Here is a 57,671-nt window from a genome sequence, read left to right as displayed (position 1 = left end):
CGATCGCAAGGTGATCGAGCGGGCCAAGGCGCTGCTCATGAAATTCCGCGACCTGTCCGAGGACGAGGCACACCGTTTCCTGCGGCAGACCGCCATGAACCAGAACCGGCGCCTGGCCGAGGTGGCCGAGTCCGTCGTGTCCATGGCGGAGGTGCTGGGCTGAAGTGGTAGTCACATGCACCAGCGTGTGGCGGCCGCCGGTCGCTGCGCACAGACCTGGTGCATGTCGCCGCAGCGATCGCCGGTGCGGGAATCCGGGTGAAGCCCCGGTTGTCTCGCTCACATGGCCCGTGGCAACAGGGGTTTGATGCGCACCACCGCCCGATGCGGCGATGCGCGATTGAACCTGGCACGCAAGCTGCAAAGAACTCATACAGGTGAGCCAATGGCGGTTCGCCATTCGTGAAGAGACAGGACAAAGGCGTCCACCCCAGGCAGGTCCATGGCGACCGGCAAGGGGGGAGGCCTTTTTTTGTGCCTGCAGTACAGCGAATCGACAGGCGGAATCATTGTGAATGACAGGTGGAGGCAAGCATGACCAAGTCGAAGACCATGATGCACGGGCGGCAGCGGGCCGGTGGCCGGAACGGTTTGCTGGGGGCGCTTGGGCGCGCGCTGTCGGCCGCCTGGCTTGCGACCGGACTGGTGGTTGCATCCACCGGCGTGGCAGGGGCAGCTGCGCTGGAGAAAGAGGATCTCAGGTTCGGCTTCATCAAGCTGACCGACATGGCGCCGCTGGCGGTGGCCTATGAGAAGGGCTACTTCGAGGACGAAGGGCTTTACGTCTCGCTCGAGGCCCAGGCGAACTGGAAGGTGCTGCTCGACCGGGTGATCACCGGTGAGCTCGACGGCGCGCACATGCTGGCCGGTCAGCCGCTGGCGGCCACCATCGGCTTCGGTACCGAGGCGCACATCATCACGGCCTTCAGCATGGATCTGAATGGCAACGCGATCACCGTCTCGAACGCGGTATGGGAGGAAATGAAGCAGCATGTCCCGTACGACGGGGGCAAGCCGGTTCATCCCATCAAGGCCGAGTACCTCAAGCCCGTGGTGGACGAATACCGTGCCGCGGGAAGGCCGTTCAGGATGGGCATGGTCTTCCCGGTCTCCACGCACAACTATGAACTGCGCTACTGGCTCGCGGCCGGTGGCATCCATCCCGGCTACTACGCGCCGCAGCGCGGCGATACCTCCGGCCAGTTGCAGGCGGACGTGCTGCTCTCCGTGACCCCGCCGCCGCAAATGCCGTCGACGATGGAGGCCGGCACGATCGATGGCTACTGCGTGGGCGAACCCTGGAACCAGCAGGCGGTGTTCAAGGGCATCGGCGTGCCGGTCATCACCGACTACGAGATCTGGCGCAACAACCCGGAAAAGGTCTTCGGGGTCACCAGTGGCTGGGCGGAGCAGTACCCGAACACGCACAGGGCCGTGGTCAAGGCCCTGATTCGCGCGGCGGCCTGGCTGGACGAGAACGACAACGCCAATCGCATGGAAGCCGTCGAGATACTCTCGCGTCCGGCCTATGTCGGCGCCGATGCCGAGGTGATCGCCAACAGCATGACCGGCACCTTCGAGTACGAGAAGGGCGACCAGCGCGAGGTGCCGGACTTCAACGTCTTCTTCCGCCACAACGCGACCTATCCGTATTACTCCGATGCGGTGTGGTACCTCACGCAGATGCGGCGCTGGGGGCAGATCGCCGAAGCCAGGCCGGACAGCTGGTACATGGACATTGCGAGGAAGGTCTACCGCCCGGACATCTACGCCGAGGCGGCACGGGAACTGATTGCAGAGGGCAAGCTCGGTGCAGAGGACTTTCCGGATTTCGACACCGAAACCGGTTTCCGGCCGCCGCAGGCCGAGTTCATCGACGGCGTGGTGTTCGACGGCACCAGGCCCAATGCCTATCTCGAGAAATTCCGCATCGGCCTCAAAGGCGATGAGGCCCCGTAACGCTCAGACACAGTGTGATCGGAAACGGGTGCGTCATGCGCGGCGTGCCCCGCTCCAGGAGAAGCCGCTATGAAAATGGAACTGAACAGAATCCCGACCCTGGACGCGCTGGTCAGGCTCATGACGGGACCCGATCGCAGTCAGCCGGCGCAGGTGTTGTTCCGCAGCCTGGGGCTCCCCTTCATCGGTGTCCTCATGTTCATGATGCTCTGGTCGGTTGGCGCCTCGTTGATCGATACCTCGCTGGGCAAGTTCCCCGGGCCCGGCGAGGTCTGGGAACAGACGGTCAACCTGTACGAAGAGCATGCGCGCGAACGCGAACGGGCCGAGGCGTTCTACGAGCGTCAGCGTCAGCGCAATGCCGAGAAGCTTGCCGAGGACCCGTCGGCCGAAGTCCGCATCCGCGATTACACCGGCAAGCCGACCTTCGTCGATCAGATCGGTACCAGCCTGATCACCGTGATGGCAGGTTTCCTGCTGGCCTCGGCAATCGCGATCCCGATCGGCATTGCCATCGGACTCAGTTCGACGCTGTATGCGGCCTTCAATCCGTTGATCCAGCTGTTCAAGCCGGTGTCGCCGCTGGCCTGGCTGCCCCTGGTGACCATGGTGGTGAGCGCGGTGTACGTGAGCCAGGAGCCGATGTTCTCCAAGTCCTTTCTCACCTCCATGTTCACCGTCCTGCTCTGCTGTCTGTGGCCGACGGTGATCAACACGGCCGTGGGCGTGGCCGCCATCAGCAAGGACCTGGTGAACGTCAGCCGCGTGCTGCGACTGAACTGGATGACGCATGTCATCAAGATCGTCCTGCCGTCGGCCATGCCGATGATGTTCACCGGTCTGCGCCTCTCGCTGGGTATCGCCTGGATGGTGCTGATTGCCGCCGAGATGCTGGCGCAGAACCCGGGGCTTGGGAAATTCGTCTGGGACGAATTCCAGAACGGCAGTTCCAATTCGCTGGGTCGCATCATGGTGGCCGTCATCGTCATCGGCCTGATCGGGTTCCTGCTGGATCGCGCCATGCTCACGCTGCAAAAACGTGTGTCCTGGGACAAGAGCGCGGTGCTGCGCTGATCCGGACAAGGAGGATACAAAGATGACCCAACCCTATCTCCAGATTTCGCAGGTCTCCATCGAGTTCCCGACGCCGAAGGGATCGTTCAAGGCCCTGGACCGTGTCGACCTGAGTATCGACAAGGGCGAGTTCGTGTCCCTGATCGGTCACTCCGGCTGCGGCAAGTCGACCGTACTCAACATCGTGGCCGGTCTTTATCGGGCCACCGAGGGGGGCGTGATCCTCGAGGGCAGGGAAGTGACCGAGCCCGGTCCGGAGCGCGCCGTGGTCTTCCAGAACCATTCACTGCTCCCGTGGCTCACGGCCTACGAGAACGTCGAGCTGGCGGTGAAGCAGGTGTTCAAGGGCCGGAAGTCGAGACGCGAGATGCGCGAGTGGATCGAGCACAACCTGTCGCTGGTGCACATGGAGCATGCCCTGCACAAGCGCCCGGATGAGATCTCCGGCGGCATGAAGCAGCGGGTCGGCATCGCCCGCGCACTGGCCATGGAGCCGAAGGTGCTGTTGATGGACGAGCCCTTCGGGGCGCTCGATGCCCTGACGCGCGCGCACCTGCAGGACTCGCTGATGGAGATCCAGGCCACGCTCAACAACACCGTCATCATGATCACGCACGACGTGGACGAGGCGGTCCTGCTGTCCGATCGCATCGTGATGATGACCAACGGGCCAGCCGCCTCGGTAGGGGAGATTCTCGCCATCGACCTGGAGCGCCCGCGCCATCGCATCGCGCTGGCGGACGATGCAGCGTTCAATCATTTCCGTCACCAGGTGTTGAGTTTCCTTTACGAACGTCATGGACGACCCGAAGTGGTGCCGCTGGCTGGCGGACAGAAGAGACCGAAAAAGAACGACAGGGTCGCGGTGGCCTCAGGAGCAATGAAATGACACGCGAAAAGCTGGTGTTGATAGGCAATGGCATGGCCGGGGTGCGGACGCTCGAGGAGCTGCTGAAGCTCGCGCCGGACAGGTACGAGATCACGGTGTTCGGGGCGGAGCCTTACGGCAACTACAACCGCATCCTGCTCTCGCCGGTGCTGGCCTCGGAAAAGACCATCGACGAGATCATGCTCAACGACGAGCAGTGGTACAGCGACAATGGCATCACCCTGCACAAGGGCAGGGACGTGGTGGAGATCGACCGTGTGCGTCGCAGGGTCGTGGCGGCGGATGGCACCACGGAGACCTATGATCGCCTGATCCTGGCAACCGGGTCCGACCCGTTCATCATTCCCGTGCCGGGACATGACCTGGATGGCGTGCTGTCCTTTCGCGACATCCACGATGTCGATGCCATGCTGGCCGCCTCGCGTGAGTATCGCAGGGCGGTGGTCATCGGCGGCGGCCTGCTGGGGCTGGAGGCCGCCAACGGTCTGCTCAAGCAGGGCATGGAGGTCTGTGTCGTGCACCTGCTCGACACGCTCATGGAGCGGCAGCTTGACCCGGTGGCTGCGGGGCTGTTGCAACGTGAGCTGGAATCCCGCGGCTTCCGTTTTCTCATGTCCCGGCAGACCGAGGCCATCCTCGGCGAGGAACGGGTAACCGGCGTGCGCTTCACCGACGGCAGCGAGATCGAGGCGGACCTGGTAGTGATGGCGGTCGGTATCCGTCCGAATATCACCCTGGCGAAGGCCGCCGGGCTGCACTGCGAGCGCGGGGTGGTCGTCAGCGACACCCTGCAGACCTTCGATCCGCGTATCTACGCGGTGGGTGAATGCGTGCAGCACCGCGGGCAGACCTATGGCCTGGTCGCCCCGCTGTTCGAACAGGCGAAGGTCTGCGCCAATCACCTGGCGGAGATGGGCATCGCGCGCTATGCAGGTTCGGTGACCTCGACCAAGCTCAAGGTCACCGGCATCGACCTGTTCTCCGCCGGCGATTTCAACGGTGACGACTCCACCGAGCAGATGGTCTTCCAGGACGCCGCCCGGGGGGTCTACAAGAAGCTCGTGATCCGCGAGGGGCATGTCGTCGGCGTGGTGCTCTATGGCGACACCATCGACGGGGCCTGGTACTTCCAGCTCATGCGCGACGCCACCGAGATCGGCGACATCCGCGAACACCTGCTGTTCGGGCAGGCGCATGTGGGCGATTCGGGACACGGCGACGACAAGGCCCGGGTTGCGGCCATGCCGGACAGCACCGAGATCTGCGGCTGCAACGGCGTGTGCAAGGGCGAGATCGTCAAGGCCATTGCCGAGAAGAAACTCTTCACGCTGGAAGACGTGCGTGCGCATACCAAGGCCTCCGCCTCCTGCGGTTCCTGCACGGGGCTGGTCGAGGACCTGATCGCCACCACGCTGGGCGGGGATTATTCGCAGACCCCGAGCAGGAGGCCCATGTGCCCCTGCACCGAGCACACGCACGACGAGGTGCGCACGGCCATCGTGGAGCAGGGGATCAGGACCATGCCGGAACTGTTCGAGGCACTGGCCTGGAAGACCCCCGACGGCTGTCACAGCTGCCGGCCCGCGCTCAACTACTACCTGCTCTGTGCCTGGCCCGGCGAGTACCAGGACGACAACCAGTCGCGTTACATCAACGAGCGTGCACACGGCAACATCCAGAAGGACGGGACCTATTCCGTGGTGCCGCGCATCTGGGGTGGCATCACCACCCCGAACGAATTGCGCGCGATTGCCGATGTGGCCGACAGGTACGCCGTGCCCACCGTCAAGATCACGGGCGGGCAGCGCATCGACCTGCTGGGCGTGAAGAAGGAAGACCTGCCGCGCATGTGGGGCGACCTCTCGGCCGCCGGCTTCGTCTCGGGGCATGCCTACGGCAAGGCGCTGCGTACCGTGAAGACCTGCGTCGGCTCGGAGTGGTGCCGTTTCGGCACCCAGGACTCGACCGGGCTTGGCATCCAGCTGGAGCAGATGACCTGGGGGTCCTGGACGCCGCACAAGTTCAAGATGGCCGTGTCCGGCTGTCCGCGAAACTGTGCCGAGGCGACCATCAAGGACCTCGGCGTCGTGTGCGTGGACTCCGGCTACGAGCTGCACATCGGTGGTAACGGTGGCGTCAAGGTGCGTGCCACCGACTTCCTCTGCAAGGTGGATACGGAGGCAGAGGTGTTCGAATACACCGGTGCCTTCATGCAGCTGTATCGCGAAGAGGCCCGCTACCTGGAGCGTACGGCCCCCTGGGTGGAGCGCGTCGGCCTGACACACATCAAGGCCTGTCTCGTCGAGGACGCGGGGCAGCGCAAGGCCCTGCATGCCCGTTTCCTCGAGTCCCAGCGGCATGCCCAGCACGACCCCTGGAAGGCGCGTGCCGAGGGCGTGGATGCCCACGAGTTTACCCCCATGCATCGCATCGCCGGTTGAGGAGCGAATGATGAACTGGATTGAAGTTGGACGTCTCGATGACATCCCGCGCCTGGGTTCGCGGGTCATCGCCACGGAGCTCGGCGACATCGCCGTGTTCCGGAATGCCGCCGACGAGGTGTTCGCCTTGCGCGACCGCTGCCCGCACAGGGGCGGCCCACTCTCGCAGGGCATAGTGCACGGCCGGCGCGTGACCTGCCCCCTGCACAACTGGGTGATCGAACTGGCAGACGGCGAGGCGGTCGCGCCAGACGTCGGTTGCGCCGGGACGTTCGAGATCCGGGAGGAGGCCGGTCTGCTCTATCTCGCGTTGCCTGCCGTGTCCGCGCCGGCTCTGCCGGCGGCGATGGAAGACTGATCCCATGCGCGCCGCAATCATCGACGCAGGGGATACGCCAGGGACCACCTGCCCCTACTGCGGTGTCGGTTGTGGCGTGAGGGTGCGCGAGGAACAGGAGGCGGTCGCCGTCAGCGGAGACCCGCAGCATCCCGCGAATCACGGGCGGTTGTGTTCCAAGGGCGCGGCGCTGGGTGAGACCCTGGATCTCGAGGGACGCCTGCTGGAGCCGATGGTCGACGGACAAGCCGTCGACTGGGGACAGGCGCTCGACACGGTGGCCGGTCGCTTCAGCGAGATCATCGCGACGCATGGACCGGACGCCGTGGCGTTCTATGTCTCGGGGCAGTTGCTCACCGAGGATTACTACGTCGCCAACAAGCTGATGAAGGGATTCATCGGCAGCGGCAACATCGACACCAATTCCCGCCTGTGCATGTCGACGGCGGTGGCCGCGCACAAGCGCGCCTTCGGCGCCGATGCCGTGCCCGGCTGTTACGACGACCTGGAGCTCGCCGACCTGGTGGTGATCGTCGGCTCGAATGCCGCCTGGGCGCACCCGGTGCTGTACCAGCGCTTGGTGGCGGCGAAGCGGACGAGGCCCGACATGCGGGTCGTCGTGATCGATCCGCGGCGCACGCCCACCTGCGACATCGCCGACCTGCACCTGGGGCTGCGTCCGGGGTCCGATGCCTTTCTCTTCAACGGATTGCTGGATTTCCTGCGCCGGGAGGACGCCATCGACTGGGGTTATCTGGAGGCCTCGACCGAGGGATTTTCGGCGGCGCTGGCGGCGGCGCGCGCAAGTGCCGGTTCGATCCCGCAGGTCGCCGCGGCCTGTGGGCTGGACGAGGCGGCGGTGCTGCGTTTCTATCGCTGGTTCGCTTGCACCGCGCGTACCGTGACGCTCTTCTCCCAGGGCATCAACCAGTCCTCCAGCGGTGTGGACAAGGCCAATGCCATCATCAACGTGCACCTGGCCACGGGGCGGATCGGCAAGCCCGGTGCCTGTCCGTTCTCGCTCACCGGGCAACCCAATGCCATGGGCGGACGCGAGGTGGGCGGGCTGGCCAACCAGCTGGCGGCGCACATGGACTTCGAGGACCCCGCTGCCGTCGAGCGGGTGCGGCGGTTCTGGCAGGCGCCCGGCATGGCGGGTGGCCCCGGACTGAAGGCCGTCGACCTGTTCGAGGCGATTCACGCGGGGAAGGTGAAGGCGGTCTGGATCATGGCCACCAACCCGGTGGTCAGCCTGCCGAACGCCGACCGGGTGGCGGAGGCGCTGGCGCGCTGCGACTTCGTGGTGGTGTCCGACTGCATGCGGGAGACGGACACCACCCGCTACGCGGACGTCCTGCTGCCGGCCACCACCTGGGGGGAGAAGGACGGTACCGTCACCAACTCCGAGCGCCGTATCTCTCGCCAGCGCGCCTTTCTGCCCCCGCCGGGCAAGGCACGTGCGGACTGGTGGATCATCTCGCAGGTCGCCGCGCGCATGGGTTTTGCGTCGGCCTTCGATTACCGCCGGCCGGTGGAGATCTTTCGCGAACACGCGCGCCTCTCGTCACTGGAGAACGGGGGCGACCGCGCCTTCGACATCGGTGCACTGGCCGATATCGACGGCAACGCCTACGACGCGCTGCAACCGGTGCAGTGGCCGGTGAGCACACAGGCCGGACAGGGGACGGCGCGACTCTATGCCGACGGACGCTTTTATACCCCCTCCGGCCGGGCGCGCCTGATCGCGATCGATCCGCGCTATCCGCGCAACGCGCCGGACGATGCGTATCCACTGGCACTGAATACCGGGCGTATCCGCGATCAGTGGCACACCATGACGCGCAGCGCCAAGACACCGCGCCTCACGGCGCACCTCGATGAACCCTTTGTGCATGTTCACCCGGTGGATGCGGCGAGCTGTCGCCTGGCGTCAGGGGATGTCGCGCGCATCAGCAGCCGCTGGGGCGAGATGCTGGCACGCGTGAGCGTCACCGGGGAGCAGCGCCCCGGCAGCGTGTTCGCCCCCATGCACTGGAGCGCGCAGTTCGCCAGTGCGGGGCGTGTCGATGCCGTGGTCAATCCGGCCACGGACCCGATCTCCGGCCAGCCCGAGCTCAAGCACACGCCGGTGCGTCTCCAGCGTCTGGCGACACGGTGGCAGGCCTTCGCCCTGAGTCGCGGGCCGCTGACGGATCCGGGTGCCGAGTACTGGAGCAGGATCCGTGGCCGGGGGTACTGGCGTCATGAAATGGCCGGCTGCCATCCGCCGGGTGACTGGACGGCCTGGGCCCGTTCCCTGCTCGGTGCCGAGGGGGAATGGCTGATCTTCGAAGACGCGGCGGCGGGGCGTTTCCGGGCGGCCTGCATCCGCGCAGGGCGGGTGAGCGGCGCGGTGTTCGTGAGCACGCTGGGTCCCTTGCCGGAGCGCGGCTGGCTGGGCGAGCTAATGGGCCACGCGGTGCTGGACGATAGCGATCGCGTGCACCTGCTGGCCGGACGTCCTGCGCGCGGTGTGGTGGAGGCCGGGCCGGTGGTCTGCGCCTGCTTCAACGTGGGTCTCAACACCCTCCTGACGGCGATCGCCTCCGATGGGCTCGACAGTGTCGAGTCCATCGGCCAGGCCCTGAAGGCGGGTACCAACTGCGGCTCCTGTGTACCGGAACTGCGCAAACTCATCGAGCGGCGTGATGGCCCGGTAACGGCCTGAGGAGGCGGTATGGATCTGTTCCCGATCTTCATGAATGTGCGCGAACGCGAGTGCCTGGTGGTCGGTGGCGGGCCGGTGGCAGCCCGCAAGGCCGACCTGCTGGTCAAGGCCGGCGCGCGTGTGGCGGTGGTGGCGCCCGCCCTCGGTGGCGAGATGACGCGACTGCACGCGCAGGGCCGCATCCGGCACCTGCCGGGTGAGTTTGCGCCCGGGCTGGTCGATCGGCAGGCCCTGGTCATCGCCGCCACCGACCAGCCCCTGGTCAACCGCCGCGTGCAGGCGGCCTGTGGCGCACGCAACATCCCCGTGAATGTCGCCGACGCGCCGGAGCTGTGCAGCTTCGTCCTGCCAGCCATCGTCGACCGCGCCCCGTTGACCATCGCCATCTCCAGCGGCGGTGCCGCCCCCGTGCTCGCCCGCTGGCTGCGGGCGCGGCTGGAGACGCAGATCCCGGCTTCCTTCGGTGCGCTGGCCGGACTGATGGGGCGCTTTCGCGACCGGGTACGCAGGCGTTTCCATGGTACGCGCGAGCGCCGGCAGTTCTGGGAGGCGATGCTCGACGGCGCCGCCGCCGAGGCGGTACTCGCCGGGCGGGAGGAGGAGGCCGAGCACCTGCTCGCGCGTGCCCTGGAGGAGGGGAATCCGACCGGCGAGCAGGGCGAGGTCTATCTCATCGGCGCCGGGCCGGGCGATCCCGACCTGCTGACCTTCAAGGCCCTGCGCCTGCTGCAGAAGGCCGCCGTGGTCGTATATGACCGCCTGGTCTCGGCCGAGGTCGTCGATCTGGCCCGCCGCGAGGCCGAGCGCATCTACGTGGGCAAGCAGCGCAACGATCACAGCATGGCGCAGGAGGACATCAGCCGGCTGCTGGTGGATCTCGCCGGCCAGGGCAGGCGGGTGGCACGACTCAAGGGGGGTGACCCCTTCGTCTTCGGCCGCGGTGGCGAGGAGATCGAGCTGATCGCCCGGGCTGGCATCCCGTTCCAGGTCGTGCCGGGCATCACGGCGGCCACCGGTTGCGCGGCCTACGCCGGTATCCCGCTCACGCACCGCGACCACGCGCAGTCCTGTCGTTTCATCACGGCCCATCGGCGCGCGCAGGGGCTGGATGTGGACTGGTCCTCGCTGGCCGTATCCAACGAGACGCTGGTCTTCTACATGGGGCTGTCGAATCTCGCCGAGATCTGTGCGCAGCTGGTGGCGCACGGCATGCGCCCCGGGATGCCCATCGCCCTGGTCGAGCAGGGCACCACCGTCAACCAGCGCGTGCTCACCGGTACGCTGGATACCCTGCCGGGCATCGTCGCGCAGGCCGGGGCCCGGAGTCCGGGCCTGATCGTGGTCGGAGAGGTGGTGCGGCTGCATCACACGCTGTCCTGGTTCCGTGCCCCGAGGCCGGGCGAGGCGGTGGTGTTCGGCCAGCGGCGCCTGCAACCGGAGCCCTGCGATGCCGCCGTGGCCTGAGGGGTTTCGCAGCATCGCGCCGCTCCTGAGCGGCCGGGTCATCGCCCTGCCGGAGACCCGCGAGAGCGAGGTCCTCGCCGCGCTGATCGAGCGTCGCGGCGGGCAGGTGCTGCACTGTCCGCTGGTATCCATCCTCGATGCTCCGGATGCCCCGGTGATCGAGGACTGGCTGCAGGACTTCATCGCGCAGCCGCCGGCGCTGCTGGTCGTCTTCACCGGCGAGGGCGTGCGGCGGTTGTGCGGCTTTGCCGAACGGGCCGGCCTGCTCGACGACTTCATCACCGCCATGCGCAAGACGACGATCCTGGCGCGCGGGCCGAAGCCGGGACGGGCGCTGCGCGAATACGGGGTCGCGGTGGACCTGCAGGCGGAGAGGCCCACGACGCAGGGGGTTGTTGCCACCCTGGCGACGCTCGAGCTCGAGGGCAAAGGCGTGGCGGTGCAGCTCTACGGCGAGGAGCCGAATCCGCCCCTGCGCGCGGCGCTCGAGGAACAGGGTGCCCGGGTCTCGGTGGTCGCGCCCTACCGCTATGCCCCGAAGAGTCAGGACCGGCAGGTACTGGCGCTCATCGAGACCCTGGCGGCCGGGCAGGTCGACGCCATGGTCTTCACCAGCAAGGCCCAGGTGCAGCGGCTGTTCGCCGTCGCGCATGACCACGGGGTCACGAAGTCCCTGGTCCTGGCGCTCGGCTCCCTGCTGGTGGCCGCCGTGGGGCCGGTGGTGGCTGACGAACTCGAACGTCATGGTGTCGCCGCCGGGGCGATACCGGCGTCGCGCTGGTTCATGAAACCGCTGGTATCCACCCTGTGCGAGCACCTCGGCGGGCCATTGGGGCAGGACGCCATCCGCGCGCTTTGACGCGGGCAGGCGGCGGCCGCTATCATTGGCGCCCCGTGCCTGCGGGGACACCTTGATACCCGGCGGTTTTCCCCGCCTTCACACATTTACGATCATGCGGCCCCTCGTATCGGTCGCCACTGGAGAGGTCTCGATGCCCGTCATTACCCTTCCCGATAATTCCAAGCGCGAGTTCGACCGTCCCGTGTCCGTGGCCGAGGTGGCCGCCGATATCGGCCCGGGCCTGGCCAAGGCCACCCTGGCCGGCAAGGTCGACGGCAGGCTGGTCGATGCCGCCTATGTCATCGATCACGATGCCGAACTCGCCATCGTCACCGGTCGCGACGAGGAGGCCCTCGAGCTGCTCCGCCACGATGCCGCCCACGTGATGGCGCAGGCCGTGCAGGAGCTGTACCCGGGCACCCAGGTGACCATCGGCCCGGCCATCGAAAACGGCTTTTATTACGACTTCGCCCGCGACGAGCCCTTCACGCCGGACGATCTGGAAAAGATCGAGGCGCGCATGCACGAGATCGTCAAGCGCGACCTGCCCATCGAGCGCGAGGTCTGGGACCGCGACGAGGCGAAGAAGACCTTCGCCGAGCTGGGCGAGACCTACAAGGTGGAGATCATCGACGAGGTGATCCCGCAGGGCGAGGAGCTCACCGTCTACCGCCAGGGCGACTGGTTCGACGTCTGCCGTGGCCCGCATCTGCCGTCCACCGGCAAGCTGGGTGACGGCTTCAAGCTGATGAAGGTGGCCGGGGCCTACTGGCGCGGCGACTCGCGCAACCCGATGCTGCAGCGCATCTACGGCACCGCCTGGCCGAACAAGAAGGAGCTCAAGGCCTACCTGCACCGCCTGGAGGAGGCCGAGAAGCGCGACCACCGCCGCATCGGCAAGCAGATGAGCCTGTTCCACACTCAGGAAGAGGCCCCGGGCATGGTGTTCTGGCACGACCGCGGCTGGAGCATCTACCTGGCCCTGCAGCAGTACATCCGGGAGAAACTGCGCGCCCACGGCTACCAGGAGGTGCATACCCCGCAGGTGCTGGATCGCTCGCTGTGGGAGAAGTCCGGCCACTGGGACAAGTTCGGCGACATGATCTTCACCACCCAGTCGGAGAACCGCGACTACGCCATCAAGCCCATGAACTGCCCGGCCCACGTGCAGATCTACAACCAGGGGCTGAAGAGCTACCGCGACCTGCCGCTGCGCCTGGCCGAGTTCGGCTCCTGTCACCGCAACGAGCCCTCCGGCACGCTGCACGGCCTGATGCGGGTGCGCAACTTCGTGCAGGACGACGCCCACATCTTCTGTACCGAGGACCAGATCCAGTCCGAGGTCTCGGCCTTCATCGACCTGGTGTTCGAGGTCTACCGCGACTTCGGCTTCGACCAGGTGCTGGTGGCCCTGTCCACCCGTCCGGAGCAGCGCGTCGGCGACGACGCCCTGTGGGACAAGGCCGAGCACGCCCTGGAGAAGGCCCTGAACGACAAGGGCTTGGAATGGAAGCTGCAGCCGGGCGAGGGCGCCTTCTACGGTCCCAAGATCGAGTTCGTGCTCAAGGACTGCCTGGGCCGCGAGTGGCAGTGCGGCACCATGCAGGTGGATTTCTCCATGCCGGGCCGCCTGGACGCCGAATACGTGGGCGAGGACGGCAACCGCCACGTGCCGGTCATGCTGCACCGCGCCATCCTGGGTTCGGTGGAACGCTTCATCGGCGTGCTCATCGAGCACTACGCCGGGCACCTGCCGCTGTGGCTGGCCCCGGTGCAGGCGGTGGTGGCCAATATCACCGACCGCCAGGCCGATTATGTCCGCCAGGTGGAAGAATCCCTGAAAAAACAGGGGCTCAGGGTCATTTCCGACTTGAGAAATGAGAAAATAGGCTTTAAGATTCGCGAGCACACGTTACAGCGCGTCCCCTACCTGCTGGTTATCGGGGATCGCGAGGTGGAAACGCAAACAGTGGCCGTGCGCACGCGAGCCGGTGAGGACCTGGGCAGCATGTCGATCGACGCGCTGGCCGCACGCCTTGCCGTGGAGGTCGCGAGCCGCGGCCGCTCTGTTTTGGAGGATTGACGCATCAGCACTGGAAAAGACACACGCCTGAACGAGGACATCCGTGTCCCCGAGGTTCGGCTGATTGACGCGGAAGGCGAGAATATCGGCGTCGTATCGAACGCAGAAGCTCAGCAGGCGGCCCTGGATGCCGGCCTCGATCTCGTCGAGATCGTGCCCAACGCGAACCCGCCGGTCTGCCGCATCATGGACTACGGCAAGTTCAAGTTCGAGGAGTCGAAGAAGGCTCAGGCGGCACGCAAGAAGCAGAAGCAGATCCAGGTGAAGGAGGTCAAGTTCCGTCCGGGTACGGAGGAAGGCGACTACCAGGTGAAGATGCGCAATCTGCGCCGTTTTCTCGAAGACGGCGACAAGGCCAAGATCACGATCCGCTTCCGCGGGCGTGAGATGGCCCACCGCGAGCGCGGTGGGGACCTTCTCGAGCGTATCGAGAAGGAGCTGGACGATCTGGCCGTGGTCGAACAGCGCCCGAAGATGGAAGGGCGCCAGATGATCATGGTGATGTCGCCCAGGAAGAAGTAGCGACAGGGTAAGTAAAGGTCCCCATGTCGGGGGCACCCCGAGCACAGAGAGAGTAGAATCATGCCCAAGATGAAGACCAATCGCGGTGCCGCGAAGCGCTTCAAGAAGACCGGCTCCGGCGGCTTCAAGCGCAAGCAGTCGCACCTGCGCCACATCCTCACCAAGAAGAGCACCAAGCGCAAGCGTCACCTGCGCATGGGCGAACAGGTTGCCGCCTGCGACGTACCGATGGTGCGCCGTATGCTGCCGTTCAGCTGACAGGGGGGGATGAGACATGCCACGAGTTAAGCGCGGTGTTACCGCCCACGCCCGTCACAAGAAGGTCCTGAAGAAGGCCAAGGGTTACTACGGCGCACGCAAGAACGTCTATCGCGTCGCCAAGCAGGCCGTTACCAAGGCCGGCCAGTACGCCTATCGTGACCGTCGTCAGAAAAAGCGCCAGTTCCGCGCCCTGTGGATCGTGCGCATCAATGCGGCCGCGCGGCAGTTCGATCTGTCCTACAGCCGCATGATCGACGGCCTGAACAAGGCCGGCGTCGAGATCGACCGCAAGGTCCTCGCCGACCTGGCGGTGCACGACATCACCGCCTTCGGTCAGATCGCCGAAAAGGCCAAGGCCGCCCTGGCGAACTGATCGAACCCCCGGCTGGCGGGCGCCTGCGCCCGTCGCACCGGGACCGGAAGATGCGAAGCGGGGGAAGGGCCATGGCCTTTCCCCCGTTTCGTTTTCAGACCCAGCTCATGACGGGGACATCCAGGTGCAAGATCTCACCCAGTTGATCGACGAAGCGAAGCGCGCGATTGCCGATGCGGCAGACCTCGCAGCGCTGGACCAGATCCGCGTGCAGTACCTCGGCAAGAAGGGGGTGCTCACCGAACAGTTGAAGGGCCTGGGTAAGCTCTCGGCCGAGGAACGGCCGCAGGCCGGGCAGGCCATCAACGACGCCAAGCAGGCGATCGCCGGGGCGCTGGAGTCGCGCAAGGGCGCGCTGGAGGGCGAGGCCCTCGACGCCCGCCTGGCCGGCGAGGCCGTGGACGTCACCCTGCCGGGGCGCGGTCAGCACACCGGCGGCCTGCACCCGGTGACGCAGACCCTGCGCCGCATCCAGTCGCTGTTCGCCCAGCTCGGCTTCGAGGTGGCGGAGGGCCCGGAGGTGGAGGACGACTACCACAACTTCGAGGCGCTCAACATCCCCTCGCACCACCCGGCCCGCGCCATGCACGACACCTTCTACTTCGGCGAGGGCACCGTGCTGCGCACCCACACCTCGCCGGTGCAGATCCGCGTCATGGAGAACGGCCAGCCGCCGCTGCGTGTGATCGCCCCGGGGCGCGTCTACCGCTGCGATTCCGATCTCACCCACAGCCCCATGTTCCACCAGGTGGAGGGGCTGCTGGTGGACGAGAACGTCACCTTCGCCGACCTCAAGGGCGTGCTGGGCCAGTTCCTCGCCGCCTTCTTCGAGCAGGACGACCTGGCCACGCGCTTCCGCCCCTCCTATTTCCCCTTCACCGAGCCCTCGGCCGAGGTCGACATCCAGTGCGTGATGTGTGGTGGGGAGGGCTGCCGCGTGTGCAGTCACACGGGCTGGCTGGAGGTGATGGGCTGCGGCATGGTCCACCCCGAGGTATTCCGCCACGTGGGCATCGACAACGAGGCCTACACCGGTTACGCCTTCGGCCTGGGCGTCGAGCGCCTGGCCATGCTGCGCTACGGCGTCAACGACCTGCGCCTGTTCTACGAGAACGATCTGCGCTTCCTCAAACAGTTCAACTGAGCCTGCCGCCGCGCGGGTGGACAAGCCTGGAGCCTAGTGCATGAAATTCAGCGATCAGTGGCTACGCAAGTGGGTGGATCACGGCCTGAGCCCGGAACAGCTGGGGCATCGTCTGACCATGGCGGGCCTGGAACTCGACGGCATCGAGCCGGCGGCGCCGGCCTTTTCCGGCGTGGTGGTGGGGCACGTGCTGGCGGTCGAGCCGCACCCGGATGCCGACAAGCTGCGCGTCTGTCAGGTCGAGGACGGCAGTGAGGAGACCGCCCAGGTCGTCTGCGGCGCGCCCAACGTCCATGTCGGCATGCGCGTGCCCTTCGCCCGCATCGGTGCGGTGCTGCCGGGCGACTTCAGGATCAAGAAGGCCAAGCTGCGTGGCGTGGCCTCCCAGGGCATGCTCTGCTCGGCGAAGGAGCTCGGGCTGGCCGAGGCCAGCGAGGGCCTGATGCCGCTGCCTTCGGATGCCCCCACCGGGGCCGACCTGCGCGACTACCTGGGGCTGGACGACGCCATCCTCGAGGTCGACCTCACGCCCAACCGGGCCGACTGCCTCAGTCTCGCCGGCATCGCCCGCGAGACCGCCCTGCTCACGGGCCGGCCCCTGCATGTGCCGGAGATCGACCCGGTGCCCGCGGCCCAGTCGGCCCGCCTGGCCATCGACATCCAGGCCCCGGCGGCCTGCCCGCGCTACGCCGGGCGCGTCATCCAGGGCGTGAACCCGCAGGCCGCCACCCCGCTGTGGCTGAAGGAGCGCCTGCGCCGCAGCGGCATCCGCAGCATCAGCCCGCTGGTGGACGTGACCAACTACGTGCTCATCGAGCTCGGCCAGCCCATGCACGCCTTCGACCTGGCGAAACTCGACGGCGGCATCGTCGTGCGCATGGCGCAGGCGGGAGAGGCGCTCACCCTGCTGGACGGCCAGACCGTGACCCTGGACCCGGACGTGCTGGTGATCGCCGATCAGCGGGCGGCGCAGGCCATGGCCGGCGTGATGGGCGGGGAGGGCAGCGCCGTCTCCGATGCCACCACCGACATCTTCCTCGAGAGCGCCTTCTTCGCCCCCGAGGCCATCGCCGGGCGGGCGCGCCGTCACGGCCTGCATACCGACTCCTCGCATCGCTTCGAGCGTGGCGTGGACCCCGCGCTGCAGGTGCGGGCCCTGGAGCGGGCCACGCAGCTCGTGCTCGACATCTGCGGCGGCAGGCCCGGTCCGGTCGTCGACATCGAGAGCGAGGCGGGGCAGGAGCGACAGGCCATCAGCCTGCGGGCCGCCCGCATCGAGCGCCTGCTGGGTGCGCAGATCGACGAGGAGGAGGTCGACGGCATCCTCGACCGCCTGGGCTGCCGCGTGCACCCCGTGGCCGGTGGCTGGCAGGTCACCCCGCCGAGCTTCCGCTTCGATCTCGCCATCGAGGCCGACCTCATCGAGGAGATCGCCCGCGTGCACGGCTACGACAACCTGCCGAGCCGCGCCCATCCCTATGCCCCGGCCATCCGCCCCGAACCCGAGGCCCGGGTGGCGGTGGACCGCCTGCGCGAACTGCTGGTCGATCGCGGCTACCAGGAGGCGATCACCTTCAGCTTCGTCGACCCGGCCATGGAGGCCCTGTTCGCCCCCGCGGCCGAGCCGCTCCGGCTGGCCAACCCCATTTCATCCGAGCTGGCGGTGATGCGCTCCACCCTCTGGGCGGGGCTGGTGAAGGCCGTGCAGCACAACCTCAACCGCCAGCAGGACCGCGTGCGCCTGTTCGAGACGGGGCTGAGCTTCGTCGGTCAGGGCGAGGCCCTGGTGCAGACCCCGCAGCTCGCCGGCATCCTCTGTGGCGACGTGCTGCCGGAGCAGTGGGGGGCGCCCGCCCGTCCGGCCGATTTCTTCGATCTCAAGGGCGACGTGGAGGCCCTGCTCGGGCTGGCACATCTTGGCGAGCGGGTCGAATACCGGGTCGAATCCCACCCCGCGCTGCACCCGGGGCAGTCCGCGCGCATCCATCTCGATGGCCGCCCCATCGGCTGGCTCGGGGCCCTGCACCCGGCCCTGGAAAAGACCCTGGACCTGGGGCGTCGCGCCTTTGTCTTTGAGATCGAATTGGAAGAAATAACAAAGGGTTGTGTAGCAAAGTTCGAGCCGCTTTCGAAGTTCCCGGCCATCCGCCGCGACATCGCCGTGCTGGTGGACGAGAGCGTGCAGGCCAGCCAGCTCGCGGCCGCCATCCGGGCCTGCGGCATCCCCGAGCTCAGAGAATTCCATGTATTTGATACATATACGGGGAAAGGCGTACCTACTGGTCGAAAAAGTCTCGCTTTAGGCTTGATTTTACAGGATTTATCGCGCACCCTTACCGATGACGAGGTCGAGAGCATCGTCAAGACGGTCGTCGCCCGCCTGGGTGACGACGTGGGGGCAGATCTAAGGGTATAGTTGAATGGCGTTGACCAAGGCCGATATGGCGGAAAAGCTGTTCGAGGAGCTGGGTCTCAACAAGCGCGAGGCAAAAGAGCTTGTCGAGATGTTCTTCGAAGAGGTCAGGATGGCGCTCTCCAACGGCGAACAGGTGAAGCTCTCGGGTTTCGGCAACTTCACGCTCAGAGACAAAAACCAGAGACCGGGCAGAAACCCCAAGACAGGCGAGGAGATTCCGATCAGCGCCCGTCGTGTGGTGACCTTCCGTCCGGGACAAAAACTCAAAGCTCGAGTCGAGGCATATGCTGGAAGCGGGGAACAATAACGAACTTCCTGCCATACCCGGTAAACGCTATTTCACCATCGGCGAAGTCAGCGAGCTCTGTGGGGTCAAGCCCCACGTGCTGCGTTACTGGGAGCAGGAGTTTCCGTCACTCAAGCCGGTGAAGCGTCGCGGCAACCGCCGCTATTACCAGCGCCACGACGTCCTGTTGATCCGCCAGATCCGCAGCCTGCTCTACGAGCAGGGCTACACCATCGGCGGCGCCCGCCAGAAGCTCGAGGGCGAGGAGGCGAAGGACGACGCCAACCAGAGCCAGCAGCTCATCAAGCAGATGCGCATCGAGCTCGAGGAGCTCCTCCAGCTGCTGAAGCGCTGAGCAACAGCCCCGGTCCTTTTCTTCAACCGCCGATTCGAGTATTCTTCCCAGCCTTCGGGGCGTAGCGCAGTCTGGTAGCGCACTTGCATGGGGTGCAAGGGGTCGCAGGTTCAAATCCTGCCGTCCCGACCAAATCCGAAGACAACAAGAAAGGCCTGCCGCATTGCGGTGGGCCTTTTTTGTTGCCCGTTGGACGGTTCCGGGTAAAGTCTATGCGCCACAGAGGCCACGGAGGTCGGTCTGCCGGTGATCGGGGTATCGAACCACCCCGTCGGCGCCGGCCTCGTCGCGCGTCTGCACATGCTTGCCGTATCCCGGTCCTCACCGTATCTTGGAGCCTTCACCCCCAAGCCGAGGACGGGAGACATGATGCTGCGATCCGTGCTGATGATGCTGTGCCTGCTGGCTGCCGGCCCGGTGCTGGCCGAGGTCTCGGTGGATGAGCTGCTGGCGCGGGATGACGCGCCCGAGGGCGTGGTGTTCGAGATCATCGGCAGCGAGGATGCCCTGCCGGACCTGCTCCCGCAGGTGCGCAAGGACATCGATGCCCTGCGCGCGCGCTGGCCGGGGCTGGAGATCGCCATCGTGAGCCACGGCAGCGAGCAGTTCGCGCTGATGCGCGGCGAGGCGGCGGTGTATAGCGGGATGCACCGGGAGGTGCAGCAGTTGGTGCGTGACGAGGACGTGCCGGTGCATGTCTGCGGCACCCATGCGGAATGGCGGGGGGTGACGGCGGAGCAGTTTCCGGAGTACGTCGACGTGGCCGCCGCCGGGCCCGCACAGATCAACGACTACCGTGCCCTGGGGTACGAGCTGGTGGTGGTCAGCGACTGAGCCGCGCCCCTAGCACTGTTCCCAGGGCAGGCCGTGAAAGCGCCAGCCGCCTGACGTGCTGCGGTGGTGCTGGGCGTCCAGTTCCCCCTCGAAACCCTCTTCCACGTAATACACCTCGCCGAAGCCGGCCCGGATCAGGGCCTCGCCGGCCTCGATGGAGCGCTTGCCGCTGCGGCAGATGAGTACGATGGGCGCGCAGCCCTCGCCGTGGCAGGCGATGCCCCCGAGTAGCAGCTTGCGCACCTCGGTGACGAAGTGCGGGTTCACGGTCCAGTCGGGCTCGTCGATCCAGGGGATGTGCACCGAGCCGACCGGGTGGCCGATGAACAGGTGTTCCATGTTGGAGCGGATGTCGATGAGCAGGGCGCGCGGGTTTTCCTGCACCAGCTGCCAGGCATGCCTGGGCGGGAGGCCCTTGGGAGAGACGTTGTCCATCTGGCGAGTATAGCGAAAGGCGGCTGTGCATCGCTCCGGTTTCCGTGCCGGACGGGGATTGGGTAAAGTAGCACGGACCTACACACATCGGTGGATACGGGAGTCCGGATGGCGGCCGACGAGAATGCCGAGCGCTGGCGCAAGAAATACCTCGACGTACTCGACGAGTACGAGCGCAAGGAGCACCAGTGGAAGGAGACGGAGACCTTCCTGCGCCAGGCGGTGTCGCGGGTCTCGCTGGCGGCCGATACCCAGGACGATACGCTCAACAAGGCCCTGGAGCGGTTGCGCAACACGGTGCGTTCGGGGGGCAAGCTCGACCGCCTGAAGCACGACCTCGAGGTCGTCTCCCTCGCCATCGTCGAGCTGGACAAGCAGCGCGGCGCAAAACCCGTACGGCCGTCGTCCTTCGAGACCCTCTCCACGCTGATCGACCACCTCGCCATACCCCGGGGCCTGCAGCGCCGGGCCCGTGCCGTGGACAAGCAGCTGGCCGGCTTCGAGCCGGATGCCGACCCGGCACCGGCGGTGGACCTGGTGCGTGATTTCCTGGCCGAGTGGCTGGACTGGGAGCGCGAACAGGCCTGTCCCGAGGGCGAGGCCCAGAAGAGCGGGATGTTCCGGCGCCTGTTCGGCGGCGGGGAGGCGCGCGAGGCCGCTGCCACCGAGCTGGCGGAACCGGTGGCGGCCAGGGCGGAGCTGGAGCCGCCCGTTGCCTACCTGGGTACCCGGCTGGCGGGCTGGCTGGCCCGGCTGGAGGTCGGCCCCGAGCGGGATACCGGCCGTCGACGCCTGATGACCCGCGCCCATCGCCTGGATTCCGAGGCCGCCGTCGATGCCCTGCTCAGCGAGCTCGGCGACTGGGTGACCATGCCGCCGCCTGCCGCGGAGTCCGGGCCGGCGTCCGGGGGCGAGGGCAAGGTGGCAGACGCGCCGGCCACCGCCGCCGAACCCGCTGCAGTGGCCGCCCCGGCCGCAAATGTGCCGTATTACGAGGTGCTGACCCAGCTCGTACAGCGCCTGGACTTCCCGGGTCTGCTGGCCGGGCCGGTGGAGCGCCTGATCGAGCAGCTGAGCGCCTGCCCGGGCGAAGACCAGCTGGCCCACTGGCTGCGCGAGGTGGCGGACCTGATCGCCCGGGCCCGCGCGGTGGTGCAGGAGGAGAAGCGCGAGTTCGAGGACTTTCTCGCCGAACTCACCGGTCGTCTCAAGGAGTTCGAGGACGAACTCGGCATCAGCGAATCGAACCGGCAACAGGCACGGACCGAGCGCAGCGAGCTGGATGCCGCCATGGCCGGCGAGGTGCGCGGGCTGCAGGATTCCATCCAGGGCGCCACCAGCCTGGAGACGCTGAAGACCAACATCCAGCAACGCCTGGATACGCTGGAGGTCCACCTGGAGGCCAAGCGACGGCTGGAGGCGCGGCGCACCGAACAGGCGCGCGACGAGATCCGCCAGCTGACGAGCCGCATGCAGGCCCTGGAGGAGGAGGCCGAGGTGTTGCGCGTGAACCTCGAGCAGCAGCGCGAGCAGGCCTACCAGGACGCACTGACCGAGCTGCCCAACCGCCTGGCCTGGGATCAGGCGATGACGGCCGAGTTTGCCCGCTTCCAGCGCTATGGCCGGCCACTGGCCCTGTGTCTCCTCGACATCGACCACTTCAAGCAGATCAACGACACCTATGGCCACAAGGCGGGCGACAAGCTGCTGCGCCTGGTGGCGCGCATCGCCGCCAGGGGCATCCGCGAGTCGGACATCCTGGCGCGCTACGGCGGCGAGGAGTTCGCCCTGCTCATGCCCGAGACGGACCTTGCGGGCGCGCACGTGGTGGCCGAGAAGCTGCGCGAGGCGGTGGCGCAGTGCGGGGCCCATTTCAACCAGCAACAGGTCGCGGTGACCATCTCCTACGGCCTGACGGCCTTCGTCGAGGGCGATACCCCGGATGCGGCCTTCGAGCGGGCCGACAAGGCCCTGTACCGGGCCAAGCGCGAGGGCCGAAACCGCGGTGTGGTGAGCAGTCTGGGCCACAGCGGCGGGACGGGCTGAGCTCCGGGTTGGGACTCGGGTTGGGCAAGGGCCGCCGATCGCCTAGAATACCCGACCGGGCCCTCGCGGCCGCCGCATCCATGCATCATGCCTAGATCGCCAAAACCCGAGATCACGCTACTCGTACCGGGCCTGTTCGAGCGCCTGTCCGAGTGGCAACGCGATTACCAGTACACCCTGCAAACCCCCTCGCTCGAACTGCTGGCCCGGCGTGGCGAGCACGACCACCTCGGCAGCGCGAGCTTCGAGGAGACGGCCTGCCGGCTGTTCGGCCTGGAGCGCAATTCCGATCGCGACCTGCCGATTGCCGCGCTGACCTATCCCCTGGACCATGACGGGCGCAGCCCCGAGGGCTTCTGCCTGCGCGCCGACCCCGTCTACCTGGAGGCGGGTATCCGCGAGCTGGTGCTGCAGCCGCCGGAGCAGCTGGCGCTGACTGCGGAGGAGGCGGCGTCCCTGGTGGAGACCCTCAATGGCCACTTTGCCGAGGACGGGCTGCGCTTCGAGGCCGCCACGCCCGACCGCTGGTACCTTCACCTGCCCGTCCGCGAGCTGCTGGCCACCTTCCCCCTGTCACATGCGGTGGGCAAGGACGTGCATCCGCTGCTGCCGCGCGGCAAGCGCACCGCCTACTGGCACGGCATGCTCAACGAGCTGCAGATGCTCCTGCACCAGTCGGGCGTGAACCGCGCGCGCGAGGCGCGCGGCGCCAGGCCGGTGAACAGCGTGTGGCTGTGGGGGGCGGGCGAGCCGCCGGGGCGCTGGCGCGCGGACTGGACCCACGTGTGGAGCGACGACTTCATCGTGCGTGGCCTGGCCCTGGCCACCGGTGCGGCCGACCGGCCGTCGCCGGCGGGCGCCGACGCGTGGCTGGCCGAGCTCAAGGGGGATCGCCACCTGCTGGTGATCGAGCCGCTGTTCGCGCCGGCGGCCATGGACGACTTCGAGGCCTGGCAGGGCGCGCTGGCGCAGCTGGAGAGCGACTGGTTCGCGCCCCTGCTAAAGGCCCTGCGACGCGGACGGATTCGTCGCCTGGCGGTGGTCGGCTCCGAGGGCTGCCGGCTCGCGGCCGACCGCCGCCAGCTCGGGCGTTTCTGGCGCCGCCGCCGCGACCTGGTCGACCTCTGCCGGACGGCGGCATGAGCGTCACCCGCGTCATCCGTCGCCGTGAGGTCCGCGCCGCGCTGCCGGACCTGCCGGGGCTGCATCCCGTGCTGGCCCGGGTGCTGGCGGCGCGCCAGGTCCGCGCCGCCGACGAGCTCGACTACTCGCTCGGCCGCCTGCACCCCTTCGAGGCCCTGGGCCAGATCGAGGAGGCCGCGGACCTGATCGCCGCGCACGTGGAGGAGGGGCGGCGCATCGTCATCGTCGGCGATTTCGACGCCGACGGGGCCACCAGCTCGACGCTGGCGATGCGCGCGCTCAACGCCATGGGCGCGCAGGCGGTGAGCTACCTGGTGCCCAACCGCTTCGACTACGGCTACGGGCTCACGCCGGAGATCGTGGCGGTGGCCGCCCAGCGCGAACCGGACCTGCTCATCACCGTGGACAACGGCGTCTCGAGCATCGAGGGCGTGCGCGCCGCGAATGCCGCCGGCATCACCGTGGTGGTCACCGATCATCACCTGCCCGGGCGCGAGCTGCCCGAGGCCGCGGCCATCGTGAATCCCAACCTCCGCGGCGATCCCTTCCCGAGCAAGGCCATCGCCGGGGTGGGCGTGATCTTCTACGTGATGCTGGCCGTGCGCGCGCGCCTGCGCCAGAGCGGCTGGTTCGAGCGCCGCTCGCTGGCAGAGCCCAACATGGCTGGGCTGCTGGACCTGGTGGCGCTCGGCACGGTGGCCGACGTGGTGCCGCTGGATCACGTCAACCGCCTGTTCGTGGAGCAGGGCCTGCGCCGGATCCGCGCCGGCAAGTGCGTGCCGGGCATACGCGCCCTGCTGCGCGTGGCCGGTCGCAACCCCGAGCGGCTGGTGGCCAGCGACCTCGGCTTCGTGGTCGGGCCACGCCTCAATGCCGCCGGCCGGCTGGAGGACATGTCCATCGGCATCGAGTGCCTGCTCACGGACGACGAGACCCGCGCCGAGCAGCTCGCCACCGAGCTCGATCGCATGAACCGCGAGCGTCGTGCCATCGAGTCCGAGATGCGGGACCAGGCCCTGGCCGCACTCGGCGAGGTACACCTGGACGCAGAAACGATGCCCATGGGCCTGGCCCTGTTCGAGGAGGAGTGGCACCAGGGCGTGATCGGCATCCTCGCCTCGCGCATCAAGGAGCAGTTCCACCGCCCGGTGATCGCCTTCGCCCCGGAAAACGCCGGCAGCGCGCAGATCAAGGGCTCGGCGCGTTCCATCCCCGGCCTGCACATCCGCGACGCGCTGGATATCGTCGCCACGCGCCACCCGGGGCTCATCACCAAGTTCGGCGGCCATGCGATGGCGGCCGGCATGAGCCTGCCGCGTGCGCACCTCGAGCGCTTCCGCGAGGCCTTCGACGAGGTCGTGCGCGAGGTGCTGAGCGAGGACGACCTCAAGGGCGTGATCCACAGCGACGGCGAACTGGCCGCCGCCGACCTCACCCTGGAACTGGCCGAGGCCCTGCGCGGCGCCGGGCCCTGGGGGCAGGGCTTTCCGGAACCGGTGTTCGACGGCATCTTCCGGCTCGATGAACGGCGCGTGGTGGGCGAGCGTCACCTCAAGGTGCGCGTGGCGCCGCTGGATGGCGGCGCGGGCCTGGACGGCATCGCCTTCAACGCCGATTTCGCCGCCTGGCCCGAGGCCGGCCAGCCGGTGCGCCTGGCCTACCGGCTGGACGTGAACGAGTTCCGCGGCGAGCGCAATGCCCAGCTGGTGATCGAGCACGCCGAACCGCCGCCGTCGCGGTGATATTCGGCGCTGTGTGCGGTATCATTGCGCCTTTTTTCGGCAACCGAAAACCCCGACGGACAGTCCATGGAACTCAACCCGATCTACACCCGGATCAAAGACCTGCAGGCGCGTGTCGACGCGCTGAGGGGGTATCTTTGACTTCGATACCAAGCGCGAACGCCTGGAAGAAGTCTCCCGCGAACTAGAAGACCCGGGCATCTGGAACAATCCCGAGAAGGCCCAGGAGCTGGGGCGTGAACGCGCGCGCCTGGACGAGATCGTCTCCACCATCGTGGAGATGGACGCCGGGCTGACCGACGCGCACGACCTGCTGGAAATGGCCGAGGCCGAGGATGACGCCGATACCGTGGAAGCGGTGCGGGCCGATCTCGACGGCTTCGAGCAGCGCGTGGCCGAGCTCGAGTTCCGGCGCATGTTCGCCGGCGAGATGGACGAGGCCAACGCCTTCCTCGACATCCAGGCCGGCTCCGGCGGCACCGAGGCCCAGGACTGGGCGGAGATGCTGTTGCGCATGTACCTGCGCTGGGGTGAGCGCCGCGGCTTCAAGACCGAGCTGATCGAGGTCTCGCCGGGCGATGTGGCCGGTATCAAGAGCGCCACGGTGAAGTTCGAGGGGCCCTATGCCTTCGGCTGGCTGCGTACCGAGACGGGCGTGCACCGCCTGGTGCGCAAGTCGCCCTTCGATTCGGGCAACCGCCGCCACACCTCCTTCTCGGCCGTGTTCGTCTCGCCCGAGGTGGACGACGACATCGACATCGAGATCAACCCCGCCGACCTGCGTATCGACGTGTACCGTGCCAGCGGCGCGGGTGGCCAGCACGTCAACCGCACCGAATCCGCCGTGCGCATCACGCACCTGCCCTCGGGCATCGTGACCCAGTGCCAGACCGACCGGTCGCAGCACAAGAACAAGGACACGGCGATGAAGCAGCTCAAGGCCAAGCTCTACGAGATGGAGATGCAGAAGCGCAACGCCGAGGCCCAGGCGCTGGAAGACAGCAAGTCCGACATCGGCTGGGGCAGCCAGATCCGCTCCTACGTGCTCGACCAGTCGCGCATCAAGGACCTGCGCACCGGCGTGGAAGTCGGCAACACGCAGGCCGTGCTGGACGGCGATCTCGACGACTTCATCGAGGCCAGTCTCAAGCAGGGGCTGTGACGGCCCCTCGCGTGCCCGTGATGACAGGGGCACGATCAATCAGATGAGTGACACAATGAACGACAAGACCCAGAGCAGGCACGAGGAACAGGACGAACACAAGCTCATCGCGCAGCGGCGCGAGAAGCTGGCGAAACTGCGCGAGGAGGGCATCGCCTTCCCGAACGACTTCCGCCGCAACGTCATGGCCGGCGAGCTGCACGCCGAATACCAGAACCACGACAACGCGGCGCTGGAGGCCAACCCGGTGCGCGTGTCCGTGGCCGGTCGCATGATGCTCAAGCGCGTGATGGGCAAGCTCAGCTTCGCGCACATCGTGGACATGTCGGGCAGCATCCAGCTCTGGGTGGAACGCGACGCCCTGCCTGAGGGCATGTACCAGACCTTCAAGAGCTGGGATCTCGGCGACATCATCGGCGCCGAGGGCACCCTGATCCGCACGCAGAAGGGCGAGCTGTCGGTGAAGGTCGAGAGCCTGCGCCTGCTCACCAAGGCGCTGCGCCCGCTGCCCGACAAGTTCAAGGGGCTGTCGGATACCGAGCAGCGCTATCGCCAGCGCTATCTCGACCTCATCATGAACGAGCCGTCGCGCGAGACCTTCCGCATGCGCACGAAGATCGTGCGCTACATCCGCAACTACCTCGACGACAAGGGCTTCCTCGAGGTCGAGACGCCGATGATGCAGTCCATCCCGGGCGGCGCCACGGCGCGACCCTTCACCACCCACCACAATGCGCTGGACATGCAGCTGTTCCTGCGCATCGCGCCCGAGCTCTATCTCAAGCGCCTGGTGGTCGGCGGCTTCGAGCGCGTCTACGAGATCAACCGCAACTTCCGCAACGAGGGGCTGTCCACCCGCCACAACCCCGAGTTCACCATGCTGGAGTTCTACGAGGCCTACGCCAACTACCACGACCTGATGGACCTGACCGAGGACCTGCTGCGAGGTCTCGCTCGCGACGTGCTCGGCAGGACGACGATCGAGTACCAGGGCGAGACCTATGACTTCGGCAAGCCCTTCGACCGCATGACCGTGAAGGAATCGATCCTGCACTTCAACCCGGACATCACCGAGGCGCAGATCGACGACCTGGATGCCGCCTGCAGGATCGCCGAGGGTCTGGAGATTCCGCTGAAGAAGGGCTGGGGTCTGGGCAAGGTGCAGATCGAGATCTTCGAGAAGACCGTGGAGCATCGCCTGAAGCACCCGACCTTCATCACCGCCTACCCGACCGAGGTGTCGCCGCTGGCGCGCCGCAACGACGACGACCCCTTCGTCACCGACCGTTTCGAGTTCTTCGTCGGCGGCCGCGAGATCGCCAACGGCTTCTCCGAGCTCAACGACGACGAGGACCAGGCCGAACGCTTCCGCAAGCAGGTGGCCGAGAAGGAGGCGGGCGACGAAGAGGCCATGCACTTCGACGCCGACTACGTGCGCGCCCTCGAACACGGCATGCCGCCCACCGCCGGCGAGGGCATCGGCATCGACCGCCTGGTGATGCTGTTCACCGACGCCCCCTCCATCCGCGACGTGCTGCTGTTCCCGCACATGCGGCCGGAGGTTTGAAGTTGCAAGTCGCGAGTTAGTCGGAAGATAGGGCGGGCCGCGCCCGCCATCGCGTCCATACCACTAAAGCCTCACTACAGCTGTTCGTAGTCCGTTGTAAAACCGCTGTCTGAACCTTTCGTAGGAGCGCTGCGAGGCGCGATCAGCGGTGGTGCTTTGCCCCGCGCATGGGTATCGCGGCTTGCACCGCTCCTACGCAACCCGCGACTCGCGATTTATCCCGAGACTTCCACCAGGTTCATCGCATACACCGTCGCCACGAACGACGCCAGCGCCAGTGCCAGGATCACGGCCGCCGTGCCCAGCACGTCGCCGAGCACGCCGATGAGCCCCGCGGCCAGCATGGCCACGCCGATCACGGTGTTGCTCACGGCCACCATCGCCGCGCGGGTCTCCTGGGTGGCCATGTCCACCAGGTACACCTTGCGGCCCAGGCGCACGCCGCTGTGGGCCACGGTCAGCAGCAGAAAGATGGCCGCGTGCACCAGGCCGTGGCCGAGGAGGGGGGAGTCCAGCCAGGCCAGCGCGGCCGTGGCCATGCCGAGCAGGCCGGCCATGGCGGAGGCCAGCGCCATCACCCGGCGGCTGGAGCGGTCGCCCATGCGGCCCCAGACCGGGGCGCTGATGCTGCCGGCGATGCCACCGGCGATCACCAGCATCCCCAGGTCCGCCAGGCCGCCGGTGTGCTGCTGGGCCAGCAGCACGTAGAAGGGCGGGGCCAGGGCCACGGAGAGCAGCAGGGTGCGGGCGATCACGAAGTGGCGGAACTCCGCGTCCGTCTTCAGCAGGGCGAGGTTTTTCAACGCCTCCGCCAGGGCGTTGCCGCCGCCCTCGGTGGCCCCCGGCTGCTCGCGGATCAGGATATAGGCCGCGATCGCCGGTACCCACAGCAGGGCGGCCAGCAGGATCAGCCCCGCGATCAGCGCCGGGCCCAGGTCCGCATCGCGCAACAGCGTGAGCGCCACGCCCACGCCCAGGGTCGCGAGGCCCGCCGTACCCGTGGCCAGCCCCATCAGGTTGCCGCGCCGGCTCTTGGACACCGTCTTGCCCAGCACGTCCTTGGCTGACACCGAGCAGATCCCCCGCGCCAGGCTGAACACCACCAGTGCGCCGATGATCGCCCAGCCCGCCGCCGCCCCATCCAGCGAGAGCGCCGTCAGCCCCATCGCCACCAGCGCCAGAGCCGAGAGCCCCGCGCCCAGCACCCACACCCACTTGCGCACCGCCACGTGGCGGATATAGGCCGCCACCACCAGCTGCGGCAGCAGCACGCCCGCCTCGCGGATCGGCACCAGAAAGCCCGTAAACGCCGCCGGCACCCCCAGCACGCCCAAGAGCCACGGCAGCACCAGCTTCGCGCTCGCGATCTCGTCCGCGATCTTGTTCAGCACGTTGGCCGTGAGATAGGCAAAGAAATTGCGCGGCTGATCGTTGCAGGCCGCATCGGGGATGTCCTTGCAGACGCGCGAATCCTCATCGCCCGTCACCAGGTCGTACAGGCTCTCGATCTTGCTCTTGTGATACATGCCCGGCTCCGTGATTTTTGGAGGGCATTGTACCGGGATGGGGTGGTGGTGGCGCGGGTTGCCCGTCATCTGCCGGTGGCGGTGGTGCGCGCGATGGTGATCGCGACCGGCGCGGTGATGACGAGGCTATTCTCTCTTCAGCAGGCGGCGCAGTGACGGACGTCGTGTTAATTCACCGCAACCTGGCTTACTGTGCAGCCTGAGCGTTCGACGATTCATTCCTCTCGTGGGGGTCTGTACCAATGCCTGCCAGATCGTTCTTTCCTGTCCTGCTGTTGCTCGTCCTCGTGTCCCTGTCCGGTTGTGCCTATCTGCCGTCCGGCACCGAGCCGCCGCGCGTGCACCTGGTGGGCCTGCAGCTCACGCAGGTGGATGTGTTCGAGCAGCGTTACCGGCTCAGGCTGCGTATCCAGAATCCCAACGACTTCGCGCTGAACATCCGCGGCCTGGATTTCCGGGTGGACGTGAACGGCGAGCGCTTTGCCGAGGGGGTCTCCAGTCAGGCCCTGGAGGTGCCGGGTTTTGGCGAGGCGGTGACGGAGGTGGAGGTGTCGTCCAGCCTCTGGTCGCTGGCCCGGCAGCTGCGCGACCGGAGCACGGCGCCGGAGGGCATTGCCTACCGCCTGCATGGAAGGGTGTCGCTGGAGGACGTGGCGGTGCCGGTGGGCTTCGAATCCACCGGGGAGTTCGGGTTCGGCGAGCCGGGGCGACGTGAGGAGTGAGCGGATAGGCGTCAGGTGTAGGAGCGCCGTTTATGCCCTCTGGGTGCGAGGCGCGATCAGGGGTGGTGGCTTTGTCCGGCATGGGCATCGCGCTGGCGGGCATGGCCCGCCCTGTGGCCGCCGAATGGCGGCTATCCTTTGGTATAATGCCGGGCCCGTCCATTCACCTCTTTCCCAGGGATATGTTCGATGTCTGAATCCAGGATCATCTACACCGAGACCGACGAGGCGCCGATGCTGGCGACCTATTCCTTCCTGCCCATCGTGCGGGCCTTCACCGGCGCGGCCGGGGTCGAGGTGGAGGTGCGGGACATCTCGCTGGCGGGCCGTATCCTTGCGAACTTCCCGGAGAGGCTGACCGAAGAACAGCGCATCGGCGATGCCCTGGCCGAGCTGGGCGAGCTGGCGAAGACGCCCGAGGCGAACATCATCAAGCTGCCGAACATCAGCGCCTCGATCCCGCAGCTCACCGCCGCGATCAGGGAGCTGCAGGGGCAGGGCTACGACATCCCGGACTACCCGGCCGAGCCGAAGGACGACGCGGAGCAGGCCATCAAGGCCCGCTATGCGAAGGTGCTGGGCAGTGCGGTGAACCCGGTGCTGCGCGAGGGCAACTCGGACCGGCGTGTGGCCGCCGCGGTGAAGGCCTACGCGCAGAAGCATCCGCATTCCATGGGCGCCTGGAGCGCGGATTCGAAGTCGCACGTGGCCTCCATGAGCGAGGGCGATTTCTACGGCAGCGAGCAGTCCGTGGTGATCGAGGCCGATGGCGCGGTGAAGATCGAGCTGGTGACCGACGACGGCCAGACCCGGGTGCTGAAGGAGAAGACCCCGGTGCTGGCGGGCGAGGTGATCGATGCCGCCGTGATGAGCGCGAGTGCGCTGCGCCGCTTCTTCGAGCAGGCCACCGAGGCGGCGAAGGCCGAGGGCGTGCTGCTGTCGCTGCACCTGAAGGCCACCATGATGAAGGTCTCCGACCCGATCATGTTCGGCCACGCAGTGGACGTGTATTACCGCGAGGTGTTCGACAGGCACGCCGATACCTTCAGGCAGCTGGGCGTGAACACCCGCAACGGCCTGGGCGACGTGTACGCCAAGATCGGCGCGCTGCCGGACGACCAGCGCCAGGCCATCGAGGCCGACATCCAGGCCGTGTACGCAAAGCGCCCGGCGCTCGCCATGGTGAATTCCGACAAGGGCATCACCAACCTGCACGTGCCGAGCGACGTGATCATCGACGCCTCCATGCCGGCGGCCATCCGCTCCTCCGGCAGGATGTGGGGCCCGGACGGCCAGCTGCACGACACCAAGGCCATGATCCCGGACCGCTGCTACGCCGGCGTCTACCAGGCCACCATCGACTTCTGCAAGGAACACGGCGCCTTCGACCCGGCCACCATGGGCAGCACCAGCAACGTCGGCCTGATGGCGCAGAAGGCCGAGGAATACGGCTCGCACGACAAGACCTTCGAGATCCCGGCGAAGGGCACGGTGCGCGTGACGGACGCGGCCGGCAACCTGCTGATGGAGCACGAGGTCGAGCCGGGCGACATCTGGCGCATGTGCCAGACCAAGGACCTGCCGATCCGCGACTGGGTGAAGCTCGCCGTGACCCGCGCGCGCCTCACCGGCCAGCCGGCCATCTTCTGGCTGGACCCCGACCGCGCCCACGACGCGAACCTGATCAGGAAGGTCGAGACCTATCTCCAGGACCACGACACCAGCGGCCTGGAGATCAGGATCATGTCGCCGGTGGAGGCCACGCGCTACTCGCTGGCGCGCATGAAAGCGGGCCAGGACACCATCTCGGTGACCGGCAACGTGCTGCGCGACTACCTCACCGACCTGTTCCCGATCCTGGAGCTCGGCACCAGCGCCAAGATGCTCTCCATCGTGCCGCTGCTGGCTGGCGGCGGCCTGTACGAGACCGGCGCGGGCGGCTCCGCGCCCAAGCACGTGCAACAGCTGGTGGAGGAAAACCACCTGCGCTGGGACTCGCTGGGCGAGTTCCTGGCGCTGGCCGTCTCGCTCGAGGACTTCGCGCGCAAGGGCGGCAACGCCCGGCTGGCCGTCATCGCCAAGGCCCTGGATGCGGCCAACAGCGCCTTCCTGGACAACGACAAGTCTCCCTCGCGCAAGGTCGGCGAACTCGACACCCGTGGCAGCCACTTCTACCTGGCGCTGTACTGGGCGCAGGCCCTGGCCGCGCAGGACGAGGACGCCGGGCTCAAGGCCGTGTTCGAGCCGGTGGCCCGGGCGCTGGCGGAGAACGAGGCGAAGATCGTCGGGGAGCTCAATGCCGTGCAGGGCAGGCCGGTGGATCTCGGTGGTTACTACCACCCGGACGCCGCCAAGACCACCGCCGTGATGCGCCCGAGTGCGACCCTGAACGCGATCATCGACGGGCTGGCCGCGCGCTGAGGCGATCGCGTCTCATCGAAGAAGCAGAAAAGGCCCCGGTTGGGGCCTTTTTGCGTTTTGGGTTTGTAGGAGCGGTGCGAGCCACGATGGGGTTCGGTCCCGCCGTTCCGCATGGGCATCGCGGCTTGCACCGCTCCTACAGGTAAACCGCGGGTTTGGTAGGAGCGCCGCAAGGCGCGATCGGTATCGGTATGGCTCAGAGGTTGGGGGCGTGATGGCGGGGATGGCCCGCCCTATGGGCTGCCATAGGAATCACATCCTTCGACTCGCGACTTTCACCCCAGCTCCGCCTCGATGGCCTCGCGTACGCGTTGCTGGCGTTCGGCGGAGAGGATGGGGCGGTGCTGCATGTCGGTGACGTAGAAGACGTCGTCGGCAGTCTCGCTGACGGTGGCGATGCGGGCGCCCTGGACCTTGATGCCGCTGTCGATGAGGGCGCGGCTGACGCGGGCGAGCAGGCCGGGGCGGTCGGCAGTGGAGAGTTCCATGATGGTCCAGCGTTCGTCCGGGTCCTGGTGGAAGTCGATCCGGGTGGGCACGTCGAAGTGCTTGAGCTTGCGCGGCATGCGCCGGGGCTGCACGGGCGGCAGCTGCTGCGGGGTGGCCAGCAGCTCGTTGAGCACGGTCTCGATCTCCTGCAGGCGGTAGCCGTTGGTGATGGGCTTGCCGTCGGCCTCGAGCACCAGGAAGGTGTAGAGCGAGCAGCCGCTGTGGGTGAGGTTGAAGCGGGCGTCGACGATGTTGAGCCCGAGCTGGTCCAGTGCGGCGGTGGTGAGGGCGAAGAGCTGTGGGTAGTCCTTGCTGAAGAGGAAGATCTCGGTGCTGCCGAGTTCCTCGATCTGGCGCAGCACCACGCGGGGCCGGTCGGTCTGGCCGGTCTCGGCGATGGCCTGGGTGTGCCAGGCGACCTCGGCGCCGGTGTGGCGCAGGAAGTAGTCCTCGTCGAGGTCGTTCCAGATGGCCTCGATGCGGGCGGTCTCCAGTCCGGCCCCGGCCAGCAGCCCGGCGGCCTCGTGGCGCACCTCGTCCACCAGCTCGGTGCGCTCGATGGGCTTGTCCAGGCCGCGGCCGAGCACGCGCACGGTGGAGTGGTAGAGCTCGGTGAGCAGGGAGTCCTTCCAGGAGTTCCACAGCTCGGGGTTGGTGCCGCGCATGTCCGAGACCGTTAGCAGGAGCAGGTAGTCCAGGCGCGTCTTGTTGCCCACCAGGGTGGCGAACTCGTGGATGACCTCGGGGCTGCTGATGTCCTTGCGCTGGGCGGTCATGGACATGACCAGGTGGTTGCGCACCAGCCAGCTGACGAGCTCGGCGTCCTGCTCGCCCAGGCCGTGGCGCCGGCAGAAGGCGTAGGCGTCCGCCGCGCCGAGCTCGGAGTGGTCGCCGCCGCGGCCCTTGGCGATGTCGTGGAACAGGCCGGCCAGGTAGAGCAGCTCGGGCTTGGGCAGGGTGGCGAAGATCCCGCTGGCCAGGGGCAGCTCGCCGGAGTGCTCGGGCACGCTCAGGCGGCGGATGTTGCGCAGCACCATGAGTGTGTGTTCGTCCACCGTGTAGGCGTGGTACAGGTCGTACTGCATGCGCCCGACGATGTTCTCGAAGATCGGCAGGTAGGCGGCGAGCACGCCGTAGCGGTTCATGCGCCGCAGCTGTCGGGTGATGCCGCTGCCCTGGCGCAGGATCTCCATGAACAGGCTGCGGCAGACGAGGTTGTCGCGAAAGCTGTCGTCGATCAGGTGCAGGTGGCTACGGATCAGGCGGATGGTGGAGGCGCGCACGCCCTTGAGCTCGGGGTGCTGCTGCAGGACGAGGAACACCTCCAGCAGGGCGGGCGGGTAGCGCAGGAAGATCTGGTTGTCGCGTGCCTCGAGAAAGCCGCGCCGCGACTGGAAGCGACGGGTGAGGATGACCGCCTCGCCGCTCTCCTCGGCCAGCAGGATGGTCTCCTGGAAGTACTGCAGCAGGATCTCGTTCAGTCGCTCGAGCTCCATCACCGTGCGGTAGTAGCGCTGCATGAACTGCTCCACGGCGAGGTTCTGGTTCTGGTCCGTGTAGCCGAAGCGGCGGGCGAGCTCGCGCTGGTAGTCGAACAGCAGGCGGTCCTCCTTGCGCCCGGCCAGCTGGTGCAGGCTGAAGCGCACCTCCCAGAGGAAGTCCTGGCCGTCGATCAGCGCCTGGTACTCGGTCTCGTTGAGGAAGCGGTGCTGCACCAGCTCGTGCAGGGCGCCGGTGCCGAAGTGGCGGCGTGTGACCCAGCCGATCATCTGGATGTCGCGCAGGCCCCCGGGGCTCTCCTTGAGGTTGGGTTCCACCTTGTAGGCGGTGTCGCCGTACTTGCGGTGGCGGTCCACCTGCTCGTCGAGCTTGGCCTGGAAGTAGGCGGGGCTGGGCCAGATGCGGTCAGGGCCGATGTCGTTCACCAGGCGCTGGTAGAGGCGGCGGCTGCCGGCCAGGGGGCGCGACTCGATGAGGTTGGTCATCACCGTGATGTCGGCGGCCGCCTCGGTCACGCATTCGTCCAGGGTGCGCACGCTGTGGCCCACGTGCAGGCCGATGTCCCAGAGGAAGGTGACGAAGGCGCTCAGGCGTTCCTCCTCTTCCGCGGCGGGGGGCGCGTTGAGCAGCAGCAGGAGGTCGATGTCGGAGCCCGGGTGCAGCTCGCCGCGACCGTAGCCGCCCACGGCCACCAGCGCGGCGTCGTCGGGGGCGATGCCGAAGCGGTCCCAGGCCTGGATCAGCAGGCGGTCGATGGCCGCGGCGCGGCCGGTGACGAGCTCGACCACCGGCACGCCGGCGTCGCGGGCCTCGAACAGCCGGGCCTCCAGGGCCTTGATGCGCGAGTGGAATTCCTGCACCGAGGGCCGGGCCGCGGGGGGTGTGGCCGGGGCCTCGCCCGGGGCGATGACGGATTCGAGAAAACCCGGCAGCGGGATGGCGGGATTCATGCCGTGGCGCGGGCCTCGTCGCGCTCCTCGTTGCGCAGGGTCAGCACCTCGTGGCCGTCCGCGGTGACGAGGATGGTGTGCTCCCACTGGGCCGACAGGCTGTGGTCCTTGGTGACCACGGTCCAGCCGTCGGGCAGCAGCTTGGTGTGGCGCTTGCCGGCGTTGACCATGGGCTCGATGGTGAAGGTCATGCCGGGCTCGAGCACCATGCCGGTGCCGGGCCTGCCGTAGTGCAGGACCTGGGGCTCCTCGTGGAACTCGCGGCCGATGCCGTGGCCGCAGTACTCGCGCACGATGGCGGCATGCTGGCCCTCGGCATAGGTCTGGATGGCGTGGCCGATGTCGCCCAGGCGCACGCCGGGCTTCACCATGTCGATGCCGATCCACAGCGACTTGTGGGCGATCTCGACGATGCGCCGGCCCTGCACCGTGGGCTTGCCGACGAAGAACATCTTGCTGGTGTCGCCGTGGTAGCCGTCCTTGATGACGGTGACATCGATGTTGACGATGTCGCCGTTCTTCAAGGTCTTGTTGCCCGGGATGCCGTGGCAGATCACGTGGTTGACCGAGGTGCAGATGGACTTCGGGAAGCCGCGGTAGTTGAGCGGGGCGGGGATGGCCTGCTGTTCGTTGACGATGTAGTCGTGGCAGATGCGGTCCAGCTCGTCGGTGGTGATGCCGGGCTGCACGTGCGGGCCGATCATCTCCAGCACCTCGGCGGCCAGGCGGCCGGCGACGCGCATCTTCTCGATTTCTTCCGGGGTCTTGATGGTCGCGGACATGGGTCGGTAAATCCGTGCTCTCAGTAGGGGCTTCGGCGCGGGCGCGCCCGTAGCCGCATAGAGTGGCAGGGGGCGGGGAAAAGGTCAAAAAAACACGCCCAAGCTGTTGTCTATGCGGGATTTGTGGTATAAAGCGCCCGCGCTTCGGCGCAAACCCTGAAATTAATCCCACACATACGTCGACACGTGCGACTGGGTGCCCCGCGAAGGGGTTGTCGTATGGGACGTATGGAGGCCCAACCCGTCAAGGAGTTATTCATGGCTGGTATTACCATGCGCCAGATGCTTGAGGCTGGCGTGCACTTTGGTCATCAGACCCGTTACTGGAACCCGAAGATGGCCCCTTATATCTTCGGCGAGCGTAACAAGATCCATATCGTCAACCTCGAGAAGACCCTCCCGCTCTTCAACGATGCGATGAACTACCTGGGCAAGCTTGCCTCCAACGGTGGCAAGATCATGTTCGTGGGTACCAAGCGTTCCGCGCGTGACACCATCAAGGAAGAGGCCGAGCGCTGCAAGATGCCGTACGTCAACCACCGTTGGCTGGGCGGCATGCTGACCAACTTCCAGACCGTGCGTCAGTCCATTCGTCGTCTCAAGGACCTCGAAAACATGGAGACGGACGGCTCGCTGAACCGACTGAACAAGAAAGAAATCCTGATGCTGCGCCGCGAAAAGGCCAAGCTCGAGCGTTCCATCGGCGGCATCGCCGACATGGGCCGCCTGCCTGACGCGCTGTTCGTCATCGACGTCGGCTACGAGCGCATCGCCATCAACGAGGCGAAGAAGCTGGGTATCCCGGTCGTGGCCGTGGTAGACACCAACAACAGCCCCGACGGCGTGGACTACGTGATCCCGGGCAACGATGACGCCATGCGCGCCATCCAGCTCTACGTCTCCTCCGCCGCCGAGGCCGTGGCCGAGGGTCTGGCCACCGGTCGCCAGAAGCCGGCTGCCGGCAACGACGAGTTCGTCGAGGTTGCCGAAGGCGAAGAGGCCAAGAAGGCGGCGCCGAAGAAGAAGGCGGCCCCCAAGAAGAAGGCCGCGGTGAAAAAGAAGGCAGCGCCGAAGAAGAAGGCCGCTGACAAGGACGAAGGGGAAGAGGCCGAATAAGGCCTCTTTCTTTAACCCCGCTTCGATTGTCACTGAACTGAATACGTATTAGGAGTTAGCCATGCAGATTACAGCAGCGATGGTCAAGGAGCTGCGCGAACGCACCGGCGCCGGCATGATGGAATGCAAGAAGGCCCTGAATGAAGCCAATGGCGACATGGAAGCGGCCATCGAGATCATGCGCAAGTCGGGCGCCGCCAAGGCCGTGAAGAAGGCCGGCCGTGTGGCCGCCGAAGGCAAGATCGCCGTGGCCATGAACGATGCCGGCAACCAGGCCGCCATCGTCGAGGTGAACTGCGAGACCGATTTCGTGGCCAAGGACGACAACTTCGTCGCCTTCGTCGACGAGGTCGCCGCCTGCATCCTCGAGAACAACCCGACCAACGTCGACGCCCTGAACGGCACCGCCCTGAAGGACCGCAAGTCCGTCGAGGAAGTGCGTCAGGAGCTGGTGGCCAAGATCGGCGAGAACATCCAGATCCGCCGCTTCGCCATCATGGACGTGGAAGGGGGCGTGATGGCCTCCTACCTGCACGGCACCCGTATCGGCGTGCTGGTGGCCCTGAAGGGTGGCAACGAGGACCTGGCCCGCGACGTCGCCATGCACATCGCGGCCTCGCGCCCGGTCTGCCTGGACGAGACGGGCGTGCCGCAGGAAATGCTCGACAAGGAGCGCGAGATCATCCGCGCCCAGGCCGAGGAGAGCGGCAAGCCGGCCGAGATCGTCGAGAAGATGGTCGAGGGCCGCATCAAGAAGTACCTGGCCGAGATCACCCTGGTGGGCCAGCCCTTCGTCAAGGACCCGGACACCACGGTCGGCAAGCTGCTCAGCGGCGCCGGTGCCGAGGCCGTCGAGTTCGTCCGCTACGAAGTGGGCGAGGGCATCGAGAAGAAACAGGAAGACTTCGCCGCCGAAGTCATGGCCCAGGCCAAGGGCAGCCAGTAAGACACTGGACAACGGGAACGCCCCAGGGCGTTCCCGTTTTTTCGAGGGGGCTCGCCGCGGGCCGTCTCGACCGATAGACTGGGCCCTCGCAGCCGAGGGTTCCGGGTGCCGGCGCAACGCCGGATGCTCCCTATCCACCACGATGCTAATAAATAAATGGCCGATACAAGCGCACCCAGGTACAAACGTGTTCTCCTCAAACTGAGCGGTGAAGCGCTCATGGGACGGTATGACTACGGTATCGATCCCGACATCCTCCATCGGATCGCCGGCGAGATCGCCGACCTCAGCCGCAAGGGCGTCGAGGTGGCGGTGGTCATCGGCGGCGGCAACATCTTCCGCGGCGCGGGCCTGGCCGAGGGCGGCATGGACCGCGTCACCGGCGACCACATGGGCATGCTGGCCACGGTGATCAACTCGCTGGCCCTGCAGGACGCGCTGGAGCGCAAGAAGGCCTTCTGCCGCGTCATGTCCGCCATCAAGATCAACCAGGTCTGCGAGGACTACATCCGTCGCCGCGCCGTGCGTCACCTGGAGAAGGGGCGCGTGGTGGTGTTCGCCGCCGGCACCGGCAACCCGTTTTTCACCACGGACTCGGCCGCCAGCCTGCGCGCCAGCGAGATCAACGCCGATCTCATGATCAAGGCGACCAAGGTGGACGGCGTGTACGATTCCGACCCGGTGAAGAATCCGGCGGCCAAGCGCTTCGAGCGCCTCACCTTCGACGAGGTGCTCACGCGCAAGCTCGGCGTGATGGACGCCACGGCCATCGTCATGTGCCGCGACAACAACATCCCGTTGCGTATTATCAATATCTTCAATGAAGGCGACCTGGACCGCGTCGTGAGCGGCGAGCAGATCGGGACCATCGTCGAAAGGGGTTGAGAGATGATCGAAGACATCAAGAAAGACGCCGAGCAGCGCATGAAGAAGAGCATCGAGTCCTTCAAGAGCGAGCTGTCGAAGATCCGTACCGGCCGTGCCCATACCAGCCTGCTGGATCATGTGACCGTGGACTACTACGGCACCGAGACGCCGCTCAGCCAGGTGGCGAGCATCGCCGTGGCCGACGCACGCATGCTCACGGTCACCCCCTGGGAGAAGCAGCTGGTGCCGGTCATCGAAAAGGCCATCATGACCTCCGATCTGGGTCTGAACCCGTCGTCCGCGGGCACCGTGATCCGCGTGCCGATGCCGGCGCTGACCGAGGAACGCCGCCGCGACCTGGTCAAGGTGGTGCGTCACGAGGGCGAGAATGCCCGCGTGGCGATCCGCAACATCCGCCGCGATGCGAACAACGACCTCAAGGCGCTGCTCAAGGAGAAGGAGATCTCCGAGGACGACGAACGCAAGGGACAGGACGCCATCCAGAAGCTGACCGACAAGTACGTGGCCGAGGTCGATCAGCTGCTGGAGACGAAGGAAAAGGAACTGATGGAGATCTGACGCCTGGCGTCGGATTCCTCGTTCATGACCCCCGTCGCCCAGGTCGCCGATTCACGCGTTCCGCGCCACGTGGCCATCATCATGGATGGCAACGGGCGCTGGGCGCGGGCGCGCCACCTGCCGCGCACCGCGGGACACAAGCGCGGCGTGGAGGCGGTGCGTCGCACCATCGAGACCTGCGCACGGCGCGGCATCGAGGCGCTCACCCTGTTCGCCTTCAGCAGCGAGAACTGGAAGAGGCCCGACGATGAGGTGAGCGGGCTCATGGAGCTGTTCGTCACGGCCCTGGAGCGCGAACTGCCCAGCCTGCTCGAGAACAACATCCGGCTGTGCTTCATCGGCGCCCGCGAGGCCTTTCCCGAGCGCCTGCAGGCACGTATCGCCGAGGCCGAGACCCGCACCGCGCAGGCGACGGGGCTGCGGGTGGTGGTGGCGGCCAACTACGGCGGACGCTGGGACATCGCCCAGGCGGCGCGCCGCCTGGCCGAACGCGTGCAGGCCGGAGGGCTGGCCGCGGCCGACATCACGCCCGAGGCGCTGGACCAGGCGCTGTCCACCGCCGGCCTGCCGGACCCGGACCTCTTCATCCGCACCGGCGGGGAGCATCGCGTGAGCAACTTCCTGCTGTGGCAGATGGCCTATGCCGAGCTGTGGTTCACCGACGTGCTGTGGCCGGACTTCGACGCGCAGCACCTGGAGGCGGCCATCGCCGCCTTTGCCGGCCGTGAGCGGCGTTTCGGCATGACCGGGGAGCAGCTGTCGGGGGCCGGTCATGCTTAAGCTGCGCCTGATCACGGGGCTGATCCTGGTGGCCCTGTTCCTCTCCGCCATCCTCTGGCTCGACCCGGTGCATTTCCAGTGGGTGGCCCTGCTGGTGTTTGCCGTGGGCGCCTGGGAATGGGCGCGCCTGGCCGGCATCGCCCAGCCGGTCATGCGCCTGGTGTTCGGCGGCATCTTCCTGGCGCTGGGCGTCTACGTGGCCCTGCGTGCGACGCCGGAGGCGCGCCTGGCCCTGATCGCCGTCGGCGTGTGCTGGTGGGCGGTGGTGCTGGTACTGCTGGCGATCTATCACCGCGGCGTGGGCCAGCGCCGGGGCTGGCACCGGCTGCTGACCGCGGCCGCCTTCCTCACCCTGCTGCCGGCCTGGGTGGCGGTGGCGGGGCTGCACGCAGAGGGCTGGCAGTGGATCCTCTTCGTGGTGGGCATCGTCGCGGTGGCCGACACCGGGGCCTACTTCACCGGCCGTGCCTTTGGCCGGCACAAGCTGGCCCCCGAGCTGAGCCCGGGCAAGACCCGCGAGGGCGTGCTCGGTGGCCTGGCCGGCGTGGCGCTGTGGGCCGTGTTCGGCGCCTGGTGGTTGAACCTCGAGCCGGGCATCTGGGTCTACTTCATCGGGCTGAGCGTGGTGGTGGCCCTCATCTCGGTCGCCGGCGACCTGTTCGAGAGCCTCATCAAGCGCGAGGCCGGGGCCAAGGACAGTGGCTCGATTCTTCCCGGTCATGGCGGCATTCTGGATCGCATCGACAGCCTGACGGCGGCCGCACCGGTCTTCGCCATCGGGCTGTACTGGCTTTGAGACGACGGGATTTCACGTGACGCGCAGTTCCAACAGCACTGGCTCGGCAGGGCAACCGATCGGCATCACCATCCTGGGCGCGACCGGCACCATCGGCGTGAACACCCTGGATGTCCTGGCGCGCCATCCGCAGCGTTTTCGCGTGGTCGCGCTCACGGCCCACCGCGACGTGGACCGACTGTTCGACCAGTGCCGTGAACACCGGCCGGCCTATGCCGTGATGGCCGACCCCGCCGCCGCCGAGCGCCTGGACGAACGGCTGCGCGCGGCGGGGCTCGGGATCGAGGTCCTCTCCGGCGTGGCGGGGCTCGAGCAGGTGGCGAGTCACGAGGCCACGGATTACGTGATGGCCGGCATCGTCGGCGCGGCGGGGCTGCTGCCCACCCTGGCGGCGGCGCGCTCGGGCAAGCGCGTGATGCTGGCCAACAAGGAGGCGCTGGTGATGTCCGGCCAGCTCTTCATGGACGAGATCCGCGCCAGCGGCGCCGAGCTTTTGCCCATCGACAGCGAACACAACGCCATCTTCCAGTGCATGCCGCCGCAGTTCGGCCGGGGCCTGGCCAGCGTGGGGGTGGAGCGCATCCTCCTGACCGCCTCGGGCGGCCCCTTCCGTGACCTGCCGCTGGAGCGGCTGGTGACGGTGACCCCGGAACAGGCGGTGGCGCATCCCAACTGGGTGATGGGCCGCAAGATCTCGGTGGACTCCGCCACCATGATGAACAAGGGCCTGGAGGTGATCGAGGCCTGCTGGCTGTTCGGCACCGACACCTCCCGGGTGGAGGTGGTGCTGCATCCCCAGAGCGTGATTCATTCCCTGGTGGCCTACAACGACGGCTCGGTGCTGGCCGAGCTCGGCAACCCGGACATGCGCACGCCGATCGCCCACGCCCTGGCCTGGCCGGAGCGCATGGCCTCGGGCGTCGCGCCGCTGGACCTCATTGCCGTGGCGCGGCTGGACTTCGAGCGCCCGGACCTCGCGCGCTTTCCCTGTCTGCGCCTGGCCTACGAGGCGCACGCGGCCGGCGGCACGGCCACGGCCATCCTCAATGCCGCCAACGAGATCGCCGTGCAGGCCTTCCTCGACGGCGCTATCCGCTTCACCGACATCCCGCGCGTGATCGAGCAGGCCCTGGCCGACGTGCCGGCCCGGCCGGCCACGGACCTCGAGACCGTGCTCGCGGCCGATGCCGCGGCGCGCCGCGATGCCGAGGCCGCGGTGCGACGCCTGTCCGGGGGTTGCGCGGCATGACCCAGTTCCTCGTCAGCATCCTCGCCTTCGTCGTCGCCATCGGCCTGCTCGTGGCGGTGCACGAATTCGGCCACTTCTGGGTGGCCCGTCGCCTGGGCGTGAAGGTGCTGCGTTTCTCCATCGGTTTTGGCCGCCCCATCCTGCGCTGGCAGCGCAAGAACGATCCCACAGAATACGTGATCGCGGCCCTGCCGCTGGGCGGCTACGTGCGCATGCTCGACGAACGCGAGGGCGAGGTGGACCCGGCCGAGCAGCACCTGGCCTTCAACCGCAAGGGGGTGTGGAGCCGCATCGCCATCGTGGCCGCCGGCCCGGCCTTCAACTTCCTGTTCGCGCTGGTGGCCTATTGGCTGATGTTCATGGTCGGGGTCAACGGCATCAAGCCCTACGTGGACGCGCCGCCGCCCGCCACACCGGCCTACGAGGCCGGGCTCCAGGCCGGTGATCGCATCCTGGCCGTGGCCGGGCGCGAGACGCCGGACTGGGAGGCCGTGCGTATGCGCCTGCTGGCGCACTCGCTGGACAACGGCGCGGTCGATCTGGTCGTGGTCGACGAGGGCGGTGCCCGGCGTTCGCTGACGCTGGACTTCGGTGCCCAGCCGTTGCTCAAGGAGGAGGGGGACTTCGTCGAGCGGCTGGGGCTGCTCTCCTGGCGTCCCTATATCCCGGTGATCGCGCAGGTGAATCCGGGTGGCGCGGCCGAGCGTGCCGGGCTGCGCGACGGCGACCAGGTCGTGGCCGTCGATGGCGAGGAGGGGCTCACCGCCCAGGCCTTCGTCGACATCCTCAAGGCCAGCGCGGGGCGCGAGCTCGCCCTGGTGGTCGAGCGCGACGGCCAGCGGCATCGGCTGGCGCTCACCCCCGATGCACGGGAGGTGGAGGGGCAGACCCAGGGCTTCATCAACGCGGCCATCGGCGGCACCCTGCGCGCGGCCGATCGCGAGAAGCTGGCCACCACCATCAGCCACGGACCGATCGCCGCCATCGGCGAATCCGTCGTCAAGACCGGCGACGTCACCCTGCTCACGCTGCGCCTGATGGGCAAGCTGGTGACGGGCGATGCCTCGCTGAAGAACGTCAGCGGCCCGATCACCATCGCCGACTACGCGGGGCTCTCCGCCCTGGTGGGGCTGGCGGCCTTCCTGTATTTCCTGGCCATGGTCAGCATCAGTCTGGGCATCATCAACCTGTTGCCCGTGCCGATCCTCGACGGTGGCCATTTGCTGTATTACGTCATCGAGCTCATCAAGGGCAGCCCCCTGTCGGAGGCCGCTCAGGCCTTCGGCCAGCGCATCGGCCTGGCCATGCTGGCCGGCCTGATGATGCTCGCCATTTACAACGACCTGACGAGACTGTTCAGTTGAATCTCAAGCAATCCATACAGGCACTGCTGCTCGGTGGTGCCATGGCCGCCGTCGTGCCGTCGGTCCATGCCCAGGCCTTCGTGGTACAGGACATCGAGGTCGAGGGCCTGGAGCGCATCGCGCCGGGTACCGTGTTCACCTATCTGCCGCTCAAGGTCGGCGACGAGTTCGAGGAGAAGCAGAGCGCCGAGGTGATCCGGGCGCTGTACCGCACCGGTTTCTTCGAGAACGTGGAGCTGCGCCGGCGAGACGACGTGCTGGTGGTGTTCGTCACCGAGCGTCCGGCCATTGCGGACATCCGTTTCTCCGGCAACAAGGACATCCCGAAGGACCAGCTCGAGGAGGCCCTGCAGCAGGTCGGCATCTCCAAGGGGCGCGTCTTCAACCGTTCGGTGCTGGAACGTCTGGAGCGCGAGCTGCGCCAGCAGTATTTCGCCCGCGGCAAGTACAACGTGAAGATCGACGTCGAGGTCGACGAGCTGCCGCGCAACCGTGTGGATATCGACATCACCATCTCGGAAGGAAAGGTGGCCAAGATCCGCAAGGTGACCATCGTCGGCAACGAGGACTTCGACGAGGACGATCTGCTGGATGAATTCGAGTCCGGCATCCCGCCCTGGTGGGCGCTGTTCAGCAGCCGTGATGAATACTCCAAGCAGAAGCTGGGCGGCGACCTCGAGCGCCTGCGCTCCAGCTATTTCGATGAGGGCTATGCCGAGTTCAACATCGACTCCACCCAGGTTGCGATCACACCGGACAAGCGCGACATCTATGTCACGGTGAACGTGCAGGAAGGCGACCAGTACCGCATTCGCAGCGTCAAACTGGCGGGCAATCTCCTGTTGCCGGAAGAGGAGCTGATGGCGCTGGTGGATCTGGAGGCCGGCGATATCTTCGCCCGCACGCAGGTGACCGATTCGATCACGCGCATCACCGACCGGCTGGGCGACGAGGGCTATGCCTTCGCCAACGTCAACGCGATCCCGGAGCTCGACGAAGAGGCCCGCGAGGTCGATCTCACGCTGTTCGTCGATCCGGGCAAGCGCGTCTACGTGCGCCGTATCAACTTCCAGGGCAACCACAAGACGCGCGACGAGGTGCTGCGCCGCGAGATGCGCCAGATGGAGGCCGGCTGGTATGCGGCCTCGCAGATCAACCGCTCCAAGATCCGCCTGCAGCGCCTGCCCTATATCGAGGACGTGAACATCCAGACCCGCCGTGTACCCGGCACGGACGACCAGGTCGATCTGGACATCTCCGTGGTGGAACGCCTGGCAGGCAGCTTCACCATCGGCGCCGGTTATTCGCAGAGCGAGGGTGTGCTGTTCAATATCGCGGTGTCGGAAGACAACTTCATGGGCTCCGGCAAGCGGGTCTCCGTGCAGGCCAACACCAGCTCGGTGAACACCATCTACAGCCTGTCCTACACCAACCCGTATCACACCATCGATGGCGTGAGCCGCGGCTTCACCGCCTTCTACCGCGAGACCGATGCGGAAGAGGCCAACGTGACCCGCTACTTTGCCAACCGCTGGGGCGGCAACATCAACTACGGCATCCCGCTCACCGAGTACGACTACCTGCGCTACAGCCTGGGCTACGAGGACACGGAGATCGTGCTCGCCACGGGTGCGGCGCAGGAGCTGCGGGACTTCATCACGACCTACGGCGACGAATACGCCTCCTACAAGCTCGAGGCCAGCTACACGCACGATACCCGCAACCGCACCGTGTTCGCCGACCGCGGCAACCTGCAGCGCATCTCGCTGGAAACGGCCGTGCCGGGCAGCGACGTCGAGTACTACAAGCTGGGTTACAACTTCCGCCAGTACGCGCCGCTGTGGGACAAGTACCTCACGCTGTCCTTCAATGCCACGGTCGATCATGCCTCAGAGTATGGCGATACCGATGCGATGCCGTTCTTCGAGAACTACTTCGCCGGCGGCTCGCGCTCGGTGCGCGGTTACAAGGACCTGAGCCTCGGCCCGCGTGACTCGGTGAACGATCCGCTGGGCGGCACCTTCCGCACGGTCGGCAGCCTGGAGCTGCTGTTCCCGCCGCCGCTGGCCCCGGACTCCCGTGCCATCCGCATGAGCGTGTTCATGGATGCCGGGCAGGTGTACGAGGACTACGAGGCCTTCGACGCCGATGAGCTGCGTGCCTCCTATGGCCTTGGTTTCACCTGGCTTTCGCCGGTCGGTCCGTTGACATTTAGCCTGGCCAAAGCGTTTAATGACCAGCCAGAAGACGAGCTTGAGGAATTCCAGTTCACGCTGGGAGCCGCATTCTAGCGATTCGAGAGAGGGGGAGTTTTGAAACGTCTGATTACAGCCATTGCACTGACCACCGCCATGTTCCTGTCCACCGGGCAGCTCGCTGTGGCCGCGGATCTCATGATCGGCGTGGTCAACGTGCCCAAGCTGCTGGAGCAGTCCCCGCAGAAGGCGGCGGCCGACAAGGTCCTGGAAGAACGCTTCGGCGCTCGCGCCAATGACCTGCGTGCCGAAGGCGAGGCCCTGAAGAAGCTCGAGGAGCGTCTGCAGACGGACGGTGCGACCATGTCCGCCATGCAGAAGGCCGACCTGGAGCGCGAACTGATGGAGCGCGGCCGCGAGCTCAAGCGTGCCCAGGACAACTTCCGCGAAGACCTCAACTTTGCGCGCAACGAGGAATACGGCAAGGTGCAGCGCGACGTCCTGCAGGCCATCGTCAGGGTCTCGGAAGAAGGCAAGTATGACCTGGTCCTGACCGAGAACGTCGTGTACGCCAGCCAGCGCGTGGATATCACCGAGAAGGTCCTGCAGCAGCTGCGCAACATGCCGAAACAGGGCAAGTAGACGGATGTCCCCACGGCGCCAGTCGCCGGCAGCAGGGGCGGCCTGATCCCGATCGCCCCCCGTCCGCGAGTCCGGGCGGGGGGCGATCGGCGTTTGAGCGCCCGGCCGTGGCTCGCTGCTGCACCCGGGCAGGCTGCCGATCACATAATCGCAGTCGGTGAGGGTGTATACTTCCCCGCCTGTTGCGGGGGCTCCCGCATCTTTGGGGCTATCGGCCGCTGCGGCCGAACGTGCCGGACGAATGGGCCCGACGGATAAATCGGCCGGACAACAAGGGAAAGGGCCTGGAAAAGGCTCGTGAAACGATAACAGGGCTCGGCAGAGCATCGACGTATTTGAGAGGATTCACCGTGGGTACGCTGAATATCAACGAGGTCATGCGGTATCTGCCGCATCGTTTTCCCTTCCTGCTCGTTGATCGCGTTCTCGAATATGAGGCCGGCAAATCGCTTACCGCCCTCAAGAACGTGACCATGAACGAACCGTTTTTCCAGGGACACTTCCCGAACAAGCCCATCATGCCGGGCGTGCTCGTGATCGAGGCCCTGGCCCAGGCGACCGGCCTGCTGGCCTTCTGTACCCAGGAACAGGAACCCTCGGACAACTTCATCTACATGCTGGTGTCCGTCGACAAGGCGCGCTTCAAGCGCCAGGTGATCCCGGGCGACGCGCTCACCCTCGAGGTCGAGGTGACACGCCGCCTGCGCGGCATGTGGAAATTCGACGCCGTCGCGCGCGTCGGCGACGAGGTGGCGGCCTCCGCCGAGCTCATGTGCGCCGGCCGGGAGATCGACACCTGATCGCGACCGGCCTGATCGCGGGCGTCGACGAGGTCGGGCGCGGACCGCTGGCCGGGCCCGTGGTGGCCGCGGCCGTGATCCTCGACCCGGCCCGCCCCATCGAGGGGCTGGCCGACTCCAAGAAGCTCAGCGAGACTCGCCGCGAGGCCCTGGCCGAGGAGATCCGCGAGAAGGCCCTGGCCTGGGCGCTGGGCCGCTGCGAGCCGCAGGAGATCGACCGCCTCAACATCCTCCAGGCCAGCCTGCTCGCCATGCGCCGGGCCGTGCTGGCGCTGGACCCCGCCCCCGAACACGCCCTCATCGACGGCAATCGCTGTCCCGAACTGCCCTGCACGGCCGAGGCCATCGTCAAGGGCGATGCCACCGAACCGGCGATCAGCGCCGCCTCCATCCTCGCCAAGGTGGTGAGGGACCAGGAGATGGTGGCGCTGGACCGGGCATTCCCGGACTACGGGTTCGCCGGCCACAAGGGCTACCCCACGGCAGACCACCTCGCGGCCCTGCAGCGCGTGGGGCCCTGCGCGCATCACCGGCAGAGCTTCGCCCCCGTGCGTCGCCTGCTGGAGCAGATGCAGACAGATCTGCCGTTCTGACACCCACCCGGGCCCGCGAACCCGCCGGCCTGGCGACACACAAGGAGTGATGGACCATGAAACAACGCATCAACGGCCTTATCCTGGCCCTGCTGACGGCACTGCTGAGCACCCAGGCCCTGGCCGCCGCCGCCCAGCAGGCGGACAGCCTCATGGACCTCTCGGGCATGAACGCCCAGCTCGAGGGCATGCCGGGCATGATGGAACAGGTGGTCGCCCAGCAGGCCGCCGAGGGCGGCATGCCGGACTGGCAGGCGCAGGCCCTGAGCGCCGCCCTGCGCCAAGGGTTCGACCCGGCGCAGATGAAGCGCGATATCCGTGGTCACATCGAGGACAACCTGGATGACGGCCATGCGGACGCCGCCCTGGACTGGCTGCAGTCCTCGCTCGGACAACGCATCACGGCGCTGGAGGAGGGTGCGGATACGCCCGAGGTGCAGGCGGAGATGATGCGCATCATGCAGGGCGGTGATGCCGGCGTCAGCGAACGGCGTCAGGCGCTGCTGGATCGCTTCGATGCGGCCACCCGGGCCAGCGAGATGTCGGTGGAGATGGTGATGGGCATCCAGCGCGGCCTGCTCTCGGCCGTGCTGACGGCGGCCGGCGCCCCGGCCGAGCAGCTGGACATGCTGATGGGGCAGGCCGAGGCGGCGCGTCCGCAGATCGAGGCCGCCGTGGTGCAGCAGAACCAGCTGGCCTTTGCCGTGATCTACCGGGAGCTGTCCGACGCCGAACTCGGCAAGTACGTGACCTTCGCCGAATCGAAGGCCGGACGCGGGTATCACCAGGCCATGCTGGAGGGTTTCTCGCAGGCCATGGAGGCCGCCGCCGTGCGCAGCGGCGAGGCGATCGCCGCCTCGGCAGGGCAGTAGCCGTACGCCGCAGTCTCCGCGAAAACGGCCGGAGGGCGTGTCCTCCGGCCGTTTTTCTTTGGTCGCGCAAATGTCAATCTTGCATGGGCGGGCCGAAACTTCAAAAATGACACCCCATGACTCCCGGCTTCGTCCATCTGCATGTCCACACCGAGTATTCGCTCGTCGACGGCCTGGTGCGCATCAAGCCCCTGATGGCCGCGACCGGCGAGGCCGGCATGCCCGCCATCGCGCTCACGGACCAGAGCAACATGTTCGCCATGGTGAAGTTCTACAAGGCCGCCATGGCCGCCGGCATCAAGCCCATCCTGGGCGTCGACGCGCTGATACGCAGCGCCCGTGAGCCCGATCAGCACGACCGGCTGGTGCTGCTCGCGCAGGACCTGGACGGCTACCACAACCTCACCCGGCTGATCTCGAAGTCCTACCAGGAGGGGCAGCACGGCGGCGTGCCGCTGATGGAGCGGGACTGGCTGGAGGGCGCCACCGACGGGCTGATTGCCCTGTCCGGTGGGCGCGAGGGGGATATCGGCCGGGCCCTGCTGGGCAGCAATCCGCAGACCGCCGAGGAGGCCCTGGCCTTCTGGAAGCGCCTGTTCCCGGACCGCTTCTATCTCGAGCTGATCCGCACCGGCCGCGAGCAGGAGGAGGACTACCTGCACGCGGCGGTCGACCTGGCCGCGGCCAGCGACACGCCGGTGGTGGCCACCAACGACGTGCGCTTCATCCGCCGCGAGGACTTCGAGGCGCACGAGGTGCGGGTGTGCATCCACGACGGGCGCACCCTGGCCGATCCGCGCCGGCCGAAGCGTTATTCCGAGCAGCAGTACCTGCGCACGCCCGAGGAGATGGCGGAGCTCTTCGCCGACATCCCCGAGGCCCTGGAGAACACGGTCGAGATCGCCCGGCGCTGCAACCTCGACGTGCGCATGGACGAGTACTTCCTGCCCAACTATCCCGTCCCCGAGGGGATGACGATGGAGGAGTTCTTCTGCGCCGAGTCGCAGAAGGGCCTGGAAGAGCGCCTCGCGGTGATCCTCGATCCGCAGGCGCCGGACTTCGCCGAAAGGCGCAAGCCCTACGACGAGCGCCTGCAGATCGAGCTCGACGTCATCAATCAGATGGGCTTTCCCGGCTACTTCCTCATCGTGGCCGACTTCATCCAGTGGGCCAAGAACAACGGCATCCCGGTCGGGCCGGGCCGCGGCTCCGGGGCCGGCTCGCTGGTGGCCTACGCGCTGAAGATCACGGACCTCGACCCGCTCAAGTACGACCTGCTGTTCGAGCGCTTCCTCAACCCCGAACGCGTCTCCATGCCCGACTTCGACGTCGACTTCTGCATGGAGAAGCGCGACCGCGTGATCGACTACGTGGCGCGCCGCTACGGCCGCGACCAGGTCTCGCAGATCATCACCTACGGCTCGATGGCCGCCAAGGCGGTGGTGCGCGACGTGGGCCGCGTGCTGGGCCATGCCTACGGTTTCGTCGACCGCATCGCCAAGATGATCCCCTTCGAGATCGGCATGACGCTGGACAAGGCGCTGGAGCAGGAGGAGGACCTGCGCCGCGCCTACGAGGACGAGGAGGAGATCCGCGCGCTGCTGGACATGGCGCGCAAGCTCGAGGGCCTCTCGCGCAACGCCGGCAAGCACGCCGGCGGCGTGGTCATCGCGCCCACCGCGCTCACCGACTTCGCGCCGCTGTACTGCGAACAGGGCGGTCAGGGCCTGGTCACCCAGTTCGACAAGGACGACGTGGAGGCCGTGGGCCTGGTGAAGTTCGACTTCCTGGGCCTACGCACGCTCACCATCATCGACTGGGCGCTCAAGGCCGTGAACGAGGTGCGCGCACAGGCCGGCGAGGCGCCGCTGGACATCGACCGCATCCCGCTGGACGACCCGGACACCTTCCGCCTGCTCAAGGCGCAGGAGACCACCGCCGTCTTCCAGCTCGAATCGCGCGGCATGAAGGAGCTGATCAAGCGCCTGCAGCCGGATGTGTTCGAGGACATCATCGCGCTGGTGGCGCTGTTCCGCCCGGGCCCGCTGCAGTCGGGCATGGTGGACGACTTCATCAACCGCAAGCACGGCATCGCGCGCGTGGAGTACCCGCACCCGGCGCTGGAACCCATCCTCAAGCCCACCTACGGCATCATCCTGTACCAGGAACAGGTCATGCAGATCGCCCAGGTGCTGGCCGGCTACACGCTCGGCGGCGCCGACATGCTGCGTCGCGCCATGGGCAAGAAGAAGCCCGAGGAGATGGCCAAGCAACGCCAGATCTTCCTCGAGGGGGCAAAACGAAACCAGGTGGATGAGGACGTCGCCACCTACATCTTCGACCTGATGGAGAAGTTCGCGGGCTACGGCTTCAACAAGTCCCACTCCGCCGCCTACGCCCTGGTGTCCTACCAGACGGCCTGGCTCAAGGCGCATTACCCCGCGCCGTTCATGGCCTCGGTGCTGTCGGCGGACATGGACAACACCGACAAGGTGGTCAACCTCATCGACGAGTGCCGCAACATGGGCCTGGCCGTGGTGCCGCCGGACGTCAACGTCTCCGACATCATGTTCCGCGCCAAGGACGACGCCACCGTCATCTACGGCCTGGGCGCCATCAAGGGCGTGGGGGAGGCGGCGCTGGCCGGCATCATCGAGGAGCGCCAGGCGGGCGGCCCCTACCAGGACATCGACGAGTTCTGCCGCCGCGTGGGCTCGCAGAAGGTGAACCGGCGCGTGATGGAGGCCCTGATCAAGGCCGGGGCGCTGGACAGCATCGGCGCCAACCGCGCGACGCTCATGGCCCGCCTGCCCGAGGCCGTGCGCCTGGCCGAACAGCATCAGCGCGACGCCAATGCCGGCCAGGACGACCTCTTCGGTGGCGCCGCCGAGCCCACGCTCGCGGCCTCGATCCCGGTGCTGGACGAGTGGGAGGAGGAGTACCGCCTCTCGCTGGAGAAGGAGACCCTGGGGCTCTACCTCACCGGCCACCCGATCACCCGCTACCTCGGCGAGCTCGCCCACTTCACCACCGGGCGCATCGCGGACGTCACCGCCGGCATCGGCGAGGGCGGCGAGGGCAATGGCAACGGCGGCTGGGGACGGCGACGCGAGACCGAGGCCGTGCTGGCCGGGCTCATCATCGCCATCCGCATGCGCAACGGGCAGTCCGGCCGCCAGGCCTTCGTCACCCTCGACGACCAGAGCGGGCGCGTGGAGGCGGCGCTGTTCACCGAGGCCTACGAGCGCTTCGGCCACCTGCTGGTCAAGGACAGGCTCCTGGTGGTGGAGGGCGCCGTGAGCTATGACGACTTCAACGGCGGCTACCGCATCCGTGCGAAGAACGTCATGGACATCGAGCAGGCCCGCATGCACTTCGCCCGCCGTGTGGAGATCCGCCTGGGCGTCGGGCGCGCCGTGAACGGCTTCATGCACGAGCTGGTCGACACCCTCACGCCCTTCCGCGAGGGCAACTGCCCCATCCACGTGCGCTACGAGGGCGATATCGCCCGCGCCGACTTCCGCCTGGACCCGAGCTGGAACGTGGTCCCCAGCGACGAGCTGGTGCAGCGCCTGCGCGGCCTGGTGGGTGACGGCAACGTCGCCGTGCGCTATACCTGAACATTCCCCGCCGGGAAAACGGCCTGTTTTGGGACCCGGTCCATGGCGGGCAGGGGCATACCCATGTAAAATGCGCCGATAATCGACCGGATAACAACGAGATATAGCGATACCGGCATGAATCCCGACTTTCTTGATTTCGAACAACCCATCGCCGAGCTCGAGGCCAAGATCGAGGAGCTGCGCTATGTGGGTGACGATGCCGAGGTCAACATCAACGAGGAGATCGCGCGCCTGCAGGGCAAGTGCAAGAGCCTGACGGAGTCCATCTTCGCCAAGCTCACGCCCTGGCAGGTCTCCCAGCTGGCCCGTCATCCCCGCCGTCCCTATACCCTGGACTACATCGAGCGCATCTTCGACGACTTCCAGGAGCTGCACGGCGACCGCGCCTATGCCGACGACCCAGCCATCGTGGGCGGCATGGCGCGCTTCGAGGGCCAGCCGGTGATGATCATCGGCCACCAGAAGGGTCGCGACACCAAGGAAAAGATCCGCCGCAACTTCGGCATGCCGCGCCCCGAGGGGTATCGCAAGGCCCTGCGCCTGATGCAGATGGCCGAGCGCTTCAAGCTGCCGGTGCTCACCTTCATCGACACCCCGGGCGCCTATCCGGGCGTGGGGGCCGAGGAGCGCGGCCAGAGCGAGGCCATCGCGCGCAACCTGTTCGTCATGTCCGAGCTCAAGACGCCGATCATCTGCACCGTGATCGGCGAGGGCGGCTCCGGCGGGGCGCTGGCCATCGGCGTGGGCGACCGCGTCAACATGCTCGAATACAGCACCTACTCGGTGATCTCCCCCGAGGGTTGTGCCTCCATCCTCTGGAAGAGCGCCGAACGCGCCTCCGACGCCGCCGAGGCCCTGGGGATCACCTCCGAGCGCCTCAAGCAGCTCGGGCTCATCGACGACATCATCGACGAGCCGCTGGGCGGCGCGCATCGCAACATGGACCTGATGGCGCGCAACCTGCGCAACAGCCTGCACCAGTCCCTGGAGCGCCTGGGCAGCACCACCATCGACCGCCTGCTGGATCAGCGCTACGAGCGCCTGATGAGCTACGGCCAGTTCAAGGAATGACCCCGTCCGGTCCGCCGGGCCCCGCCGCATGGGCCTCGCACCATGGCCGCTGATCTCTCCCCCCTCGACGAATTCCTCGACAACGCCCCGCCCGCGGGGCGCCTGCTCGTCGCCTTCAGCGGCGGGCTCGACTCCCATGTGCTGCTGCATGCCCTGCGAGCGAGCCTGGCCCGGCGTGGCGACGAGCGCCCGCTGCAGGCCGTGCACGTCCACCATGGCCTGCAGCCGCAGGCCGACGACTGGATTCTGCACTGCGAGGCGGTGTGTGCGGCGCTCTCCGTACCGCTCGCGGTGTCGCGGGTGACGGTGGCGGAGACGGACCTGGCGGGGCAGGGGCTGGAGGCCGCCGCCCGCGAGGCCCGCTATCGCGCCCTGGCCGACGCCATGCAGCCGCGCGACCTGTTGCTCACCGCCCATCACCAGGACGACCAGGCCGAAACCCTGCTCCTGCAGCTGCTGCGCGGGGCCGGGCCGGCGGGGCTGGCCGCCATGCCGCGCCTGGCGCCCTTCGGGCCCGGCTGGCTGGGCCGGCCCCTGCTGGACCTGCCGCGGCGGGCGCTGGCGGCCCATGCCCACGACGCCGGGCTCGCCTGGGTGGAGGACCCGAGCAATGCCGACCCGCGCTTCGACCGCAACTACCTGCGACAGGAGATCCTCCCGCGCCTGGCCGAGCGCTGGCCGGGGGCGAGTGCCCGGCTGGCCGCCGCGGCAGCCAACCAGGCCGACGCCCTGGCGCAGCTCGACGCCCTGGCGCGCGACGATGCCGAGCGCTGCCGGGGCGAGGCGCCGGGCACGCTCTCCGTGCAGGCCCTGCGCCGCCTGCGGCGGGGGCGCTGCCGCAACCTGCTGCGGCTCTGGCTGCGGGACAAGGGGCTCGCCGCCCCGCCGCGCGGGCGGATGGATGCCATCCTCGACGCGGCCCTCACCGCCGGTCCCGACCGAACACCCTGCGTGACCTGGGCCGAGGTGGAGGTGCGCCGCTACCGCGACGAGCTCCATGCCCTGCCGGCGCTGCCGGCGCCTCCACGCGAGCCCATCCCCTGGGACCTGCGCCGCCCGCTGGCCATCCCCGCCCTCGGGCTCAGCCTGGACCCGGCATTCCTCGCCGCCGCCGGCATCACGCCCGGGACCTGCCCGGGCCCCGTGACGGTGCGCTTTCGTCGCGGCGGCGAGCGCATCCGCCTGCCGGGACGGGCGCATTCCTCCGCCCTCAAGACCCTGATGCAGGCGGCGGGCATGCCGCCCTGGGAGCGTGAACGCCTGCCGCTGGTTTTTGTTGGCGAGGTGCTGGTGGCCGCGGGCACGCGCTGGATCGCCGACCCGGCCGCCTGCCGGCACGGGGCTTGAGGCGGGCCCGCGCCTGTGTGAAGCTGTCCCGCCGTTTCGTATCGATTGCCCGCCATGCCCGACAACCCGCCGCAACTCGCCGACTTCGGTCTCACCGAGGCCCGCTACCAGGAACTCAGCCGCGCCTTCAGCGGGGCCCACAGCCTGCTGTTTCTGTGCGTGCTGCTGGGCATGACCTTCGGCTTCTACCTGCCCATCGCCGACAAGGTGGAGGGCTGGCTGCTCTCGTTCGGCCTCTGGCTCATGTGCCTGCTCACGGGCTTCCTGCTCATGCTCTTCGTCTCGGGCCTGCTGCGCATGCTGCTGGCCATCGTCTTCAAGCGCCTGGTGCCGGACTATCTGGCCGTGATGCGCTACGACCTTGCCTGTCGTCAGCAGGGCAGGGAATGATTTCCCGGCTGACCGGTCTTCTCTGAGAGCACCCCAGCCCGCGAGGATGCCATGCGCCGCCCGTATCGAATCGGCCTGTTCCTGTTCCTGACACTGCTTGCCGGCCTGGCCCCGCTGTCGGCGATGGCCCGGAGCCCGCTGGCCGACTCCGGCTCGCCCTATCTGCGCCTGCATGCGGACGACCCGCTGGCCTGGCGGGAGTGGGATGCCTCGGTGCTGGCCGATGCGCAGCGCGACAACCGGCTGATCTTCCTCTCCATCGGCTACTACGCCTGTCACTGGTGCCACGTGATGCAGCGCGAGAGCTTCCAGGATGCGGAGGTGGCCGCCTACGTGAATGCGCACTTCGTCGCGGTAAAGGTGGATCGCGAGGTCGAGCCGGTGCTGGACGAGCGCATGATGGCCTTTCTCGAGGCCACGCGCGGGCAGGGCGGCTGGCCGCTGAACGTCTTCCTCACGCCCGAGGGCTATCCGCTCATCGGCACCGTCTATCAGCCGCGTGACGACTTTCTCGCCTTCCTGCAGCGCCTGCAGCAGCGCTGGGCGGCCGATGGCGATCAGCTGGCGGCGGTGGCCGCCGGTGCCTGGCGCGAGCTCAATGCCACCTCGCCCGAGGCGCTGGCCCTGGAAAGCCCCCTGGGCCCCGTGGCCGCCCGCCGGGGGCTGCGACGCCAGGCCCTGGCCGAGGCCGACGAGTTCTCCGGCGGCTTCGGCAACCAGTCCAAGTTCCCGCTGCCGGCGCGGCTCGCGGCCCTGCTGGCCCTGCCGGCGGGCGAGCGCGAGCCCCTCGAGGCCTTTCTGCGCACCACGCTGGATGTCATGCGCGACGGGGGGCTGCGCGACCACGTGGGCGAGGGCTTCTTCCGCTACACCGAGGACCCCCACTGGGAGGTGCCGCACTTCGAGAAGATGCTGTACGACAACGCCCAGCTCGCCGCCCTCTATCTCAAGGCCGCCACCGTACTGGAGGAGCCCGCCTACCGCGCCACCGGGCTGGCCACCCTGGGCTTCATCCGGCGTGCGCTGCGCCACCCCGATGGCGGCTACATCGCCAGCCTCTCGGCCGTGGACGACCGGGACGTGGAGGGCGGTTACTACCTCTTCGAGGCCGATGTCGTGCGCCAGGCGGCCGGGGCGGACTGGCCGCTGGTGAAGGCGGCCTGGGGGCTGGAACGCCCGGCCCACTTCGAGGCAGGCCATCTGCTGTATCTGCAGGCGCCGCCGACGACCCTCGCCAGCCGCCTGGACGTGACACCCGGGGAGCTGGCGGCGGCCCTGGAACGCACCGCCAGGGGCCTGCGTGAGCGGCGCGCTGCCCGCGGCCTGCCACGCGACGAAAAGCGGCTCACCGCCTGGAACGGCCTGGCCCTGTCGGCCTTTGCCGCCGGTGCGGCGGCGGGGGACGAGGCGGCCGAGCGGGCCGGGCGGGAGCTGCTGGCCTTTGCCCGCGAGTCACTCTGGGTGGAAGGGGCGTTGCGCCGGGGCCTGGACGAGGCGGGGGGCTCGCTGGGCCCCGGCCTGCTCGCCGACTACGCCCTGCTGGCCGATGGCGTGGTGGCCTGGGCGCGCCTCAGCGGCGAGGCGGCGGACTGGGCGTTTGCCCGCGAACTGGTGCAGGCGGCCTGGGCCGGTTTTCATGCCGGGGGCCGCTGGCAGGCCCAGCCCGATGCCCTGCTGCCGGTGCAGTCGACCGTCCTGCTGCTGCCGGATGACGTCCTGCCCTCCGCCACCACGGCCCTGCTGGCGGCCACGGCGGCCGTCGCGGCGCATTTCGATGACGGGGTGCTGGCCGGGCGGGTGGCGGCTGCCCGGGATCGTCAGCCGCAGTCACTCGGGCCGCAGCCGCTGCTGCATGGCGGCTACATCACGCGGGTGCTTTCCGCCGCGCCTCAGTAGTAGTGGCCGGCGCCGATCAGGCGCGGTTTCCAGTAGACGTTGTCCAGGCGGGCGGTGCTCACGCTCTTCCCGCC

The 57,671-nt window shown here is 67.5% G+C and carries 48 protein-coding genes and 1 tRNA gene (2 of these 49 cut by a window edge); 44 read left to right on the top strand and 5 right to left on the bottom strand.

Features of this window, described 5'->3' with window-relative positions:
* The 19 genes from HUJ28_10920 to HUJ28_10830 all read left to right on the top strand — a co-directional run.
* Positions 1-163: the final stretch of a nitrate- and nitrite sensing domain-containing protein gene (locus HUJ28_10920; GenBank protein ID MBD3619976.1), read on the top strand. Its footprint begins 1,139 nt before the window's first position; only the last 163 of its 1,302 coding nucleotides appear in the window; the start codon falls outside the window, past its left edge; it ends in the stop codon at positions 161-163.
* Between the two features lie 389 nt (positions 164-552).
* Positions 553-1,959, top strand: a complete 1,407-nt coding sequence (locus HUJ28_10915) for an ABC transporter substrate-binding protein (GenBank protein ID MBD3619975.1) — start codon at positions 553-555, stop codon at positions 1,957-1,959.
* Positions 1,960-2,028: 69 nt separating this feature from the next.
* Positions 2,029-3,033, top strand: a complete 1,005-nt coding sequence (locus HUJ28_10910; GenBank protein MBD3619974.1) for an ABC transporter permease — start codon at positions 2,029-2,031, stop codon at positions 3,031-3,033.
* A 22-nt stretch (positions 3,034-3,055) separates the two neighbouring features.
* The gene (locus HUJ28_10905; GenBank protein MBD3619973.1) at positions 3,056-3,922 is read left to right on the top strand and encodes an ABC transporter ATP-binding protein; all 867 of its coding nucleotides are present in this window, start codon (positions 3,056-3,058) and stop codon (positions 3,920-3,922) included.
* A complete protein-coding gene (locus tag HUJ28_10900; protein MBD3619972.1) occupies positions 3,919-6,363 on the top strand; it encodes an NAD(P)/FAD-dependent oxidoreductase in 2,445 nt (814 codons plus the stop codon). Before HUJ28_10905 ends, HUJ28_10900 begins: the two co-directional genes overlap by 4 nt.
* Positions 6,364-6,373: 10 nt before the next feature.
* Positions 6,374-6,721 carry a nitrite reductase small subunit NirD gene (gene nirD / locus HUJ28_10895; protein ID MBD3619971.1) on the top strand — a complete coding sequence of 116 codons (348 nt, stop codon included), beginning with the start codon at positions 6,374-6,376 and terminating at the stop codon, positions 6,719-6,721.
* Positions 6,722-6,725: 4 nt separating this feature from the next.
* Positions 6,726-9,407 (top strand): molybdopterin-dependent oxidoreductase, encoded by a 2,682-nt coding sequence (locus tag HUJ28_10890; GenBank protein ID MBD3619970.1) that lies wholly within the window; start codon positions 6,726-6,728, stop codon positions 9,405-9,407.
* 9 nt (positions 9,408-9,416) lie between these two features.
* Positions 9,417-10,871, top strand: a complete 1,455-nt coding sequence (cobA, locus tag HUJ28_10885) for a uroporphyrinogen-III C-methyltransferase (GenBank protein MBD3619969.1) — start codon at positions 9,417-9,419, stop codon at positions 10,869-10,871.
* Complete coding sequence (locus tag HUJ28_10880) at positions 10,855-11,730, top strand: uroporphyrinogen-III synthase (protein MBD3619968.1); 876 nt, start codon at positions 10,855-10,857, stop codon at positions 11,728-11,730. Before cobA ends, HUJ28_10880 begins: the two co-directional genes overlap by 17 nt.
* 133 nt (positions 11,731-11,863) lie before the next feature.
* The gene (thrS, locus tag HUJ28_10875) at positions 11,864-13,795 is read left to right on the top strand and encodes a threonine--tRNA ligase (GenBank protein ID MBD3619967.1); all 1,932 of its coding nucleotides are present in this window, start codon (positions 11,864-11,866) and stop codon (positions 13,793-13,795) included.
* 3 nt (positions 13,796-13,798) lie between these two features.
* Positions 13,799-14,317 (top strand): translation initiation factor IF-3, encoded by a 519-nt coding sequence (gene infC / locus HUJ28_10870; protein MBD3619966.1) that lies wholly within the window; start codon positions 13,799-13,801, stop codon positions 14,315-14,317.
* A 60-nt stretch (positions 14,318-14,377) separates the two neighbouring features.
* Positions 14,378-14,575 carry a 50S ribosomal protein L35 gene (rpmI, locus tag HUJ28_10865; protein MBD3619965.1) on the top strand — a complete coding sequence of 66 codons (198 nt, stop codon included), beginning with the start codon at positions 14,378-14,380 and terminating at the stop codon, positions 14,573-14,575.
* 16 nt (positions 14,576-14,591) lie between these two features.
* Positions 14,592-14,951, top strand: a complete 360-nt coding sequence (rplT, locus tag HUJ28_10860; GenBank protein ID MBD3619964.1) for a 50S ribosomal protein L20 — start codon at positions 14,592-14,594, stop codon at positions 14,949-14,951.
* Positions 14,952-15,075: 124 nt separating this feature from the next.
* The gene (gene pheS / locus HUJ28_10855; protein MBD3619963.1) at positions 15,076-16,095 is read left to right on the top strand and encodes a phenylalanine--tRNA ligase subunit alpha; all 1,020 of its coding nucleotides are present in this window, start codon (positions 15,076-15,078) and stop codon (positions 16,093-16,095) included.
* A gap of 40 nt (positions 16,096-16,135) precedes the next feature.
* Positions 16,136-18,511, top strand: a complete 2,376-nt coding sequence (pheT, locus tag HUJ28_10850; GenBank protein ID MBD3619962.1) for a phenylalanine--tRNA ligase subunit beta — start codon at positions 16,136-16,138, stop codon at positions 18,509-18,511.
* Between the two features lie 4 nt (positions 18,512-18,515).
* Positions 18,516-18,818 carry an integration host factor subunit alpha gene (ihfA, locus tag HUJ28_10845; GenBank protein ID MBD3619961.1) on the top strand — a complete coding sequence of 101 codons (303 nt, stop codon included), beginning with the start codon at positions 18,516-18,518 and terminating at the stop codon, positions 18,816-18,818.
* Entirely contained in the window at positions 18,796-19,152 is a 357-nt protein-coding gene (locus HUJ28_10840) for a MerR family transcriptional regulator (GenBank protein MBD3619960.1), read from the top strand. Before ihfA ends, HUJ28_10840 begins: the two co-directional genes overlap by 23 nt.
* A gap of 55 nt (positions 19,153-19,207) precedes the next feature.
* Positions 19,208-19,284: transfer RNA gene (locus tag HUJ28_10835), tRNA-Pro, on the top strand.
* 234 nt (positions 19,285-19,518) lie between these two features.
* Positions 19,519-19,986 carry a DsrE family protein gene (locus HUJ28_10830; protein MBD3619959.1) on the top strand — a complete coding sequence of 156 codons (468 nt, stop codon included), beginning with the start codon at positions 19,519-19,521 and terminating at the stop codon, positions 19,984-19,986.
* A 9-nt stretch (positions 19,987-19,995) separates the two neighbouring features.
* Here HUJ28_10830 and HUJ28_10825 read toward each other — a convergent pair whose 3' ends face one another.
* The gene (locus HUJ28_10825; protein MBD3619958.1) at positions 19,996-20,421 is read right to left on the bottom strand and encodes a rhodanese-like domain-containing protein; all 426 of its coding nucleotides are present in this window, start codon (positions 20,419-20,421) and stop codon (positions 19,996-19,998) included.
* 108 nt (positions 20,422-20,529) lie between these two features.
* Between HUJ28_10825 and HUJ28_10820 the strand changes: the two genes are divergently transcribed.
* From HUJ28_10820 to lysS, 5 genes are all read left to right on the top strand, one after another.
* Entirely contained in the window at positions 20,530-22,467 is a 1,938-nt protein-coding gene (locus HUJ28_10820) for a diguanylate cyclase (protein MBD3619957.1), read from the top strand.
* A gap of 87 nt (positions 22,468-22,554) precedes the next feature.
* Positions 22,555-23,610: a hypothetical protein gene (locus HUJ28_10815; protein ID MBD3619956.1), complete on the top strand. Its 1,056-nt coding sequence runs from the start codon at positions 22,555-22,557 to the stop codon at positions 23,608-23,610.
* A complete protein-coding gene (gene recJ / locus HUJ28_10810) occupies positions 23,607-25,352 on the top strand; it encodes a single-stranded-DNA-specific exonuclease RecJ (protein MBD3619955.1) in 1,746 nt (581 codons plus the stop codon). The genes HUJ28_10815 and recJ overlap by 4 nt, the downstream gene beginning before the upstream one ends.
* Positions 25,353-25,418: 66 nt before the next feature.
* Positions 25,419-26,514, top strand: a protein-coding gene (gene prfB / locus HUJ28_10805; GenBank protein MBD3619954.1) for a peptide chain release factor 2 whose coding sequence is annotated in 2 segments (ribosomal slippage) — positions 25,419-25,490 and positions 25,492-26,514 — 1,095 coding nt in all. Because the reading frame shifts where the segments join, the coding sequence is not laid out codon by codon here.
* 55 nt (positions 26,515-26,569) lie between these two features.
* Positions 26,570-28,081: a lysine--tRNA ligase gene (lysS, locus tag HUJ28_10800; protein MBD3619953.1), complete on the top strand. Its 1,512-nt coding sequence runs from the start codon at positions 26,570-26,572 to the stop codon at positions 28,079-28,081.
* Between the two features lie 215 nt (positions 28,082-28,296).
* On the opposite strand, the gene HUJ28_10795 is transcribed toward lysS, so the two are convergent.
* Positions 28,297-29,607: an MFS transporter gene (locus tag HUJ28_10795; GenBank protein ID MBD3619952.1), complete on the bottom strand. Its 1,311-nt coding sequence runs from the start codon at positions 29,605-29,607 to the stop codon at positions 28,297-28,299.
* Between the two features lie 242 nt (positions 29,608-29,849).
* Between HUJ28_10795 and HUJ28_10790 the strand changes: the two genes are divergently transcribed.
* Together HUJ28_10790 and HUJ28_10785 are read left to right on the top strand one after the other, a co-directional pair.
* On the top strand, positions 29,850-30,329 hold the full coding sequence (locus HUJ28_10790; protein ID MBD3619951.1) for an LEA type 2 family protein: 480 nt from the start codon (positions 29,850-29,852) through the stop codon (positions 30,327-30,329).
* A 189-nt stretch (positions 30,330-30,518) separates the two neighbouring features.
* Complete coding sequence (locus HUJ28_10785; protein MBD3619950.1) at positions 30,519-32,750, top strand: NADP-dependent isocitrate dehydrogenase; 2,232 nt, start codon at positions 30,519-30,521, stop codon at positions 32,748-32,750.
* Positions 32,751-33,025: 275 nt separating this feature from the next.
* Here the strand turns inward: HUJ28_10785 and glnD are convergent, their stop codons facing one another.
* A complete protein-coding gene (gene glnD / locus HUJ28_10780; GenBank protein ID MBD3619949.1) occupies positions 33,026-35,689 on the bottom strand; it encodes a [protein-PII] uridylyltransferase in 2,664 nt (887 codons plus the stop codon).
* Positions 35,686-36,471, bottom strand: coding sequence for a type I methionyl aminopeptidase (gene map, locus HUJ28_10775; GenBank protein ID MBD3619948.1), 786 nt, complete (start codon positions 36,469-36,471; stop codon positions 35,686-35,688). Before map ends, glnD begins: the two co-directional genes overlap by 4 nt.
* A 258-nt stretch (positions 36,472-36,729) precedes the next feature.
* Between map and rpsB the strand changes: the two genes are divergently transcribed.
* The 18 genes from rpsB (at position 36,730) to HUJ28_10685 (ending at position 57,597) form a co-directional block, all read left to right on the top strand.
* The gene (rpsB, locus tag HUJ28_10770) at positions 36,730-37,587 is read left to right on the top strand and encodes a 30S ribosomal protein S2 (GenBank protein ID MBD3619947.1); all 858 of its coding nucleotides are present in this window, start codon (positions 36,730-36,732) and stop codon (positions 37,585-37,587) included.
* Positions 37,588-37,648: 61 nt separating this feature from the next.
* Positions 37,649-38,533, top strand: a complete 885-nt coding sequence (locus HUJ28_10765; protein MBD3619946.1) for an elongation factor Ts — start codon at positions 37,649-37,651, stop codon at positions 38,531-38,533.
* A 156-nt stretch (positions 38,534-38,689) separates the two neighbouring features.
* Entirely contained in the window at positions 38,690-39,418 is a 729-nt protein-coding gene (locus HUJ28_10760; protein ID MBD3619945.1) for a UMP kinase, read from the top strand.
* Positions 39,419-39,421: 3 nt separating this feature from the next.
* Positions 39,422-39,979, top strand: coding sequence for a ribosome recycling factor (gene frr, locus HUJ28_10755; protein ID MBD3619944.1), 558 nt, complete (start codon positions 39,422-39,424; stop codon positions 39,977-39,979).
* 24 nt (positions 39,980-40,003) lie between these two features.
* Positions 40,004-40,759, top strand: a complete 756-nt coding sequence (locus tag HUJ28_10750; protein MBD3619943.1) for an isoprenyl transferase — start codon at positions 40,004-40,006, stop codon at positions 40,757-40,759.
* Positions 40,752-41,555, top strand: a complete 804-nt coding sequence (locus HUJ28_10745; GenBank protein ID MBD3619942.1) for a phosphatidate cytidylyltransferase — start codon at positions 40,752-40,754, stop codon at positions 41,553-41,555. Before HUJ28_10750 ends, HUJ28_10745 begins: the two co-directional genes overlap by 8 nt.
* 16 nt (positions 41,556-41,571) lie before the next feature.
* Positions 41,572-42,804, top strand: coding sequence for a 1-deoxy-D-xylulose-5-phosphate reductoisomerase (locus HUJ28_10740; protein MBD3619941.1), 1,233 nt, complete (start codon positions 41,572-41,574; stop codon positions 42,802-42,804).
* Complete coding sequence (rseP, locus tag HUJ28_10735) at positions 42,801-44,168, top strand: RIP metalloprotease RseP (protein MBD3619940.1); 1,368 nt, start codon at positions 42,801-42,803, stop codon at positions 44,166-44,168. Before HUJ28_10740 ends, rseP begins: the two co-directional genes overlap by 4 nt.
* A gap of 41 nt (positions 44,169-44,209) precedes the next feature.
* Positions 44,210-46,459: an outer membrane protein assembly factor BamA gene (bamA, locus tag HUJ28_10730; protein MBD3619939.1), complete on the top strand. Its 2,250-nt coding sequence runs from the start codon at positions 44,210-44,212 to the stop codon at positions 46,457-46,459.
* Positions 46,460-46,480: 21 nt separating this feature from the next.
* Entirely contained in the window at positions 46,481-47,005 is a 525-nt protein-coding gene (locus tag HUJ28_10725) for an OmpH family outer membrane protein (GenBank protein MBD3619938.1), read from the top strand.
* A gap of 350 nt (positions 47,006-47,355) precedes the next feature.
* Complete coding sequence (gene fabZ / locus HUJ28_10720) at positions 47,356-47,805, top strand: 3-hydroxyacyl-ACP dehydratase FabZ (GenBank protein ID MBD3619937.1); 450 nt, start codon at positions 47,356-47,358, stop codon at positions 47,803-47,805.
* The gene (gene rnhB / locus HUJ28_10715) at positions 47,802-48,398 is read left to right on the top strand and encodes a ribonuclease HII (GenBank protein MBD3619936.1); all 597 of its coding nucleotides are present in this window, start codon (positions 47,802-47,804) and stop codon (positions 48,396-48,398) included. Before fabZ ends, rnhB begins: the two co-directional genes overlap by 4 nt.
* 56 nt (positions 48,399-48,454) lie before the next feature.
* Positions 48,455-49,270 (top strand): hypothetical protein, encoded by an 816-nt coding sequence (locus HUJ28_10710; GenBank protein MBD3619935.1) that lies wholly within the window; start codon positions 48,455-48,457, stop codon positions 49,268-49,270.
* 116 nt (positions 49,271-49,386) lie between these two features.
* Positions 49,387-52,890 (top strand): DNA polymerase III subunit alpha, encoded by a 3,504-nt coding sequence (gene dnaE / locus HUJ28_10705; GenBank protein ID MBD3619934.1) that lies wholly within the window; start codon positions 49,387-49,389, stop codon positions 52,888-52,890.
* Between the two features lie 117 nt (positions 52,891-53,007).
* Positions 53,008-53,964 (top strand): acetyl-CoA carboxylase carboxyl transferase subunit alpha, encoded by a 957-nt coding sequence (gene accA, locus HUJ28_10700; protein ID MBD3619933.1) that lies wholly within the window; start codon positions 53,008-53,010, stop codon positions 53,962-53,964.
* A 42-nt stretch (positions 53,965-54,006) separates the two neighbouring features.
* Complete coding sequence (tilS, locus tag HUJ28_10695; protein MBD3619932.1) at positions 54,007-55,311, top strand: tRNA lysidine(34) synthetase TilS; 1,305 nt, start codon at positions 54,007-54,009, stop codon at positions 55,309-55,311.
* A 54-nt stretch (positions 55,312-55,365) separates the two neighbouring features.
* Positions 55,366-55,701, top strand: a complete 336-nt coding sequence (locus HUJ28_10690; protein ID MBD3619931.1) for a hypothetical protein — start codon at positions 55,366-55,368, stop codon at positions 55,699-55,701.
* 51 nt (positions 55,702-55,752) lie between these two features.
* Positions 55,753-57,597: a thioredoxin domain-containing protein gene (locus HUJ28_10685; protein ID MBD3619930.1), complete on the top strand. Its 1,845-nt coding sequence runs from the start codon at positions 55,753-55,755 to the stop codon at positions 57,595-57,597.
* Here the strand turns inward: HUJ28_10685 and HUJ28_10680 are convergent.
* Positions 57,591-57,671: the 3' portion of a C40 family peptidase gene (locus HUJ28_10680; GenBank protein MBD3619929.1), read on the bottom strand. It continues 411 nt past the right edge of the window; the window shows 81 of its 492 coding nt (coding positions 412-492); the start codon falls outside the window, past its right edge; the stop codon is at positions 57,591-57,593. The two genes, HUJ28_10685 and HUJ28_10680, sit on opposite strands and share 7 nt — an antisense overlap.

This window comes from Chromatiales bacterium (assembly GCA_014762505.1).
In the GTDB taxonomy this organism is placed as follows: Bacteria; Pseudomonadota; Gammaproteobacteria; order SpSt-1174; family SpSt-1174; genus SpSt-1174.
This window is presented reverse-complemented; position numbering and strand designations above follow the sequence as displayed.

Bases quoted from the DNA above. Each gene is read 5' to 3' on its own strand.
- HUJ28_10825 (MBD3619958.1), bottom strand. From the start codon at position 20,421: ATGGACAACGTCTCTCCCAAGGGCCTCCCGCCCAGGCATGCCTGGCAG.
- HUJ28_10840 (MBD3619960.1), top strand. From the start codon at position 18,796: ATGCTGGAAGCGGGGAACAATAACGAACTTCCTGCCATACCCGGTAAA.
- map (MBD3619948.1), bottom strand. From the start codon at position 36,471: ATGTCCGCGACCATCAAGACCCCGGAAGAAATCGAGAAGATGCGCGTC.
- glnD (MBD3619949.1), bottom strand. From the start codon at position 35,689: ATGAATCCCGCCATCCCGCTGCCGGGTTTTCTCGAATCCGTCATCGCC.
- HUJ28_10795 (MBD3619952.1), bottom strand. From the start codon at position 29,607: ATGTATCACAAGAGCAAGATCGAGAGCCTGTACGACCTGGTGACGGGC.
- HUJ28_10745 (MBD3619942.1), top strand. From the start codon at position 40,752: ATGCTTAAGCTGCGCCTGATCACGGGGCTGATCCTGGTGGCCCTGTTC.
- recJ (MBD3619955.1), top strand. From the start codon at position 23,607: ATGAGCGTCACCCGCGTCATCCGTCGCCGTGAGGTCCGCGCCGCGCTG.
- HUJ28_10685 (MBD3619930.1), top strand. From the start codon at position 55,753: ATGCGCCGCCCGTATCGAATCGGCCTGTTCCTGTTCCTGACACTGCTT.
- cobA (MBD3619969.1), top strand. From the start codon at position 9,417: ATGGATCTGTTCCCGATCTTCATGAATGTGCGCGAACGCGAGTGCCTG.
- HUJ28_10890 (MBD3619970.1), top strand. From the start codon at position 6,726: ATGCGCGCCGCAATCATCGACGCAGGGGATACGCCAGGGACCACCTGC.
- ihfA (MBD3619961.1), top strand. From the start codon at position 18,516: ATGGCGTTGACCAAGGCCGATATGGCGGAAAAGCTGTTCGAGGAGCTG.
- lysS (MBD3619953.1), top strand. From the start codon at position 26,570: ATGAACGACAAGACCCAGAGCAGGCACGAGGAACAGGACGAACACAAG.
- HUJ28_10690 (MBD3619931.1), top strand. From the start codon at position 55,366: ATGCCCGACAACCCGCCGCAACTCGCCGACTTCGGTCTCACCGAGGCC.
- rpsB (MBD3619947.1), top strand. From the start codon at position 36,730: ATGGCTGGTATTACCATGCGCCAGATGCTTGAGGCTGGCGTGCACTTT.
- HUJ28_10750 (MBD3619943.1), top strand. From the start codon at position 40,004: ATGACCCCCGTCGCCCAGGTCGCCGATTCACGCGTTCCGCGCCACGTG.
- frr (MBD3619944.1), top strand. From the start codon at position 39,422: ATGATCGAAGACATCAAGAAAGACGCCGAGCAGCGCATGAAGAAGAGC.
- dnaE (MBD3619934.1), top strand. From the start codon at position 49,387: ATGACTCCCGGCTTCGTCCATCTGCATGTCCACACCGAGTATTCGCTC.
- HUJ28_10765 (MBD3619946.1), top strand. From the start codon at position 37,649: ATGCAGATTACAGCAGCGATGGTCAAGGAGCTGCGCGAACGCACCGGC.
- HUJ28_10905 (MBD3619973.1), top strand. From the start codon at position 3,056: ATGACCCAACCCTATCTCCAGATTTCGCAGGTCTCCATCGAGTTCCCG.
- rpmI (MBD3619965.1), top strand. From the start codon at position 14,378: ATGCCCAAGATGAAGACCAATCGCGGTGCCGCGAAGCGCTTCAAGAAG.
- bamA (MBD3619939.1), top strand. From the start codon at position 44,210: ATGGCCGCCGTCGTGCCGTCGGTCCATGCCCAGGCCTTCGTGGTACAG.
- HUJ28_10900 (MBD3619972.1), top strand. From the start codon at position 3,919: ATGACACGCGAAAAGCTGGTGTTGATAGGCAATGGCATGGCCGGGGTG.
- HUJ28_10830 (MBD3619959.1), top strand. From the start codon at position 19,519: ATGATGCTGCGATCCGTGCTGATGATGCTGTGCCTGCTGGCTGCCGGC.
- HUJ28_10760 (MBD3619945.1), top strand. From the start codon at position 38,690: ATGGCCGATACAAGCGCACCCAGGTACAAACGTGTTCTCCTCAAACTG.
- rplT (MBD3619964.1), top strand. From the start codon at position 14,592: ATGCCACGAGTTAAGCGCGGTGTTACCGCCCACGCCCGTCACAAGAAG.
- tilS (MBD3619932.1), top strand. From the start codon at position 54,007: ATGGCCGCTGATCTCTCCCCCCTCGACGAATTCCTCGACAACGCCCCG.
- thrS (MBD3619967.1), top strand. From the start codon at position 11,864: ATGCCCGTCATTACCCTTCCCGATAATTCCAAGCGCGAGTTCGACCGT.
- HUJ28_10915 (MBD3619975.1), top strand. From the start codon at position 553: ATGATGCACGGGCGGCAGCGGGCCGGTGGCCGGAACGGTTTGCTGGGG.
- HUJ28_10815 (MBD3619956.1), top strand. From the start codon at position 22,555: ATGCCTAGATCGCCAAAACCCGAGATCACGCTACTCGTACCGGGCCTG.
- HUJ28_10790 (MBD3619951.1), top strand. From the start codon at position 29,850: ATGCCTGCCAGATCGTTCTTTCCTGTCCTGCTGTTGCTCGTCCTCGTG.
- nirD (MBD3619971.1), top strand. From the start codon at position 6,374: ATGAACTGGATTGAAGTTGGACGTCTCGATGACATCCCGCGCCTGGGT.
- accA (MBD3619933.1), top strand. From the start codon at position 53,008: ATGAATCCCGACTTTCTTGATTTCGAACAACCCATCGCCGAGCTCGAG.
- HUJ28_10820 (MBD3619957.1), top strand. From the start codon at position 20,530: ATGGCGGCCGACGAGAATGCCGAGCGCTGGCGCAAGAAATACCTCGAC.
- HUJ28_10880 (MBD3619968.1), top strand. From the start codon at position 10,855: ATGCCGCCGTGGCCTGAGGGGTTTCGCAGCATCGCGCCGCTCCTGAGC.
- HUJ28_10785 (MBD3619950.1), top strand. From the start codon at position 30,519: ATGTCTGAATCCAGGATCATCTACACCGAGACCGACGAGGCGCCGATG.
- pheT (MBD3619962.1), top strand. From the start codon at position 16,136: ATGAAATTCAGCGATCAGTGGCTACGCAAGTGGGTGGATCACGGCCTG.
- rseP (MBD3619940.1), top strand. From the start codon at position 42,801: ATGACCCAGTTCCTCGTCAGCATCCTCGCCTTCGTCGTCGCCATCGGC.
- HUJ28_10710 (MBD3619935.1), top strand. From the start codon at position 48,455: ATGAAACAACGCATCAACGGCCTTATCCTGGCCCTGCTGACGGCACTG.
- HUJ28_10910 (MBD3619974.1), top strand. From the start codon at position 2,029: ATGAAAATGGAACTGAACAGAATCCCGACCCTGGACGCGCTGGTCAGG.